The sequence below is a fragment of the Paracoccus sp. NIOT.M2S5SZ12 genome, assembly GCF_057748165.1.
Map to the genome: position 1 here is coordinate 1 of NZ_JBYLFR010000015.1, position 52,220 is coordinate 52,220.

Genomic DNA, 52,220 nt, shown 5'->3' on the forward strand with positions numbered 1-52,220 from the left:
CCCATGATCCGCAGGCGCGCGCCTGTTCGGTCGCCGGAATGCCCGGATGAAGCCCTGAAAGAACGCCCGTTCGCGGTCGGACATCAGGTTGCGCGCCAAGCTCACCTCCCACGCAGCGATGATCGTGAACAACAGACGACCGCCGAGGAAAATCCGCTCTCTCAACACAGCCTAGGGCGTTGCCCCACAGGCAGGCTTGGGCTATCGGGGGGCGACATCAGCCGGGGGCCGCCATGACACAGAACGGGATCAGCTATCGCGATGCGGGCGTCGACATCGACGCGGGCAATGCGCTGGTCGAGCGCATCAAACCGGCAGCCGCCGCGACGCAGCGTCCGGGGGTGATGGACGCCCTGGGCGGGTTCGGCGCGCTGTTCGACCTGCGCGCGGCGGGCTATGACGATCCGATCCTGGTCGCGGCCACCGACGGCGTGGGGACCAAGTTGCGCATCGGCATCGATACCGGCCATCTGGACGGGCTGGGCCAGGACCTGGTCGCCATGTGCGTGAACGACCTGGTCTGCCAGGGGGCCGAGCCGCTGTTCTTCCTGGACTATTTCGCGACCGGCAAGCTGTCGGTCGATGAGGGGGCGCGCGTGGTCGAGGGGATCGCCGGGGGCTGCAAGGCCGCGGGATGCGCGCTGATCGGCGGAGAGACCGCCGAGATGCCCGGCATGTATCATGACGGCGATTTCGACCTGGCGGGCTTTGCGGTGGGCGCGATGAACCGCGGATCGGCGCTGCCCGCCTGCGTGGCCGAGGGCGACGTGCTGCTGGGCCTGGCGTCCGACGGGGTGCATTCCAACGGCTATTCGCTGGTCCGCAAGGTGGCCGAACGCGCGGGTCTGGCCTGGTCAGACGCCGCGCCCTTCGCCGATGCGACCCTCGGCGAGACGCTGCTGACGCCCACGCGGCTTTACGTCAAGCCGGCGCTGGCCGCGATTCGGGCAGGGGGCGTGCATGCGCTGGCCCATATCACCGGCGGCGGCCTGACCGAAAACCTGCCGCGCGTCCTGCCCAAGGATCTGGGCGCGGATATCGACCTGGGCGCTTGGCCCCTGCCGCCGGTCTTCCGCTGGCTGGCCGAGGCCGGCGGGATCGAGCAGGCCGAGATGCTGAAGACCTTCAACAGCGGCATCGGCATGATCGTGGTCGTGGCCGCCGACCGCGCCGATGCGCTGGCCCGGCAGCTGGCCTCCGACGGCGAGACGGTCCACCGCATCGGCACCGTCACGGCGGGTGCGGGTGTGCGCTATTCCGGCCGGCTTGCGTGAAACGGGTCGCGATCCTGATCTCGGGCGGCGGGTCGAACATGATCCGCCTGCTGGAGGACATGACCGGCGACCATCCGGCGCGGCCGGTGCTCGTGGCCTCGAACGACCCGGAGGCCGCGGGGCTTGCGCGCGCCGCGGCGATGGGCGTGCCGACCGCCGCGGTCGATTATCGCGCCTTTCCGCGAGACCGCGCCGGGTTCGAACGGGCGCTGCTAGAGCCGATCCTGGCGGCGGAACCCGACATCATCTGCCTGGCGGGCTTCATGCGCATCCTGACGCCCGATTTCGTGCAGCGATTCGCGGGGCGCATGCTGAACATCCACCCGTCGCTGCTGCCGAACTATCCGGGGCTGGACACCCATGCCCGCGCCATCGCCGCGGGCGACGCGGAGGCCGGCTGCACCGTGCATCTGGTGACGCCCGAACTGGACGCGGGCCCGGCCCTGGGTCAGGCGCGGGTGCCGATCCTGCCCGGCGATGATGCTGCCACGCTGGCCGCGCGGGTCCTGGTGCAGGAGCACCGCCTCTATCCGGCGGTGCTGCGCCGCTTCGCCGCGGGCGATGCGACGCCGCTGACCCTTTAGGCCCAGAGCAGCGCCAAGGTCGCTGCCGGGTCGTCCTGCGCCCAGATCTCGGGGCCGAGCGCGATGAAGTCGGTGACCGGCGTCAGCTGCGTCAGCAGTTCGCGGGTGATGGCGCCCTCGGCCACGACGGGAACCTCGATCATCTCGGACCACCACTGGAACAGCTCCAGCGCCGCGGGCCCTCCGCGATAGAGCGCGCTGTCGCCGACCGGACCGAAGGCGACGTAATCGGCCCCCGCCTCGGCCGCGTTCATGCCCTCGTGGCGCGACGCGCCGCAGAAGGCGCCGACGATCGCATCCTCGCCCAGCTCCTTGCGGGCAAAGCGGACGGCCTTGGCGCCGTCGGTCAGATGCACCCCGTCCAGCCCGTGGCGCAGGGCCAGCTTCACATGGTCGTCGATCACCACGGCCACGTCGCGGGCATGGGCGATCTCGCGCGCCATGTCGGCCAGGCGGCCCAGCTCGTCCTCCTCGGCGCCGCCGCGGATGCGCAGGCAGGCGGGGGCCACGCGGTCCATCACCTCGGCCAGCATCGGCCCAAGCGCCGATGCCTGGGCGCCGGCAGGGGTCATCAGATAGAGTTGCGGGGCGTCGTCGGTCATGGCGATCTCCTTTCTGTCGCAGATAGCGCAGCTTGCCCGTCGCCGCCAGACGGACTATCTGCCGGGCATGCAGATCGAACGCCACCCCGTCATCATCCTCGTGCGCCCGCAGATGGGCGAGAACATCGGCGCGGCCGCCCGCGCGATGCTGAACTTCGGCCTGACCGAGATGCGCATCGTCGACCCGCGCGACGGCTGGCCGAACCCCAAGGCCGTCGCCATGGCATCGGGGGCGGCGGGCCGCGTGCTGGACACGGCCCGCATCTATCCGACCCTGGCCGAGGCGATGGACGGCATCGACTATGCCTATGCCACGACCGCGCGGGGACGCGAGCTGACCAAGCCCGTCTTCACCCCCGCGACCGCCATGGCCCAAGCCCGCGCCCATGAGGGGCGGTCCGCGATCATCTTCGGCCCCGAACGCACCGGGCTTGAGAATGACGACATCGCGCGGGCCAATGCCATCGTGACGGTGCCGGTGAACCCCGATTTCCCGTCGCTGAACCTGGCCCAGGCCGTGCTGCTGATGGGTTACGAATACGGGCGCGAGATCCTGCCGCCCGAACCCGCGCCCCATCTGCGCCGGTCCGAGGCCGAGGCCCCCGCCGACCGCGTCGAGATCGAGCGGCTCGGCGACCGCTATGAGGAGGAGCTGACCCAGGCCGGCTTCTTCTTTCCCGAAACCAAGGCGGCGTCGATGCGGCTGACCATGCGCAACATGTGGTCGCGCCTGACCCTGACCAAGGGCGACGTGCGCATCCTGCACGGCGTGCTGCGCCAGCTGACCCGCCGCTGAGCCGCCCCAACCCAAAGGAGATCGCGATGGCCAAGCGCCCCGTCTTTCAGGAGATCTCGGACCCGCAGGCCGCCCGTGCCCCCCAGACCACCGGCATGATCGACGCCCGCCCGCGCGGCGCGCGCCGCGCCATCCGGGCCTGGCTGGCGGTGCTGTTCGTGCTGGTCCTGGCGATGATCGTGGTCGGGGGCGCGACGCGTCTGACCGATTCCGGCCTGTCGATCACCGAATGGGCGCCGGTCACCGGAGCCGTCCCGCCCCTGAACGCCGCCGACTGGCAGCGCGAATTCGACGCCTACCGCCAGATCCCGCAATATCAGGAGATCAACCGCGGCATGTCGCTGTCGGAATTCCAGTACATCTACTGGTGGGAATGGGGCCACCGCTTCTTGGGTCGCATCGTCGGGCTGGTCTGGGCCCTGGGCTTCGTCTTCTTCTGGGCGACCTCGCGGATTCCGGCGGGCTGGACGCCGCGGCTGCTGGGTCTGGGCGCTCTGGGCGGTCTGCAGGGTGCGATCGGCTGGTGGATGGTCAGCTCCGGCCTGCAACTGGGCATGCACAGCGTCGCCTCCTATCGGCTGGCCACGCATCTGGGCATCGCCTTCCTGATCCTGGGGCTGATCAGCTGGTACGTGATGCAATTGTCTCGTTCCGAGGCCGAACTGATGCGTGCTCGACGCGCGGGAGAGGCCAAGCTGTTCGGCATGTCCACGGGCCTTCTGCACCTGACCTTCCTGCAGATCCTGCTGGGCGCGCTGGTCGCGGGGATCGACGCGGGCCGCACCTATACGGGCTGGCCCACCATGGGCGGCGAGTGGATTCCCTCGGCCATCTGGGACGCACCCCTGGGTTGGCGCAACTTCTTCGAGAACCCGGCCCTGGTCCAGTTCATCCACCGCATGACCGGCTATCTGCTGGCGATCTTCGCCGTGGTCGTCTGGCTGCGGGCGCGCCGCTCGCCCCATCCGGTGACACGGGGGGCCTTCACGGTGATGATCGTGGTCATGGCCGCCCAGATCGGGCTGGGCATCCTGAACGTGATCCACGCCTCGCCCCTGCATCTGGCGCTGACGCATCAGTTCTTTGCGGTGGTGCTGTTCGCGATGATCCTCAGGGCGCGCCACCACGCGCGCTATCCGTTTGAAACCTCGATCCGGGGAGCGATCCGATGACCGCCCTGACCGACCTGCTGGCCTTCCAGCGCCAGACCGAAGCCCTGTCCTCCGTCGCCGAGCGGTTGGGCTGGGACCAGGAGACCGTGATGCCCCGCGGCGCCGCCGAACAGCGCGCCGAGGAGATGGGCGCGATAGAGGAGGTGCTGCACGAGCGTCGCACCGACCCCCGCATCGCCGAATGGCTGGACGCGGCCGATCCGCAGACGCCCGCCGACCGCCGCGCCGTCGCCCTGATCGCGCGCGACCATGCCCGCAGCAGCCGCATCCCCGCGCGGCTGGCCTCCGAGCTGGCGCGGCTGACCTCGCTGGCCCAAGGCATCTGGGCCGAGGCCCGCGCCAAGGACGCGCCGCAGGACTTCCTGCCCACGCTGGATCAGGTCCTGATGCTGAAGCGCGAGGAGGCCGCCTGCCTGGCCGATGGCGGCGACCTCTATGACGCGCTCCTGGACGATTACGAACCCGGCATGACCGGCGCGCGCCTGTCGGCGCTTTTCAACGCGATGCGCCCGCGCCTGGTCGCGCTGCGCGACGACGTCTTGGGTGCCGATCAGCCGCAGGCGCTCAAGGGCCATTTCCCGCAGGAGACCCAGCTGCGCCTGGCCCGCGCCTGCGCCACAGCGTTCGGCTATGACTGGACGCGCGGGCGGATGGATCTGGCGGTGCATCCCTTCAGCTCGGGGCGCTGGCAGGACAGCCGCATCACCACGCGGGTGGTCGAGACGGACCCGTTCAACTGCCTCTATTCCACCATCCACGAGGTCGGCCATTCCAGCTATGAGCTGGGCATCGACCCCGACTACGCCTTCACCCCCCTGGGGCGCGGCGTGTCCATGGGCGTCCACGAGAGCCAGAGCCGCATCTACGAGAACCAGCTGGGCCGCGGCCGCGCCTTCACCGGCTGGCTGTTCGAGCGCATGTCCGAGGCCTTCGACGGGTTGAACATCAGCGATCCCGACGCCTTCCATGCGACCGTGAACCGCGTCACGCCCGGCTATATCCGCACCGAAGCGGATGAGGTGCAGTACAACCTGCATGTCATGCTGCGCTTCGATCTGGAGCGGGACCTGATCGCGGGCCGCCTCGACACGCAGGACCTGGAGGCAGCCTGGAACGACCGCTTCCTCAAGGATTTCGGCGTCGCGGTCGACCGCCCCGCGAATGGCGTGCTGCAGGACGTCCATTGGTCGGTCGGCCTCTTCGGCTACTTCCCGACCTATGCCCTAGGCAATGTCTATGCGGGCTGCTTGAATCAGGCCATGCGCGACGCGGTCCCCGATCTGGACGCTTCCCTGGCCCAAGGCGACGCGACCCCTGCCACCGAATGGCTGCGCGAATCCGTCCAGCGCCATGGCGGATTGATGACCCCGACCGAGGTGATCGAGACCGCGGCAGGCCAGCCCATCGGCCCCGACCCGCTGCTGGACTATCTGGAGCGGAAATTCACCGGCATCTACGGCCTCTGACCTCGGATTTGGATATTTGTATGAAGAAGAAGCCCGGGGAGCGTGATGCCACCGGGCTTCTTCTTCACGAAAATATCCTGCGGGGGGTCCGGGGGGCGCAAAGCCCCCCGGCGGTCGCGGGACGCAATCACTCGGCGGCGCGGGCCATCGGATTATTCGGATGGCTGGTCCAGTTCGCGTATTCGCCACGCGGGATTCCGGTCCGCTTGTCGATCTCGCCGATCTCCAGCTCGCGCATGGTGACGCAGTCCTCGACCGGGCAGACATCGACGCAGAGGTTGCAGGCGACGCATTCCTCCTCGATCACCTCGAAGACGCGGCCGGGCTTCATGGCGATGGCCTGGTGGCTGGTGTCCTCGCAAGCGGCATAGCAGCGCCCGCAGCTGATGCAGGCATCCTTGTCGATCACCGCCTTGGTGACATAGTTCAGGTTCAGCTGCTGCCAGTCGCGCACGTTGGGCACCGCGCGGCCGATCAGGTCGGACAGGCCCATCTCATGGCTGTCCAGATAATCGTGCAGGCCGGTGATCATCTCCTGCACGACCTTGAAGCCATAGGTCATCGCCGCAGTGCAGACCTGCACATTGCCCGCGCCAAGCGCCATGAACTCGGCCGCGTCGCGCCAGGTGGTGACGCCGCCGATGCCGCTGATGGGCAGGCCTGCGGTTGCCGGGTTGCGCGCGATCTCGGCCACCATGTTCAGCGCGATGGGCTTGACCGCCGGGCCGCAATAGCCGCCATGGCTGCCCTTGCCGTCGATGGTGGGCTGGGGCGCGAACAGGTCCAGATCGACCGAGGTGATCGAGTTGATCGTGTTGATCAGGCTGACCGCATCGGCGCCACCGCGCCTGGCGGCCTCGGCGGGCTTGGTCACATCGGTGATGTTGGGCGTCAGCTTCACGATGCAGGGCATGCGGGAATATTGCTTGACCCACCGGGTCACCATCTCGATGTATTCCGGCACTTGGCCCACGGCCGATCCCATGCCGCGCTCGGCCATGCCGTGCGGGCAGCCGAAGTTCAGCTCGACCCCGTCGGCGCCGGTATCCTCGATCCGGGCCAGGATGTCCTTCCAGCTGTCCTCGTCGCAGGGCACCATCAGGCTGATGATCAGCGCGCGGTCGGGGTAGTCACGCTTGACCGACTTGATCTCGCGCAGGTTCACCTCAAGGGGGCGGTCGGTGATCAGCTCGATGTTGTTGATGCCCAAGACGCGGCGGTCGGCGCCGTGGATCACGCCGTATCGCGGGCCGTTCACGTTGACGACGGGCGGGCCCTCGGAGCCCAGGGTCTTCCACACCACACCGCCCCAACCGCCCTGGAAGGCGCGGCGGACGTTGTATTCCTTGTCGGTCGGCGGGGCCGAGGCCAGCCAGAAGGGGTTCGGGGACTTGATCCCGATGAAATTGCTGCGCAGGTCTGCCATGGGTTCGTCCTCAGCCGGGGATTTCGACGGGACGTCCGGTCAGCCGGGCGTCGATGTCTTCTGCCGCGTCGCGGCCTTCGGCCACGGCGGTCACGGTCAGGTCGTCGCCACCGGATGCGCAATCGCCCCCGGCCCAGACCCCGTCCAGCGTCGTGCGGCCCGGCCCGGTCACCAGGATCTTGCCACCCGCCAACTCCAGCCCCTCGGGCGCGGCTTCCAGGCGCTGGCCGATGGCGCGGAAGACCTGGTCGGCCTTGAGCCGGAACCGGTCATTCGACAGCACCAACCCGTCGGGACCGTTCTGGGTATAGGCGAACTCGACCTCGGTCACGGCGCCATTGCCATGGACCGCGACGGGGGCGGCGTTGCAGATGATCCGCACGCCGCTGGCGGTCGCGTGGTCCTGTTCGTGCCGGCTGGCGCCCATCTTCGCCTGATCGCGGCGATAGACGATGCTGACGTTCTCCGCGCCCAGCAGCCGGGCCTGCACGGCGGCGTCCACCGCGGTCATCCCGCCCCCGATCACCACCACGTCGCGGCCGACGGGCAGGGTGCCCAGATCGCTGGCCTGGCGCAGGTCGCGGATGAAGCTGACGGCGTCCAGCACATGCTGGCGCTCCTCGCCCTCGGCGCGCAGCGCGTTCACGCCGCCCAGGCCCATGCCCAGGAACACTGCGTCGTATTCCGCCTGCAACGAGGCCAGCGTGATGTCGCGGCCGATCGCTTGGTCGTGGCGCAGCTCGATCCCGCCGATGCCCATCAGCCAGTCGACCTCGGCCTGGGCGAAACCGTCCACGGCCTTGTAGCTGGCGATGCCGTATTCGTTCAGGCCCCCCGGCTTGGGTCGCGCCTCGAAGATCACCACGTCATGGCCCTTGGCGGCCAGACGATGCGCGCAGGCCAGGCCCGCGGGGCCAGCACCGACCACGGCCACGCGCTTGCCCGTGGGGGCGGCGCGCTTGAAGGGATGCGTGCCTTGGGCCATCAGCCCGTCGGTCGCGTAACGCTGCAGCGCGCCGATCTCGACCGGCTTGCCCTCGGCGGCCTCGCGGACGCAGGCGCCCTCGCAGAGCTGTTCGGTCGGGCAGACGCGGGCGCACATGCCGCCTAGGATGTTGGCGTGAAAGATCGTCATCGCCGCCGCATCCGGTGTGTCGGTCGCGATCTGGCGGATGAACAGCGGGATGTCGATGCTGGTCGGGCAGGCCGTGATGCAGGGCGCGTCATGGCAGAAATAGCAGCGGTCGGCCGCGACACGGGCCTCGTGCCGGTCCAGCGGCGGGGCGACATCGACGAAGTTCGCCGCCAGCTGGTCGGGGGTCAGTCGCCCCGGCACGACGCCGGGCGACAGTCTTGCTTGGGACATTTTCGTCTCCTGGCTCACCTGTTGGTCGGATCAGGCTGGCACAGGTCCGTTTTTTTATCAAATGGTAAAATATGGGCGCCTCGGCTTTGCGAATATTTCAGGCAGGCAGGTCCAGAACTGCCGCCAGACCGCCCAGATCGGAGCGCTCCAGCAGCAGCGCACCGCCATGCAGCGCCGCCAGATCGGCGACGATCGTCAGGCCCAACCCCGCGCCGGGGGCACCCAGCTCGTCCAGCCGCGCGCCGCGCATCAGCGCGCGGGGGGCCTGATCGGGGCTGAGGCCCGGCCCGTCATCCTCGATGCGCAGAATCAGCCGCGCGCCGGTCGCGCGCACCACGATGCGCAGCCGCGTCCGGCCCCATTTCGCGGCATTCTCCGACAGGTTGCCGATCATCTCCTCCAGATCCTGGCGCTCTCCGGGAAAGGCCGCATCGGGGGGGCAGTCGATCTCGGCGGTCATGCCCCGGTCCGCCAAGGGCCAGCGCAGCACCAGAAGGATGTCGTCGATCACGGGGGCGACCGGGGTCCGCTGCCCCAGAAGCCGCGGCCCGGCCTGACGCGCCCGGCGCAGGTGCCAGCCGATCAGCCGGTCCATCCGCGTGATCAGTGCCTGGCCCTGATGGTCGGGCGGCAGTTCGTTCGAGAGCGCCGCCAGCGGGGTCTTCAGCGAATGGGCCAGATTACCCAGATGCTGGCGCGAGCGCGTCAGAAGGCTGGCGTTCTGGTCCAGCGCCGCGTTGATCTCGGCCGTCAGGGGGCGCAGTTCGGTCACGTCGGGCAGGGCCAGCCGGTCGTGATCGCCCGCCCGGACGCGGGCCAGATCGGCGCGCAGCCGGTCCAGGCTGCGCAGGCCGAGCGTCACCTGGATCAGGCTGGCCGCCGCCAGCCCCAGGCCCAGCACCACCAGCGCCACGGCCAGGGGGCGCACGATCTGCGCCAGCGCCGCGCCGATCTCGGCCTGGGGGGCGGTTGCGGTGATGGCGATGCGGGCATCGCTGTCGGGGATGGTCAGCTCGCGGCGCAGCACGCGCAGGCCCGCCCCGTCGGCATCGCGCCCCGCGGCGCCGGTCAGGTCGCCCGACGGCCCGCTCAGCCGTCCGTCCAGCAGCGAAGGGGACCGCGCCACCACCGCATCATCCGCCGTGACCTGCCAGTACCACCCCGAAAGCGGCAGCGAGAAGCGCACGTCCAGCGGCGTGTCGTCCAGCTCGATCCGGGTGTCGTCCACCTCCAGCTGGCCGATCAGGCTGTCGGCGATGGCCAAGGTCTCGGCATCGAAACGATCGGTGACGAAATCCTCCAACAGCTGCGCGATCAGCAGGAACGCCCCCAGCAGCGCCGCCGACAGCCAGACCGCCGCCAGCAGCAGCAGCCGCCCTCGGATCGAGCGCGTCACGCCGCCCTCAGGACATAGCCCTCGCCGCGGCGGGTCTCGATCACGCCCTCGCCGACCTTCCTGCGCAGGCGGCCGATCACGACCTCGATCGACTTGAAGTCGCGGTCGGTATCGGCCTCGTACAGGTGTTCGGAGAGCTCGGTCCGGCTGATCACGCGGCCCTGATGGGTGATCAGATAGGTCAGGATGCGCTGCTCGAACGCGGTCAGCCGCAGCGCCATCCCGTCCAGGGTGATGACGCCCAGCTGCCCGTCCAGCTGCAGCCGCCCGGCGGCGATCTGCGGGCGCGCATGACCCGCCGCCCGGCGGATCAGGGTCTGGGCGCGCAGCACGACCTCGTCTAGGCGGAAGGGCTTGACCGCGTAATCGTCGGCGCCCGCGCGGAAGCCCGCGACCTTGTCGGTCCAGTCGCCGCGTGCGGTCAGAATCAGCACCGGCATGCTGATGCCCTGGTCGCGCCAGCGGGTCAGGACCTCGATCCCGGGCAGGCCGGGCAGGCCCAGATCCAGCACCGCCACGTCATAGCTCTCGGTGGCGCCCAGGAATTCGCCCTGGGTGCCGTCATCGGCGATGTCGGTCACGAATCCGGCCTGGATCATGGCCTGGGACAGCTGGTCGGCCAGCATCGGGTCGTCCTCGACGATCAGGGCGCGCATCGGGAGCCTTCAGTTCGGGGCGGGGGACGCGCGGCGGGCTTCCAGCTGGCCGCGTCCCGCGACCTCCAGGAAGCGTCCGGTCCGGGCATCCACGCGGATGTTGAGGATGTTGCGCTGCGGCGTCACCAGGCGGAATTCGTAGATCAGCTCGACGCCCGCGGCGCGCTCATGGGGTAGGGGCGGGCGCGTCTCGGCCGCGACCAGCCGACCTTGGTACCGGGCCGTGACCGCCTCCGCCATGCGGTGGAAGGGCTGCGGCTGAAAGCTGGTGGCCCAGGCGTCGGGCGGGGCGTCGGGCGCGGGCTGGGACCAGACCGCCAGGGGCAAGGCTGCGGCCAAGACCAGGATCAGGGGATTCGCGGCTTTCCTCATGGGGCCATTATGCGCCGATCCGGGTAAATGGAAATCAAACGGCGCGTTGGCGTTCCGTTCGGCTGCATTCGGTTAGAGATGATTCGCAGAAAGCCGGACGATCCGGCCGACAAATTCGAAGGAGTGTCCCATGACCCGCAAGCATCTTGCATCCACCGCCGCCCTGATCGCCGTGCTGGGCGGCGCCTTGCCCGCCGCAGCCCAGACCGCCAACCAGACCCCCAACCAGACCGGCGGGATCGAGCTGCCCGCCCTGCTGCAGGGTCTGGACCTGACCCGTCTCGGCGTCGAGACCAAGCGCGACGGCCAGCGCGAATACGAGGGCTTCCTGCCCGACGGCACCCAGATCGAGGCCGAGTTCGACATGGCCGGAAACCTGATCAAGATCGAGGCCGATGACGGCATCCTGCCCGCGCCGGTGATCGGAGCGGCACTGCCTGCCGAGATCCGCGACACGCCCGCCATGGCGCTGTTCGCCCGCGTCGAGGAGATCAAGCGGACCCCGCGCCACCTGGAGGTCAAGGGCTGGCAGGAGAACGGCGCCGAGCTTGAGGCCAAGTTCGCCCCCGACAACAACCTGATCGAGGTCGAGACCGACGACACCGCCCTGCCGCAGCCCATCATCGACGCGATCTTGCCCAAGGCCGTGCGCGGCAACGAGGTCATGGCGCAGTTCGGCATGATCGAGGAGATCAAGGCCGAATACGGCCGCTTCGAGGTGAAGGGCGAGGATGCGGGCGGCCAGAAGATGCGCGCCGCCTTCGACGAGGCGGGTGCCGTCCTGCGCTTTGGCCGCGATGACGACCGCCGCGGCGGGCGCGAGCGCGGCGAGGGTCGCGGCCCCCGCGGCGACGACCGCGGTCCGCGCGCCGAGGGCCCCCGTGGCGACGGCCCCCGCGCGGACGGCCCGGGCCGCGGCATGCCCCCCGCGCCGCAGTTCGACACCGTCGCCGCGAACCAGCGTCTGACGGAGGCTGGCTACAGCGCCTTCGGGATCATGCGTCAGGAAGGGCCGCGCGTCCTGCTGGACGCGACCAACCCCGACGGCGAGACGGTGACGCTGGAGCTGGACCCGCAGGGCCAGCTGGTCCGCGAGACCGCCCGCTGATCCGGCATCCCCGCGACATCAGGGCCGTCCCTTCGGGGGCGGCCCTTCCGTCATGCGTGCCGGTCGCCAACGCACTGTCCAACAAGACACTTTGCCTGCGCGCGGTCGCGGTCTAGGCTGCGGGCCGGGGCCGTCCGTCGGTGCCGTGTCATGCGACCGACATGCGCGCCGGGTAACGGGACAGGCTGGATGACAACGATATGGAGGATCTTCCCATGAAACGGATCGACAGGCGCGGCCTTCTGCGCGGGGCTGCGGCCACGGCTGGCGTGGCGCTGGCCTCTCCCTACCTGGCGCGGCGCGCCATGGCGCAGGGCGCGGGCCAGGTGAACATCTTTGCCTGGGCCGGCTATCTGAACGACGAGATCCTGGGCGCCTTTCAGAAGGCCACCGGCATCACCCCGAACTTCACCCCCTACGGCACCAATGACGAGCTGCTGAACCAGCTGCGCGCCAACAACGGGGCCGGGTTCGACCTGATCTGGCCGACCGTGGACCGCGTCCCGAACTATGTCGAGTTCGGCCTGGTCCAGCCGCTGGACGAATCGCGCATCGAGGTCGCCAAGGTCCTGCCCAGTGCCTGGGAGAACTCGGTCAACCTAGGCGCGGTCGTGGACGGCAAGCGGTACCAGGTGCCGACCGACTGGGGCACCGAGGCGATCGCCTTCGATACCGAACAGAACCCGCTGGAATACGGCACCGCGTCCTATGGCGATCTGTGGAAGGACGGCGCGCAGGCGACCGTGCGCGGGCATTCCTCGCTGATCGGCCTGGGCCTGTGGCTGGAGGCCGAGGGCAAGCTGCCGCGACCGCTGCTGGATGCGTTCACCGATCCCGAGGCGCAGATCGAGATCTTCGACGTGATCCTGGCCGAGGCCATCGCGCGCAAGGGCAACATCATCCAGTTCTGGACCAACGAGAACGAGGCCCAGGGCGCGTTCCGCGTCAACGGCGCGACCGTGGGCCAGACCTGGGATTCGACCGCGGCCGCCCTGGCGTCCGAAGGTCTGCCCGTGGGCTTCATCGCGCCCAAGGAAGGCGCGCTGGCCTGGATGGAGGGCCTGTCGATCCCGACGGGGGCGGCGAACCTGGACGGCGCCTATGCCTTCATCAACTGGTTCCTGACGCCCGAGGCCGGCGCGATGTACACCAACGCGACCAAGATCAACTCGACCGCGGTGGGCTCGGACCAGCTGACCTCGGACGAGGCCAAGGCCTTCTTCGCCGCCGCCTATCCGGGCGACGCGCTGGAGAAGCTGTGGTGGTGGCCGATCCAGGAAAGCTGGTATATCACCAAGCGCAACGAGTATCAGGACCGCTTCCTGTCGGCCTGATCCAAACCGGGGGCGGCGCTACGCCGCCCCCCTTGCAGACGCAGGAGACACGATGTCCCATTCGGTCGAGCTTGCCGGCATCGGCATGACCTTCGGCACCACCCGCGCCGTCAGCGATGTCAGCTTCAAGGTCGAGGCCGGAGAGTTCTTCTCCATCCTGGGGCCGTCGGGCTGCGGCAAGACGACCATCCTGCGGATGATCGCGGGCTTCATCGAGCCGACCGAGGGGCGCGTGCTGATCGGCGGGCGCGACATGAAGGGGCTTGGCCCCAACCAGCGCCCGACCGCGATGATCTTTCAGTCGCTGGCGCTGTTCCCGCTGATGTCGGTGCGCGACAACATCGCCTTCGGCCTCGAGGCCCGCGGCGTGGGCCGGGCCGCGCGTCACGCCAACGCCGACGACCTGCTGCGCCTGATCGCGCTGGAGGGCTATGGCGACCGCATGCCGGGAGAGCTGTCGGGCGGCCAGCGTCAGCGCGTGGCCATCGCCCGCGCCCTGGCGGTCGAGCCGGGCGTGCTGCTGCTGGACGAGCCGCTCTCGGCGCTGGACCTCAAGCTGCGCCAGCACATGCGGGCCGAGCTGCGCGCGCTGCAGAAGCGCACCGGCGTCACCTTCATTTACATCACCCACGACCAGTCCGAGGCGCTGGCCATGTCGGACCGCGTCGCCGTCATGTCGGCGGGCCTTCTGCAGCAGGTGGCCAGCCCGCGCGAACTTTATGACAACCCCGCCACCCCTTTCGTGGCCCGCTTCGTCGGAGAGACGAACGCCATTCCCGGCCGCATCACCCAGGTGGCCGATGGCATGGCGCGGATCGAGACCGGTCTGGGGCCGCTTATGGGCCGCGCGGGGCAGGGTGCGGCGGCGGGCCTGCAGGGCACGATCTATGTCCGCCCCGAGGCTCTGATGCCCGGCGGCGCGGAAAACCCGCTTCAGGCCCAGATCGAGCGGGTCGATTTCGAAGGCTCCTTCGCGCTGGTTCACGGGCAGTTCGACGGCGGTGCGGCGATGACGGCCTCGGTCCCCTCGACGCGGCTGGCGGACGCCCCTCTGCCCGGCAGCCGCGCGGGCTTCGGCTTCGCGCCCGGACATGCGGTGGTGCTGGGGGATGGGTGATCTGAAAAACCGTTTTGGGCCAGGGCTTTCGACGATCTTTCTCATGCTGGTTCTCTTCTGGCTGGCGGTCATGGTGCTGGCCCCGAACCTGATGATGATCGACTATGCCCTGCGGCCCAACCTGCCGCCGGCGCAGATCGGCGGGCCGGACGACACCTATTCCCTGTCCAACATCCTCTATCTGGCGGGCGAGCCCACGCATCGCGCGATCTTCTTCAAGACCATCTGGGCCAGCGCGCTGGTGGCGCTGGTGACCTTCCTGGTCTGCTATCCCATCGCCTTCTGGATGGCGCAGCGCGCCACCACCGGACAGCTGGCCATCGCGATGATGCTGATCATCATCCCCTTCTTCATCAACGAGGTCCTGCGCACGCTGGCCTGGTTCATCATCCTGGCCTATCGCGGGCCGCTGAACGCGCTTCTGACCAATATCGGCCTGATTGACGCGCCGATCCGCTGGCAGGGCGACGGCGGCGTACTGGCGGCGATGGTCTATGCCTATATCCTGTTCATGCTGCTGCCCATCTACAACGCCATCGAATCGCTGGACAAATCGCAGATCGAGGCGGCGCGCGACCTCGGCGCCTCGCCGCTGCGCATCCATCGCCGGGTGGTGGTCCCGCATGCCAAGGCCGGCATCGCCACAGGCTTTGTCTTCACCTTCATGCTGGCCGCGGGCAGCTATGTCGCTCCCGCGCTGCTGGGATCGCCCGGCAGCCGATGGTTCACCGAGATCATATACAACTGGTTCTTCGAGGGCGGCGACTGGAACCGCGGCGCGGCCTATGCGCTGGTGCTGCTGGTCCTGTGCCTGGCCGTCGTGCTGGTCACGCTACGCCTGTTCCGCGTCAACCTGACGGATGTCGCGAAATGAGGGCCGAGCGTATCTTCAACCTGATGTTCTGGCTGTATCTGACTGTCTTTGCAGCATATGTGTTCGCGCCGCTGATGATCATGGGTGCGGCCAGCTTCAACACCAGCCGCTTTCCGACCGTGATCCCGTGGCAGGGCACGACGACCGACTGGTTCCGCGCCATGTGGGCCGACGCTGCCATGTGGCAGTCGCTTTGGACCTCGGTGCTGGTCGCGGTCTGCGTGGTGGTGATCGTGGTGCCGGTGGGCACGGCGGCGGCGCTGGTGCTGACCTCGCTGCATGCGCGGGCGCGCAGCGTCGCCTATGCGGTGATGGTGTCGCCGCTGCTGACACCGGGCGTGGTGATCGGAATCTCGACCCTGATCCTGTGGCGGCAGATGGGGGTCGGCGGCGGGATCTTCCTGATCGTGCTGGCGCAATCGACCTTCATCATCTGCTATGTGATGCTGATGGTCATGGCCCGCCTGCAGCGCTTCGACCGCACGCAGGAGGAGGCGGCCTTGGGCCTAGGCGCGTCGCGGACCATGGTGTTCCGCCGGGTGACGCTGCCCTTCCTGCGGCCCGCGCTGATCGGTTCGGCCGGTCTGGCGGTGCTGCAGTCGATCGAGAACTACAACACGACCCTGTTTGTGCGGGGTTTCGAGACGCCGCTGACTGTGTTCATCGCCACCAAGGTCCGCACCGGCCTGACGCCCGCGGTGAACGCGCTGGCGCTGGTCATCATCGTGGCGACGGTGATCGGGGCGGTGGCCTACGAGATCGCGCGGCGGCGGCGCGCGGCCTAGCCGTTGGGCAGGATCAGGTCCGCCGCGCGGCTGGCCTGCAGGACCAGGTCCATGTTGGGCAGGTCATTGGCCTCCAGCTTGGCCTGGGCCTGACCGGGGGGCAGGTCGCGCCAGCGCGCGGCCAGACGCGCCCGCAGAACCGCTTCGGGCACGTCCAGCATCACGGTCAGCGCGAAATGGCGGCCCAGATCGCGCCAGCCGGGACGGTCCAGAAGCAGATAGTTGCCCTCGACCAGGATCAGCCTGGCCAATGCCGGGATCTCGCGTGCGGCGCCCCGGCTGATCTCCAGCGTCCGGTCGAAGACAGGGACCAGCACGCCGCGACCGTCATCGGCAGCCAGCCGGTCCAGCATGGCAGCGAAACCGTCCAGATCGAAGGTCCACGGCGCCCCCTTGCGCGCCAGATCACCACGCGCGCGCAGCAAGCCGTCGTCCAGGTGGAACCCGTCCATGGGCAGCAGGGCGGCGTCGGGCAGGGCGCTCAGCAGGGCCTCGGTCACATGGCTCTTGCCCGCGCCAGGCGGTCCGGCCAGCGCCACCAGCGACCGTTTCGGTCCCGCCGCCAGCGCGCGCAGGCGATCGGTCAGGGCCTCGATTGTCGTTATGCTCATGGCGTCCTCCTGCGGGCGCCATGTTCCACGACATCAATCGTCGCGCAAGCGGGCGTCACTGTGCCGCGATCAGCACCGTCAGCCACAGGGTGACGCTGGCGACAACCGTGGCCGGCAGGACGCCGCCGGTCACGGGGCGGGGGCGGGATCGGGTGCGGCGCAGATAGGCCTCTGTCTGGATGTCGAACATTCTGTCCTCCGGACCTCCCAATGGGGGCATGCAGCGCGAACCCGCGCGGCGCCCGGGCGGTTCCTCGGGCGGTCACGATGTCGCGGAGGCCGGCCGGATCAGGTGGGGGCCGTGATCGCGCCCGGCCTCCAGCAGGAAGGCCATCACGGCCCGTTCGCGGGGGTTGGCGCCCGCATCGCGATGCGTGGTCAGCCAGTAGCTGCGCCGCAGCGCGACCTGATCGGGCAGCACCACCGCCAGGTCGGGCCGGTGGCCCGCGATGTAATGGGGCAGCACGCACAGGCCCAGACCCTGCCGCGTGGCGGCCAGCTGATTGAAGATGCTGGAGCTTTTCACCTCGGCCCGGATGCCGGGATGGACCTCGCCCAGATAGTCGAGGCCGGGAGAGAAGATCATCTCCTCGATATAGCCGATGAAGGGATGCTCCAGCAGCTGGTCGCGGGTCAGGATCGGCGGGTGGCGGTCCAGATAGCTGCGCGCGGCGAAGATGTGCAGGCTGTAGTCGCAGATCTTCTCGGAGCGGTAGGGGCTGGCCTTTGGCGGGTCCAGCACGACCGACACGTCGGCCTCGCGCCGCGACAGGGCCATGATCTGGGGCAGGGTGATCAGCTCCAGCGCGATGTTGGGAAAGCGCCGGTAGAACGGGACCAGCAGGGTGCGGCTGAAATAGCTGCCGAACCCCTCGGGCAGGGTCATGCGCAGGATGCCGCGCTGTCCGGCGCCCTCACCCAGCAGGTCGGCGTTCATGCGATGCGCTTCGGCCTCCATCCGCTCGGCGGTCTCGATCAGGCGGCGGCCCATGGCGGTCAGCTCGTAGCCGCGGGGGTTGCGCTCGAACAGGCGCAGCTTCAGCGCGGCCTCCAGCCGGTCGATGCGGCGCGAGACGGTGACATGACTGGTGCGCAGCTGGCGCGCGGCACTGGACAGCTGCCCCGTGCGTGCCACGGCCAGGAAGAACTGAAGGTCGTCCCAGGTGAAATTGGCCATCGCGCAACCCATCGCCCATCTGTCCGAAAATGAACAGGACTTGTATGCGATTAGTCGGTGCCGACGGCTTGTGTCAAAGGGAAAACCGTTTCATGCTGCGTCATCCGTCCGGTTTGAGGAGACCGGTCAGGCCATTTTTGAACAGACCATGCCGTCGTTCCCGCCGTTGCGGGCCGATCCCGGCTGGCGCTGAACAACAGGATTTCTGGGAGGGAAACCATGCGCAAACTTCTTCTGTCGGCGGCAAGCCTGTCGGTGGCCGGCCTGTCCATCGCCGCGCCGGCCGCGGCCGAGATCTCGGACGGCCGGGTCAAGATCGGCATCCTGAACGACCAGTCGGGCGTCTATGCCGACTTCGGCGGTCAGTACAGCTATCAGGCGGCGCTGATGGCGGTCGAGGATTTCGGCGGCTCGGTGCTGGACATGCCGATCGAGGTCGTGACCGCGGACCATCAGAACAAGGCCGACATCGCCAGCAACATCGCCCGCCAGTGGTACGACACCGAGCAGGTGGACGCGATCATGGAGCTGACGACCTCCTCGGTCGCGCTGGCCGTGCAGGCGCTGTCGCGCGACGCCAACAAGATCACCATCACCACCGGTGCCGCCACGACCGAGCTGACCGGCGCGCAGTGCAGTCCCTACGGTTTCCACTGGGCCTATGACACGCATGCGCTGGCCGTGGGCACCGGCGGCGCGCTGGTCGAGCAGGGCGGCGATTCGTGGTATTTCCTGACCGCCGACTATGCCTTCGGCTATTCGCTGGAGGAGCAGACCTCCAGCTTCGTGACCGAGAAGGGCGGGCAGGTGCTGGGCTCGGTCCGCCATCCGCTGTCGACGACCGACTTCTCGTCCTTCCTGCTGCAGGCGCAGGCCTCGGGCGCCAAGGTGATCGGCCTGGCCAATGCCGGCATGGACACCCAGAACGCGATCAAGCAGGCCGCCGAGTTCGGCATCGTGCAGTCGGGCCAGCGCCTGGCCGCGCTGCTGTTCACGCTGGCCGAGGTCCACGGCCTGGGCCTGGAGGCCGCGCAGGGCCTGACCCTGACCGAAAGCTTCTACTGGAACCGCACGCCCGAGACGGCCGAGTTCGGCCAGCGCTTCATGGACAAGACCGGCGCCATGCCGAACATGATCCATGCCGGCACCTATTCCGCCGTGACCGCCTATCTGAAGGCGATCGAGGCCGCCGGCACCGACGAGACCGAGGCCGTGGCCGCCAAGCTGCACGAGCTGCCCGTCCAGGACGTCTTCGCCGAGAACGGCCGCGTGGCGCCCAACGGCCGGATGATCTCGGACGTCTACCTGCTGGAGGTCAAGGCGCCGGGCGAGAGCGACGTGGCCTGGGACTACTTCAACGTGGCCGCCACCATTCCGGGCGACCAGGCCTATCTGGACCCGGCCGACAGCGGTTGCCCGCTGGTAACCAACTGATCGGTCGGACGATGACCCTCTCTGCATCCCCGCAGAGCCAGCCGCGGGTGGTCCTGACCGCCCGCGGCCTCGGCAAGATCTTCGGCGGTTTCGCGGCCGTCAGCAACGTGGACCTAGACGTCCATCACGCGCAGATCCATGCGCTGATCGGACCCAACGGGGCGGGCAAGACCACGGTCTTCAACCTGCTGACCAAGTTCCTGCAGCCCAGTTCGGGGCGCATCACGCTGCTGGGCACCGACATCACCAACGCCAAGCCCGACAAGGTCGCGCGCATGGGCATGGTGCGGTCGTTCCAGATATCGGCTGTGTTCCCGCACCTGACCGTGCTGGAGAACGTCAAGATCGCGCTGCAGCGGCCCGCAGGCTTGGCGGTGCAGTTCTGGCGTCCGCTCTCGGCGCTGGACCGGCTGAACGACCGGGCGGGCGCGCTGATCGAGGATCTGGGCCTGACGCCCTATCGCGACACGCGGGCGGCCGATCTGTCCTACGGGCGCAAGCGCGTGCTGGAGATCGCGACGACCCTGGCCCTGGACCCGCAGGTGCTGCTGCTGGACGAGCCGATGGCCGGGATGGGGCAGGAGGACGTGCGCATGGTCGCCGACATCATCCGCTCCGTCGCCCAGAGCCGCGCCGTCCTGATGGTCGAGCACAACCTGAGCGTCGTGGCCGACATCTGCCATCACGTCACCGTGCTGCAGCGCGGAGAGATCATCGCCCAGGGCGATTACGCGACCGTCAGCCAGGACAGCCGCGTGCGGACGGCCTACATGGGCACGGAGGACTGAATGGCACCGCTGTTGAACGTGGCCGGGCTTCAGGCCTGGTATGGCGAAAGCCACATCCTGCACGGCGTCGACCTGCATGTGAACGAAGGCGAGATGATCTGCATCCTGGGCCGCAACGGGATGGGCAAGACCACCACGCTGCGCTCGATCATGGGGATCCTGCGCAAGCGCACGGGCCGGATCGAGTTCGCGGGCCGCGACCTGATGAACGTCCCGCTGCACAAGGTCGCGCATGCCGGCCTGGGCTTCGTCCCCGAGGAGCGCGGCATCTTCGCCACCCTGACGGTGGAAGAGAACCTGATGCTGCCCCCCGTCGTGGCCAAGGGCGGCATGTCGGTCGACGAGATCTATGCGCTGTTCCCGAACCTTGCGGAACGCCGCGCCAGCCCCGGCACCAAGCTGTCTGGGGGCGAGCAGCAGATGCTGGCCATGGCGCGCATCCTGCGCACCGGCGCGCGCTGCCTGCTCTTGGACGAGCCGACCGAGGGCCTGGCCCCCGTCATCATCCAGCGCATCGGCGAGGTGCTGGTCGAACTGAAGAAGCGCGGCATGACCGTGGTCCTGGTCGAGCAGAACTTCCGCTTCGCCTCCAAGGTGGCCGACCGGTTCTACCTGATGGATCACGGCCAGATGGTCGCGGAATTCCCGGTCGATCAGCTGCCGCAGCGGATGGACATGCTGAACACGGTTCTGGGGGTCTGACATGACAATGATATTCGGCATCCCCGTCCAGGCCCTGATGGGCCAGCTGCTGGTCGGGCTGATCAACGGGTCGTTCTATGCGCTGCTGTCCCTGGGGCTGGCGGTGATCTTCGGCCTGCTGCGCGTCATCAACTTTGCCCATGGGGCGCAATACATGCTGGGCGCGTTCATCGCGCTGCTGCTGGCGGTGCATGGCGGCATCGGCTACTGGCCGGCGCTGATCCTGGCGCCGCTGATCGTCGGGGTGACCGGTGCGCTGATCGAGCGCACGATGCTGTCGCGCCTCTACAAGCTGGACCCGCTCTACGGGCTGCTGTTCACCTTCGGCCTGGCGCTGACCATCGAGGGGACGTTCCGCTACTTCTTCGGCGCGTCGGGCTCGCCCTATGCGGCGCCCGCGGCGCTGACCGGGGGCGTGAACCTGGGCTTCATGTTCCTGCCCATCTATCGGGGCTGGGTGGTGATCGCGTCGCTGGCCGTCTGTATCGGCATCTGGCTGCTGATCGAGAAGACCAAGCTGGGCGCCTATCTGCGCGCCGCGACCGAGAACCCGGTCCTGGTCCAGAGCTTCGGCGTCAACGTGCCGCTGCTGCTGACGCTGACCTATGGTCTGGGCGCGGCGCTGGCGGGGTTCGCGGGGGTCTTGGCCGCGCCGGTCTATCAGGTCAGCCCGCTGATGGGGTCGAACCTGATCATCATCGTCTTCGCGGTCGTGGTCGTGGGCGGCATGGGCTCAATCCTGGGCGCCATCATCACCGGCTATCTGCTAGGCATCGCCGAGGGGCTGACCAAGGTCTTCTACCCCGAGGCCTCCAACATCGTCATCTTCGTCATCATGGCGATCGTCCTGATCCTGCGTCCGGCGGGCCTGTTCGGAAAGGATGCCTGACATGGCACATCACGGCACTGACATCGCGGCACCCGCCGCCCATCCGCGCGCCGCGACCTTCAAGGCGGGGCTGCTGCTGGTCCTGCTGGCGCTGCTGCTGGCGGCCCCGTTCTTCCTCTATCCCATCTTCCTGATGAAGCTTCTGTGCTTCGCGCTGTTCGCGGCGGCCTTCAACCTGCTCTTGGGCTACACGGGCCTTCTGTCCTTCGGGCATGCGGCCTTCTTCGGGGGGGCGGCCTACTTTACCGGCCACGCGGTCAAGGTCTGGGGCCTGTCGCCCGAACTGGGCATCCTGACCGGCATGGCCGGGGCGGCGCTTCTGGGGGTGGTGATGGGCGCCATCGCCATCCGGCGGCAGGGGATCTACTTCGCGATGATCACCCTGGCGCTCAGCCAGATGTTCTTCTTCTTCTGCGTGCAGGCGGCCTTCACCCATGGCGAGGACGGGCTGCAGTCCATCCCGCGCGGGCAGCTGTTCGGGATGCTGGACCTGTCGGACACCACGACGATGTACTTCTTCGTGCTGGCGGTGTTCCTGCTGGGCATCGCGATCATCTGGCGCATCGTGAACTCGCCCTTCGGCATGATCCTGAAATCCATCCGCGAGAACGAGCAGCGGGCCATCTCGCTTGGCTATGCGGTCGGGCGCTACAAGCTGGCGGCCTTCGTGATGTCGGCCACGCTGGCGGGCATGGCGGGCGGGCTGAAGTCGCTGGTCTTCCAGTTCGCCACCCTGACCGATGTCGGCTGGCAGATGTCGGGTGAGGTCATCCTGATGACGCTTCTGGGCGGCATCGGCACGCTGATCGGGCCGGTCTTCGGCGCGGGCATCGTGGTGACGCTGCAGAACTATCTGGCGACCTCGGACTTTCCGGTGACGATCATCACGGGCGTGGTGTTCATGGCCTGCGTCCTGGTCTTCCGCCGGGGCCTGGTGGGCGAGTTCTATGCCTCGCGCATTGGCCGCGCCCTGGGCTTCACGCGAGAGCAATGACGATGGACAGCTTCGACTATGTCGTGATCGGCGCGGGCAGCGCCGGTTGCGTGATGGCCAACCGCCTGTCGGCCGACCCTCGCAACCGCGTCCTGCTGCTGGAGGCGGGGGGCAGCGACAACTATCACTGGGTGCATATCCCGGTCGGCTATCTCTACTGCATCAACAACCCGCGCACCGACTGGTGCTTCACCACCGCGCCGGAACCGGGTCTGAACGGGCGGGTGCTGAACTATCCGCGCGGCAAGGTGCTGGGCGGCTGCTCCTCCATCAACGGCATGATCTACATGCGGGGGCAGGCGCGCGACTATGACATCTGGCGGCAGATGGGCTGTCCGGGCTGGGGCTGGGACGATGTCGTGCCGATCTTCCGCGCCCAGCTGGATCATTACCGGGGCGCCGGAGAGCATCACGGCACGGGCGGCGAATGGCGCGTCGAACGCGCCCGCGTGCGGTGGGCGGTGCTGGACGCATTCTTGGACGCGGCCGAACAGGCGGGCATCCCGCGGGTGGACGACTTCAACACCGGCGACAACGAAGGCGGCGGCTATTTCGACGTGAACCAGCGGTCGGGCCTGCGCTGGAACACGGCCAAGGCCTTCCTGCGGCCCGCCATGCGGCGCCCCAACCTGCGCGTGGAGACCCATGCCCAGGTCCAGACTCTGGTGCTGGAGGAGGGGCGGGTGACCGGCGTCGTCTATCGCCAGAACGGCCAGCGGCACGAGGTGCGCGCCGCGCGCGAGACCGTGCTGTGTGCGGGTGCCATCGGATCGCCGCATGTGCTGGAGCTGTCGGGCATCGGGCGCGGCGACGTGATCGCGGCCGCCGGCATCACCCCGCGCGTGCAGGTCGATGCCGTGGGCGAGAACCTGCAGGACCACCTGCAGCTGCGGCTGGTCTACAAGGTCCATGGCGTGCCGACGCTGAACGAACAGGCCAGCAGCCTGTGGGGCAAGGCGCGGATCGGGGCGCAATACCTGTTATCGCGCTCGGGGCCGATGTCGATGGCGCCCAGCCAGGTGGGGATCTTCACCCGGTCCGGTCCCGACAAGGAGACGGCCGATCTGGAATACCACGTCCAGCCCGTGTCGCTGGACAAGTTCGGCGACCGCGTCCATCCCTTCCCGGCGATGACCGCCAGCGTCTGCAACCTGCGCCCCGACAGCCGCGGCTCCGTCCACCTGACCGGCCCGGACCCGGCGATGCAGCCCGCAATCGCGCCGAACTATCTCTCGACCGAGAGCGACCGCGAGGTGGCGGTGCGCGCGATCCGGCTGACGCGGCGGATCGCGGCCCAGCCCGCCTTCGCCCGCTTCCGCCCCGAGGAGTTCCGCCCCGGCGCCGCCGTCCAGAGCGACGAGGATCTGGCCCGCGCCGCCGGCGACATCGGCACGACGATCTTTCATCCGGTCGGCACCTGCCGGATGGGCGGTGATCCGGGTAGCGTGGTCGATCCGCGCCTGCGGATGCGCGCAGTGGGGGGCTTGCGCATCGCGGATGCCTCGATCATGCCGACGATCACGTCCGGGAACACGAACTCGCCGACGGTGATGATTGCCGAGAAGGCCGCGCGGATGATCCTGGAGGACGCCAAGGCGCTAGCCTGATCGGGGCCACGTTCACACCACGCCCTTTTGCAGGCTGGCCAATCGCACGCCCCCTGCAGGTGCGCTCGGTGGGTGCCCGTCGTGCGCGTGGACACAGGGGTTGTGAAAACGCCACGCGCGGCGTCACCACTGGGTGCCCGTCGCGCGCGTGGGCGCAGGCAGGCCGCACCCTCACGGTCCCGTCCGGCGGCATGGATATGCAGCCGCTGAGCGGTGGACGAAGATTGCGGGCTACGGCGGCGGTCAGGGGCCGAAAAGGCAGGCAAGGAACGACGCTCCAATTGCAACTGCCGGCGCAAATGTCTAACCATTCGACACGTCACCGTTCGGAAGGGCAGCAAACCCGGTGGTTTGGCCGGACTTCAAATCCGGTGGGGGCAGCGAGACTGTCCCGGGTGGGTTCGACTCCCATTCCCTTCCGCCACTTGCCGCCCCGCGAAGTGCTTTCGTCCCGAGGAAGAGCTCACGTCCCCGGGGGGGCTTGGAAAGCGCCTGCTGAGGTCACGCGATGCGGGTCGGCGGATCGAGGCAGATATCTCGGTGCGCCCAATGTTGACCGGGGACCCAAATCGACGCCGGATCGTCGCGGTCAGGCACCGGGCGCCACAAGTAGAACCGGGGCATCCACATGACAGGTATCAAGAGGCCGCACATGGTCGCGTGCTGCAAGAACGGTCTTGCTGCCACGGTGGAGGACGTCGCGGTGGAGCAGACCGACGACGATCTATCGGAATGCCGCCATCAATCGTGACGACCGAACCCACGGACCGGTCTCGTGTCCCACCGCTGCTGTAGTTCGGCATGCCTATGCATGCCTGACTGAGGCGGCCTTATCACATCACGATTCTTGCCTGGGGCAGCGTGCCGGAAGCCAGCCGGACCCGCGTGCTCGCCGGAACCTCGGGCGCGCGGCTGCCTCCGAATGTATCCGGTGACCGCCCGCCAAGTCGATCTCGATGCGGTTCGCGGCGGCGGGTGCTGCCGGGGTATGCAGCGTCTCCGCGACAATCTCCTTGGGCAGGAAGTGCGCCTTCTTCGATAGAGGCAAACCTAAAGCAGGGTCCGGCACATGACGGAGTTCGCGCAGCCCCTTGAAGATCATCTCGCCATTCACAGCGTGGTGCCGCGGATGATGTCCCAGTTGAAGGTATATCCGGCGGCGGGCCTTGGGCTCTGGTGTGGGCCGAGCTGGTCAGTCCCGCTGCGCAGCGGTCAGGCTGTCCATGACATCATCGCAGACAGGTGCGAGCGTTTCCTGCGTCATGGAACGGCCGCGTCGGGCGGCGCGTTCTTCAGTCTGCTCCATCAGGATTGCATCGACCATTCGTCGGATCGAGGCCTTGTGGGGGAAAATGCCGACGAGGTCCGTGCGGCGTCTGCTCTCGCCATTCAGGCGCCTAATTGTATTCGTCGAACGCAAGTTTGCGCGATGTCGGGCGGGGAAGGTCATGTAGGCCGGGACGTCCTCCTCGGCCGTATCCATCTGGGTTGCCAGCTTCGGTATCTTGGGCCACATCTGATCCGCCACCCGCCACCCGCCACCCGCCACCCGCCACCCGCCGCCACTGACCCTCTGCCGTGGCGTGGTCCGGCTGGCTAAAGGCCGTGGGGATCAACGCCGAACCTACACTGCGGCTGCTCTGGTCGGCATGGCCGAAGGCATTGAACTGAAATGAGCCTGACAACGCTGCCAAGTGGTAGACAGCGTACGCCGTGACCGCCTTGATGCTCTTATGGGCATCGGAGATCGCCAACGTCACGCCTGACAGCCCGCGGCGCACTAGATCGCGGAGATACTCGGCGCAGAACGGCTCGGCCTCGGACGCGGCGACGGCCGTGCACAGGACCTCGCGACGCCCATCAGTGTTGACGCCGATCGTGAGGGGTGAGCCTTGGCGAGCGCCACGGACACGATCCGCCCGCCCTGGCGACCAGTGAGGTAGCTGGTGTCGATCCAGGGAGAGGGCCACTCAGCCTCAATCGGCCGCATTAAAAAGGCGTCGACGTGCTCGTCGATCTCGGCACAGGCGGCTGCCCGAACCATCGCGGCCGAAAGCATTTGCCGATCCTGGGACCCGCGCGCAGCCGCAAGCGAATGCTCCTCGACGGCGCGATTTGTGCTCATCTCGACAAGGGTGTGGTCTCCGGATCCGAGTCTGACCTTGAGAGCCTCCATGCGCGAGCGGCGCAGACGCCGGTCGTGCTCGCGCGCGCCCCTCATCAGCTCATAGTCCGTCTGCGCCATGATAGCGCCGATGGGATCCTCGCTGCCGATGATCTCACCGGTGTTGATCATCTCCATGATCCGATCATACTCGGTATGCTGATCTTCGAGGCTGGGCATGCGCTCCAAGTTCGAGTCGTAATCCGAGATGACTTGGCGGTAGTGCTGGTGTGCAAGCTCCTGGATGATTTGCGGGGTCAGGGGAAGGCGGACGCAGGGCGGGCAGGAGGCGGCGTCAGTCGATGACCCTGCAGCCCCGGCCATGCCTGCTTGTGCCCGGGCCAGCGAAATTTGCTGTTGAAGTCTCGCGACGGCGGCGGCGTGATTCTGCGACGCAATGGTGCGGTCCCCTCCCAAGGGTTCCGTCAGCTGTGTCCTTCCGCCGAGGAAGGGTTGCAGCGCCTTGGGAATGGCGATCCGAGCCCAGAAGCGGCCGTTCTTTTCTTTCCAGTGACGTCGTGATCCCGCCATGTCCCAACCTTCATTCTGGCACCTGTTCTGGCACCAGAAATGGCACAAAGGCCCACAAAACAAGGGTCTGTTTTCATATCAAAGGGTTGGGATGGTGCTGTGAGAGAGGATTGAACTCTCGACCTCACCCTTACCAAGACAGTGCTTGTCAGGCGTCTGTCAGGTGAAATCGTAACGTGGCCTGTATTTGCTGGGGTCAGAGATGGCCCGTGTCGGCCATTGTAAGGCGTGTATGACGCCCTATTCGGGCGCTGCGCCCACGCCTGCGCCCCGATTTTGGGGCTCGAACCAAGCATGCGCGAGTGCTGCTTTTGGGCAGTAACGAGGGGCCTGGTCGCCGAAAGATAGGTCTCCGCGCTTATAGCCCCGACCGAGCAACTCTTTCGACCGCTCGACAACCGTCAGGCACTCGTCTTTAGTCATCATGCCCATGTGGCAATCGCCCTCGGGAACTCGAAGCTGAACGGCCAACCACCGATACGCTTCCGTTCGGGTCATGATCCCCTGCTTCCATATCTTGTCGAACCAGTGGTGCGCGATCGCGCGATGACGGTTCGCACGGCCGTCGCGTCGACGTTTCGCCTTCTGGTAGCGCGCTACGTAAACTGCATCGCTTATAGAGGCCCAATCTATCTCACTCATGCGTCACCCCTTTCCGGAAATAAGATCGACTGCGGCCCGGAGGTCGTCAGGCGAGTGCTTTGCGTAAATCCTCTCGATCATCTCGACGCTATTCCCGAGGATTTTCGCGATGTGGTAGAGCGGCACGCCGCGCCTGGCCATCTTCGTTGCCGCCGTGTGGCGGAACACGTTGGGGCTGACGTTCGGCACCCGCGCCAGCTTCGCGATCCGCTTGATCTGCTGGTAGACGTCACCGCCCCGGCCGAGGACGTGTGCACCGCGCCGGGCCGCGTAGGCGGCCTCCAGGTGCGGCAGCAGCGAAGGCGAGATCGGGACGCTGGCGCGCCGCTTCTTCGTCGCCTCGCGCGCCGGGTTGGCCAGGTGGATGACCTTCGTGTCGAAGTCCACCCGGTCCCAGGTCAGCTCCAGGATGGCCGCCTTGCGCCCGGCCGTCTCCAGCGCCAGCCGCATGAACAGGGTGATCCGCTCGTCGTCCGATGCGGCGTAGAGCCGGTCCACCTCCATGTCGGTCAGCCAGCGGTCCCGCGGCGGCCCCTCCTTGGGCATGGGGAAGGCCGGGACGGGGTCGATCAGCGGCGTCCCGCGGCGCGCGTCGGAGGCCCAGTTCAGGATAGCGCGCAGCTGGACGAGATCCCGACGGATCGTGCCCGCCTTGACCTTGGCCGACCGCTTCGCGATGTAGCCCGCCACCGCGCCGGGCACGTCGCGCGGCGACAGGGGGCCGAAGTGCGGCGCCAGGCTCTTCCACGAGTAGACGGCCGTCGCCGGGCTGGCGAGGGTCACGACATGCCCCTTCTCGTAGGCGGTCCACAGATCGGCCACGGTGTATTCGACGGGCGCGGCGCCTTGGTTCTGGCCGTCGATCAGGAGCCACTGCGCGAATACCGCTTTGGCGACATTTTGATCTTTAGTGCCCATGCTCTTGCGCTTGCTGCGTCGATTGTCGGTCCAGTGAGCATACCAGACTCCGTTCGGGGCTTTTGCAAGGTGCGGGATCGACATTTCAGACACTCCAGATACTCGTTTAGGTCGTCTTCGGCCACCAGGACCGGGCGGCCGGGGATGTAGGTCAGAGCCCCCGACAGCCGCAGTCTCTTGATCTTCGAGGTCGAGCAGCGCAGGCGCTGCGCGACTTCAGCTTCCGTCAGAAGCTGCTGCATTGTCTTCCCGCAGGATCGACATGATCTTCATCGCGTTCTCCGTTTCGACGAGGCGGTTCAGCCGCAACCAGGCGACATCGGGGTTCAGAGCGCTGACCTTCAGTTCCATGGCCGGCGGGTCGCGGTCGATGGCCTGCTCGATCAGGTTCGGCAGCAGTTGCTCGACCGTGATCTCGAAGGCGTCGGCCAGCTTCTGCGCATTGCGCGGATCGGGCAGGCTGCGGCCATTGACGTAGGTCGAGACGGCGTCGCGTGTCAGGTTCGCCTGTCGGGCCAGTTCGCTCTGGTGCCAGCCGCGTTCCGTCATCAGCCGATAGATACGGCGCCCGAACTCCTGCTTTGTGAGGTGCGCCGGTCGATTCGCATCGGGCGATATGTTGTCGCCCCCGTATGTCCTGACATTCTTCGCCATGTGGTGCCCGTTCTGTTTGTTGTATGTCAGGATGTATATCATACATTTTGCGCTTGACCAGCACATTTTTATGTTGGATGTATGTCAGGTAAGAGTGTTCGTCCGACAGACACCCTAGGACAGCATATCTCTTTAGGTAGGTGGTCCCACGAGCGGACTTCTGCCCATTATGAACGCTCCATTTCACAGGGAGGCCGCCTGTCATGCAACCCAGACCCTACCGGGAGACCGAAATCTTCAACTACTGGCGGGCATGTCAGCGCGCCAGACACGGTGACGACCGCGCGAGCGGCTATGATGAACTCTATGGCATCGCCGTGAACACCGACTGGCCGAAGCTGGCGAAGATGTCGGCCAACGCGCTTTTGGCGCCTGACGCGATGGCGCTGCCGTGATCGAGATCGCCGTCCTCGGCAAACCGATTCCCAAGGGCAGGCCGCGGTTCAACCGCGAGACGGGCAGGGCTTACACGCCCGCCAAGACGGCCTCCTTCGAGGCCCAGCTGAAATACGCAGCGATGCAGGCTATGGCTGGGCGGCCCCCGCTTGATGGCCCGCTGATGCTGGAGATGGAAGTCGTGGTGCCGATCGCCCCCTCGTGGCCGAAGAAGCGCCAGGACGCCGCCCGCGCCGGGCGGGAGATGCCGGTCAAGAAACCGGACTTCGACAACTACCAGAAGACGGTCGACGCGCTGAACCTGGTGGTCTGGGGCGATGATGGACAGATCGTCCAGTCGGCCTTCCTGAAGCGATACGGCGACAAGCCCGGCATGTGGATCCGGGTCCGCCCTTATGGAGAGGATGTTTTCGGATGAAATCGGCAATTGCTTCACACCTGCTTTGCGCCCTTTGCGGCGAGCCGGACCAAGACGAGGCCACGCAATTCGGAAACGAAAACGGCATCGGCCCTTTGTGTGCTGCTTGCCGTGCGGAAGTTGTGCAGAAGTCCGCGAATGACCCGGTCAACCAGCGCGCCGACGAAGCGGCGCTGCGCTATGACGGGGGCAAGGCCCGCATCGACCTGATCGACCCCGGCTTCCTGCTGCGCCTCGGCGATCACTACGGCGTCGGCGCCAAGAAATACGCTGAGCGGAACTGGCAGAACGGCATGTCCTTCAGCCGTTGCTACGCCGCGGCGATGCGTCACCTGCTGGCCTTCTGGGGCGGCGAGGACAACGACGCCGAGACGGGCAGCCCGCACGTGATCGCGGTGGCCTGGAACATGGCCGCGCTGGACTACTACATGGCCGATCCGGCGCTGCGCGAGAAATTCGACGACAGGCCCAAGAAAGCGGATTGACTTCGTGTCGCCAATGTCTGAAATGGTGACATACAACAGCTTACATGATGCAACGGATGAACAGGATGCAACGGACAGAACTATCGACAGAACTGCGGGAGACGCTCGGCGAAGCACGCTGGGCAGAGTATCAGTCCCATATTGCGGAAGCCTCCGGAATATTCGTTATTTCTGCGCGGGAAGGCCTGCCGTTCCCGGCCGACCGACTGGGGCCCGCCTTCGATACGCCCAAGTATCGCAATGCGTATTGTCGACTGGTCAGCCAGGTGAGCGGCAAATGATGGTCGCGAAGCAACACCAGCTGGACGGAGCGAGGTTCCTGGCCTCCAGAAGAACGGCCCTGCTGGCGGACCTGCCCCGTGTCGGCAAGACCGGAACGGCCATCATGGCGGCTGACATGGTCGGCGCCCGCCGCATCCTGGTCGTCACCACCGCATCGGGCCGTCCGGTCTGGAGGAGAGGTTTTGCTGACTGGTCGATGATCGGCCACAAGACCCAGATCCTGACCGGGGGCGACAAACTGGCCGACGACACGGACGTCGTGATCGTCGGCTGGCCCCAGATGGCCGACCCCGCGCGCATCATGGCGCTGTGGTCGATCAACTGGGACCTGATCATCCTGGACGAGAGCCACTACGCCAAGTCCTTCGAGGCCAAGCGCACGATCGCGGCCTTCGACGACGCCGGCGGCATCGCAAAGCGCGCGGCCCGCGTCTGGTGCCTGACCGGCACGCCCATGCCCAACAGCCCCTTCGACCTGTTCCCGATGCTGAAGGCGCTGGCGCCCGAGCGTCTGCACGCCGAGGGCGGCCGGCCGGACGTCAGCGACATGGAGGCGTTCAAGCGCCGCTACTGCAAGATCAAGCCGAAGAAGATCGGCTTCCACCGCTGGATCGAGGTCATCATCGGCGGGCAGAACCTGGAGGAACTGGCGGCGCGGCTGGACGGGTTCTACCTGCGCCGGACGCAGCAGGACGTCGGCATCACGGCCCCCGTCTACGAGATCATGCCGCTCATGGCGTCTCCGGCCGCCGTGAAGCGCGCCCAAGCCGCCGAGCGCACCAACGTCGACGCGAAGGTTCTGGCGAAGATCGCAGCTGGCGATCTGGACGGGCTGCGCGACGACCATCTGGGACCGGTTCGCCGCATCTGGGGCGAACTGAAGGTAGCGCCGCTGGTCGAGGCCATTAAGGAGGAGTTCGAGAGCGGGCTGGACAAGGTCGTGATCGCGGCCTGGCACAGCGACGTGATCGACGCGCTGGCCGAGGGCCTGTCGAAGTTCGGCGTCGTGACGCTGACCGGCGCGACCGGCGCGCGGGAGCGCGAGGCCAACGTCGCGGCGTTCCAGACCGATCCGGCCGTGCGGGTGTTCATCGGGAACATCCAGGCCGCGGGCGAGGCCATCGACCTGTCCGCCGCGGCGGAACTGATTTTCGCGGAAATGTCCTTCGTCCCTAAAGACGCAGCCCAAATGGCGATGCGTGTGACGAACTTTGGACAGACCCGCCAACCGAGAGTTCGCGTCGCGACGCTGGAGAACAGCATCGACGACGCGATCCAGACGTCACTCTTGCGCAAGTGGTCGTCAATTAACGTCGTTATGCGCTGACCTATCATCAACAGGAGACCAACCATGTCCATGAAGATCGAAGTCAACATCCCGGAAGACGTCATCCGCGAACGCGGGGCGGCGGACTATCTGGCCCTCGCCATGTCGGCCATCGGTTACAGCCGCGGCGTCAGCCTGGCGATGCCCGCGCCGCGCGATCCGGCTAAGGCGGACGTCGCCCCCGATGTCGTGTCGGATGTGTCTGAAAAGGCGACTGACGAAACGGCGCCGGAGATCCATATCGTCCGCGAGCGCGGCAAGCCAGCCCCCGGCAAGGCCCGCAGAACCAAGGCCGAGATCGAGGAAGACGAGGCCGCCGACGCGGCGGACGCCGCCGCAGCGGCCCAGAGCGAGCCCAAGGCGGCCATCTCGACCGGCGAGGAGCGTGTCAGCCCCGAGGACGCGGCGGCAGCCGAGCAGGACGCCGCCGACGAGGCCGCGGACCCGGTCAACGCCCCGGCCGCCGCGGCGACCCGCGACGACGTGCGTGCGGCCATGATGGCCTACGGCAACAAGATGGGCATGGACAAGCTGACCGTCGACCTGCTGGCGATCCTGGGCGACAAGTTCCCCGGCGGCAAGGTGACGAAGCTGTCCGAGATCCCCGAGGACGCGGCCGCGTTCCAGACCGTCATCGACGCGCTGACCGCGAAGATGGATGCCTGACCGATGGTCGCCCATGCTGACCGCGAACACGCGTCCTGGTCGGCCAGCGCCTCGGCCCGCAACTTTGCGTGCCCCGGCGCGCTGGCCCTGACCATCAACGCGCCGGAAAGCACCAGCGAGGCCGCCGACTGGGGCACCGTCTGCCACGAACTCGGCGAGATGTGCCTGCGGGATGGCGGCGACGCGGACCGCTTCATCGGGACGACGCGGAAGGGGAAGAAGTTCTCCTTCGAGGTCGACGAGGAGATGGCCGATACCGCGCAGACCTACATCGACTATGTGCGCAAGCGCATGGCCGATTATCTGTCCGCCACGGGCGAACACGCCCTTCTGATGGTTGAGCAGCGGTTCGATCTGTCGTCACTGGGCACGCCCTTCGACGCAGGCGGCACGGGAGACGCGGTGATCTGGTTCCCGAAATGGGAACTGATCGAGGTCGTCGACCTAAAGGGCGGGCGCGGCGTAGTGGTCGAGGTGGTGAAGATCACCAAGGACGACAATGGCGTAGAGCACCGCGACCGAAACCCGCAGCTGTGCACATATGGGCTAGGCGCGCTGGTGGAAAACAAGGGCCTGACGGTATCCTCCGTCAAGGTCACGATCGTGCAGCCCCGCGCGCCGCACCCCGACGGCCGTATCCGGTCCGAGACGATGGACGTCATGGACCTGGTCGACTGGACCTTCGACATGCTGCAGGCCATGCGGAAGTCGAAGGAAGCGATGGACGCTCGCGCCGATCTGGCGCCGGCGGCCTGGGCTGCGGCCTACCTGAACCCCGGCCCGCATTGCGGCAGCACCTTCTGCAAGGCCGCGGCGACCTGCCCCGCGCTGGAGCAGGCGGCGCTGGACGCGGTCGGCGTCTGGTTCAGCCCCGTCGACGGGACGCCGCAGCTGGCGAATGTGCCCGAACAGACCGACCCCGACGAGCGCGCCAAGCGCCTCGACATGCTCGACATGATCGAGAACTGGGTGAAGCAGGTTCGGGCACATGAGCATCATCTGGCCGAGGGCGGGCAACCCGCCACCGGCTACGGGCTGGTCCGCAAGACCGGCCGCGAGAAGTGGAAGGACGGCGTCGAGGATCAGGTCACGCTCGCTTGCGAGATGGCCGGCGTCAAGACCGACCTGTTCCTGACACCGGGCAAGCTGCGGACGCCCAAGCAGGTCCGCAAGGCGCTGAAGGACAAGGCCGCGCTGGTGGCCGAACTGTCTGAAACGCCGACTGGCGGCACCAACCTGGTGCGCCTCGACAACTCGATGCGGCAGGAGATTGCCGCGCCGATCACCTCTTTCTTTTCCCCTGTCTCAAAGGACTGACATCACATGGCACGCTCGCAAGACATCAAGACCGGCCTCGTCCGCGTTTCCTTCGTCCAGAACCTGTTCGAGGCCCGCGCGGCCGAGGAAGGCCAGACGCCGAAATACGGCTGCACGCTGCTGATCCCGAAGACCGACACGACCACCCTGACGGCGCTGCAGAACGCCATCATCGAGGCCTGCGTCGCCGCCAGCTGGGGCGACGAGGCGAAGATCCGCACCATGATCGAGAACGGCGCGATCAAACTGCCGGTGCTGAACGGCGACGGCCCCCAGGGCGTCAGCAAGAAGACCGGCGAACGGCACCCCGGCTACGAGGGCCATTTCTTCGTCCGCGCGTCGTCGGGCGAGAACTACCCGCCGCAGGTCGTGGACGAGAACGTCCAGAAGATCGCCTCGAACGACCCGTCGAGACTGAAGTCGGGCGACTACGGCTACGCCGTCGTCAACGCCTTCACCTGGGACCACCCGAAGACCGGCAAGGGCGTGACGTTCAACATCGGCGCGTTCCAGAAGATCAAGTCGGGCGACAGCCTGGGCGGCGGTGGCGGCGTCGACACCGACAAGTTCTTCAAGCCCGAGACCGTGGCCGCCGAGAAGGCCCCGGACGAGACGAAGGGCGGCGCGGGCGCCGGCGGCCTTTTCGGCTGACCCGACTGTCTGATATGCCGACTGACAAGGCCGGATCATCGGCCTTGTCCCAACCCACCAACCAGGAGAACGGGCATGCCCGCTTTCAATTTTGGCTTCGGACAGATCGTCTATATTTCACCCGACGGGGACCCCCATCGCTTGACGCCCAAGGGGCGAATTGTCGGCAGGGTCGAATACATTGACGGCTCCGTCGCGTATTTCGTCAGCGTCCGCGAAATGCACGCTGCGACCGTAACGCGCCACCTCTTGACGGAGTTCGAAATCCAACCCGTTCCAGAGGCAGAAGCGTGAGCGGCCCCGGACACAACAGCGGCGACCAGACCTTCAGGGTCGCGGCGGATGAACTGCGCGCCTTCGTGGAGCGCATCGAGCGGCTGCACGACGAGAAGGCCGTCGCCGCCGAAGGTATCAAGGAGGTCCGCGCCGAGGCCAAGGGCCGGGGCTACGACGTCAAGACGATCGACCGGATCGTGGCGCTGCGGCGCCGCGACAAGGACACCGTCGCGGAGGAGAACGCGCTGCTGCGCCTCTACGGCGAAACCCTCGGCATGGAGATTTTCGGATGACCGACCTGTTCAATGTCCGCGCCATCGGCATGACGAAGCCGCTGGTCCTGGACCTGCCGACGCCCGAGGATCTGATCGTCTACCAGGCGCGCGTCAGCGCGCCGGGCAACCAGGCGAAGCAGCTGGCCGGTTCCAAGGTCGTGCCGACCGAGAAGTTCGTCGAAAGCTGCAAGGCCCGCGGAGAATGGTCGGTCTTCCAGATGGTCAACATCAATCTGGAGATCGTCGGCCCGCGCGACATCACCCGCCAGTTCACGCGCCACACCAGCATGGCCGTCGTCGAGATGGACGAGGATCTGGTCTTCCTGCCTGACGGGTTCGACGACCATGCCGGCGGCGTCCAGGAGTTTTCCCAACGATATAGCGCGGCGCCGGGCTTCGTGGAGCGGGAGGGCCGTCTGGCCGACCCCGACAACCGCCAGTCCTCGATCGAGGACTTCGATCTCGATCACATGGCCCAGATCAGCAACACGGACGTCCTGTCGCATATCGCGGCCGAATACCAGTGCCGGCTGGACAACGGCGAGGCCAAGGAGACGGCCCGCGTCATCCTGCCCGAGGGCCTGACCGTCAGCCGCCTCTACGTCAACGCCACCGTCCGGTCCTGGATGCACTTCCTGGACGTGCGCGAGCGCCACGAGACGCAGAAGGAGCATCGCCAGCTGGCGGCGCAGATCCGCGAAGCCCTGCACGGCGTCATGCCGCTGCTGTTCTAGGAGGTCATCATGGGACTGCTGGATGATACCGCGCAGCCGCCCGTTGCCGCACTTGCTGCCGAGCCCTTCACGCTGCTGGAGATCGACGCGCACCCGGACGCGAACCGCATCTGGGCGACGATCCTGGCCCTCCGGGCCGAGGTCCAGACCTTGGTCGCGGAGGCCTATACGGACGGCATGAACGACGGCGTGGCGGGTTGTTACTGACATGGCTACCATGGAGCAACTGATCGACGAGGCCGCCAAGAGCGGCGGCCTCACTGCCCTGACGGTCTGGCCGACCTCCGGGGGCTTTCAATGCAACGTGCGCCGCCGCGCGGCCAACGGGAGCGAGGGCTGGCGGTGCGTCACCGCGGCCGTTCCCTCGCGCGGCATCCGGGACGCGCTGGAGGGACCCGTGCGGGCCTCGGCCGCGCCGCCCGAGACGGGGGAGGACATTTTCGGATGAAATCGTTCTACGTCTACGCGCACTTCAAGGCGTCCAACGGCGAACTTTTCTACATCGGGAAAGGGTCGGGGCGCCGCGCGTGGACGAGAACCGGCCGGAACCGCCGCTGGAAGTTCATCGTCGCTCGGCACGGCCGGACCGTCCGCATCGTTCGCGACAACCTGTCCGAAGACGCGGCGTTCGCGCTCGAGGCGAAGCTGATCGCACACCGCCGCGAGAAGTTGGCGACCTATACGGCTGGCGGGCCCGGCATCTCAGGCTATCGGCACACGGACCAGGCCAAAGCCGCTATGTCCGAGAAGCGAACGGGTCGCGCTGTGACAAATGAAGCCCGAGCCGCGATGAGCGCGGCGATCCGGTCCCGGCCTGATCTGCTGGCGCTTCGACGCGCTGGGTTCTCGGGCGCGTCTAACCCATCACACAAGCCGGGCAACCGCATGGCGTCAAGCATTCGCATGACATTGCGAAACCCGATGGCCGACGAGGCCGCCAAGGAGAAGATGCGCGCGGCCCTTACCGGGCGCCTGAACTCTCCAGAGTGCCGCGCAAAGATCAGCGCCGCGCTGAAGGGGCGAAAGCGCGGCCCGATCCTGCCGCACGTCCGCGAGGCGCTGGCAAAGGCCCGAGAAAAGAGGAAGCGCCCGGTCGAGACGGCCTGCGGGCTGCGCTTTGAAAGCACCTTGGCAGCGGCCGAGGCTACCGGCGCCCGTCAAGGAAACATCGTGAACAATTGCGTCGGTCGCGCGAACAGCGCCGGCGGCTATGTGTGGAGATACGCAGATGAACTTGCATGATGAAAAATGGATGCGCCGCTTCATGGGCGTCGCCAAAGAGGTCGCTACCTGGAGCAAAGACACGACGCAGGTCGGCGCCGTGATCGTGTCGTCCGAGGGCCTGGTCTTGTCGACTGGCTACAACGGAATCGCGCGCAATGTCCGAGACGATCCCGAGCGCATGGACCGGCCCGCCAAATACACCTGGGTCTGCCACGGCGAGGAAGCGGCCATCGCTAACGCTGCGCGGCACGGCGTCCGCACGTCCGGGTCGGTGCTGTTCTGCACACATTCGCCGTGCGGCCGCTGCGCCCGCCAGATCATCAACGCCGGTATCCGGCGGGTCTACGTCGGCCCCGGCCAGACGTCGATGCCGGACGACGAGTTCACGGCGGCGGCCACCATGTTCGCGGAAGCGGGCGTCGAGGTCATCGGTATGGAGATGGGTGATGCCTAAGCACGTGGAATGTGATTTTGAAACCCGGAGCCCCGTCAACCTGCGCGACTGCGGAGCGTTCGTCTATTTCGAGCATCCCGAGGCGCGCGTGCTGCTAGGCTCCTACCAGATCGACGGCGGCGACATCGGCCGGTGGCGCGAAGGCGAACCCATGCCCGCCGACCTGCGCGCCGCGGTCGAGGCGGGGGCGACGGTGTCCGCCCACAACGCCGCTTTCGAGATGCTGTGCTTCCAATGGCTGGCCGCCAATGCGGGGTGGACCATGCCGCGCTGGGAGCAGTTTCGATGCACGGCGGCCACGGCGGCGGCCATGTCCCTGCCGCGCGACCTGAAGACCCTGGGCGATGTCCTGGACCTGGACGTCCAGAAGGACAAGGACGGACATCGGCTGATGCGGATGTTCTCGATCCCGGACAAGAACGGGGGATTCAAGGAGGCCGCCGATCATCCGGCCGAGTTCGAGGCCTATCACCGCTACTGCGACGACGACGTTCTGACCGAGGCCGCCGCAGACGCCAAGCTGGTGCCCCTGTCCGCCGACGAGCAGGACGTCTGGCAGCTGTCCGAGCGGATCAACCGCCGCGGCATCCGCATCGACGTCCGGTCCGCGCGGGCCGCGATCCGGCTGGCGGACAAGGCCGTCCAGGACCTGAACCGGGAGATGGCCGAGCTGACTGGCGGCGCCGTCCGCAAGGTGTCCGAGGTCTCGAAGCTGGTGGCCTGGGCGCGAGAGCAGGGCGCTGACCTGTCCGGCGCGGCGCGCAACGACATCGACGAGGCGCTGCAGCTGGTCGATTTGCCCGCGAAGGTCCGCACGGCGCTGGAACTGCGCCAGGAGGGCGCGAAGACCAGTGTCAAGAAACTGGAGGCCATGCTGAACCGCGCGTCGGCCGACGGGCGCGTGCGGGGCTCGTTCATGTATCACGGGGCCGGCACCGGCCGGTGGACCAGCATGGGCGTCAACTTCGCGAACATGCCGCGCCCGCGCCGCGCCTACGAGGACGCGCACCTGAACACGAAGACCCTGTTCGAGGCGTTCCGCACCGAAGATCCGGCCGTGCTGAAGACGCTCTACGGCGACGATCTGGGCCGGCCGCTGCATCTGATCTCCGACGCGGTGCGGGGCTTCGTATGGGCCGCGCCGGGGCATGAACTGGTCCAGGCCGACTATTCCGGCATCGAGGGCGCCGTGATCGCGTGGCTGGCGCGCGAGGACTGGAAGCTGGCCGCCATGCACGACATCATCGCGGACCCGAAGATCCCCGACATGTATCGCCAGACCGCGGCGCGCATCCTGAACCTGCCACTGGAGGTGGTCGACAAAAAGCACTGGGCCCGCCAGGCAGTCGGCAAGGTGTCGGAACTGGCGCTGGGCTTCCAGGGCGGCGTGTCGGCCTTCGCCTCCATGGCGGCCATCTACAGGGTCGATCTGGACGCGCTCTATGCGCCCGTCTGGGAGAACGCCGACGAGGAGGAACGGGAGAAGGCCGTCAAGCGGCATGCCAGCGTGTCGAAGCGCGCGAAGGAGGCCTCCGACCGGATGTCGCGCGAGGCATGGATCGCCTGCGAGATCATCAAGCGCGGATGGCGCGCGCAGAACAGCGCGATCGCATCGTCCTGGCACGATGCGGAATCGGCCGTGCGCGAGGCCGTCGAATATCCCGGCACGGTGACGGAGGCGATCCGCTGCAGGTTCGTCGTCCGGCTGGGCTACCTGTGGATGCAGCTGCCCTCCGGCCGGTGCCTGGCCTATGCCTCGCCGCGGCTGGCGTCGCAGGTCTGGGCCTGCGTGCGGCTGGACGACGGCCAGTGGTCCGATCCCGAGGTCATGGAGCGCGAGGAAGCCGAGAAGCTGGCCCTGAAGGGGCATTGCAAGATCGAGGGCGACACGTCGCCGGGAATCCGTTTCCTAGGCGTGGACGGCACGACGAAGAAGTGGCGCCGCTCGGCCCTCTACGGGGGCCTGATCGTTCAGAACGCCACCCAGGCCGCGGCGCGGGACATCCTGGTCAACGGGATGCGGAAGGCCGAGGCCGCGGGTTATGGCGTCGTGGCTCATGTGTATGATGAAATCCTAGCCGAAGTGCCAAGAGGGTTCGCTAATATATCTTCATTTGAAAAACTAATCTGCGAATTACCCGCTTGGGCCGAAGGCCTGCCATTAACCGCAGATGGGTGGGTCGGAAAAAGATACAGAAAAACTTAAACGACATGAACCCATTGAACACCATTGACCACGTTGCTGATGGTGCTGTGACCGACGCCAAGTTTTTTAGCCATAGCCCTGCGCGTCATGCGCGGGGCGTTTTCCCGTATCCACCTGACCTCGTCATCTGTAAGCTTAGCGAAATAGTGATTTTCTCCTTTGGCTTGGTTCATCGTTCCGTGCAAATGTCTGTCCATTGCGTTTGAAGAACGAGTTCCGTAGCGGATATTTGAAACCCTGTTGTCTGTCCTGACACCATTATCATGACATACTTCTGTTCCTTCGGGACGCGGCCCTAGAAATGTCTCGGCAACAAGAGAATGAACACTAGCGCATCTGCGCTCACCTCCAGGACGAGTAAGAGAAACCATGGCATAGCCGTTTTTACCAACTGTCGGTTTCAATTTCTTACCTTTGTGCAAACGATTCTCTATATTGCCGAACCGGTTAACAACAGGAGATCGTCTATCCACAGATCGAACGTCTCCGTCGGTGCTTACTTGATATTCTCCTTCCCACCCAGGAACATCACGCCATTGAAAATCTATCATTACTAACCTCCTTGGTCGGGGTTAGTATAGCAAAGACTATTCATTCTATAAACAGTTAAAAGGGCACTTTCTCATGTCAGAAGTTGAAGGCCGCGACCAGTTCGGCGACCGCGATGCTGGTGCCCGCCGATCCGCGGTTCGAGAACAGCGCGCACGGCGTGCCGCCCCATGCCAACGGCGCGCTGCCGACCGGCGTCGAGACCGAGATCAGGGGCGTGTTGCCGGACCAGTCGCCGAAGATGTTGACGATCTGGTCGGTGCCGCTGACGACGCCGCGCGCCCGGATGCGCGCGTTCGTCCAGAAGTCGATCGTGACCGTGCCCGTCCCAAGCGCGCCGCCGATCTCGGCCGCGGTCCCGTCGCCATAGAGCAGGGCGTCGTAGAGGCCCAGGGTCGTGTCGTTGTTCCGGTAGAGCATCAGCCCGCGACGGATGTTGCTTTCGACCGTCGCGCCCGCGCCGAAGGAGCGGGACGACCACAGGAAGAAGCCCGTCTTGTCGGCCAGCGTCGCGCGGTAGAGGGCGTCAAGCGGTGCCCCGCGGCCGAAGCCGATCAGGGTCGGGCAACCGACATTGGCCCACTGGTCGCGGCCCAGCTTCTCCGTTCCCGTGTGGGTCAGGACGCCGACCTGCGAAATCGAGCGAGCGCGGCGCGCGGCGAAATGGCCGAGGTAGACAGGGCTGTCGGCGTTGTCGGTAGGTGCGTTGAATACGACGCGGGACAGGCCGACGGGCAGGGCGCCCAGATAGCCGGGGCTCTCGGCCATCCGGTAGCCGGGCGCGGGGGCTGTCCACCCGGCATGTGGCGAGAACCGGTTCGACGAGGACCGGGCGAGGTAGTCGTAGATCGCGATGACCGGGGCCGACGCCAGCGCGCGCGGGGCGTAGAAGCCGTCCGCGTCGACGCCGCGCCAGAACAGGTCCCGATCGGCGGCCGTGTTCCAGGCCCACATCTTCAGGAGCGCCTGACCGGTCGAGTAGGCGCCGGACGCGATGTTCATGGACCCGCCGAACTTCGTCGCGATCCCGCCGATGCCGAAGGTCAGGGCCGCCGCGTTGCAGAACTTCGACCAGGGCGCGACGTCGATCACCTCGTCATCGTTCATCCACAGCGTATTCGGGAACAGCATCGCCGCGATCAGCGCGCCCTTCAGGCTGTGGAAGTTGTCGTCGCCGTGGATCGTGTCGCTCTGGACGGACGCCCACCGGACCGCGCCGTCGCGCGCCGCCCACATTTCCAGCTGGCGCGCGTGGCCGTCCAGCACGTCGATGCCGAGTTCCGCACCGACGGCGCGGTAGACCTCGATCACGCCGGAGATCTCGGAGCCGTTGGCGTTGTCGTCCGTCAGCGTCGCGTCGGGCGTCAGGAAGATCGGGAAGGCGCCGGTCTGGTCGATGCGGTCGACCAGCGCGATCAGCTGCGACCGGAACGCGCCGGGGCTGTAGGATGCCCGACGGATGTCGTTGATGCCGAAGGAGATGATGACGGCCTGGGGTGTGCCGTATCCGGGGTTGTTGAAGATCGCGGCGTCGATGTTGGCCAGTGCCCAACCGTCGACGAGGGCCTTGCCGCCGTAGCCCGCGTTCCAGACCGAGATCGAGTTGTTCTCGAACATCTGGCGCAGCGCGGTCTGGGCGATCGCGGGCCATGCGTTCGCGGGCGTGTGGGCAGCGGCCCCGATCGCGGCGCCGCCGGCCGTCGTCGGGTTGCCGGTCCATCCGGTCGTGCCGGTCCCGTCGGTCGTGCTGTCGCCATAGGCCGCGAATACCGCGCTGGCGCCGTTCGACATGGCCGCCACCAGGCGCGCCAGACGGCCGGCGAACCGCTGGGGCTTCTTCGCCTCTTCCGCGGATGCGGCCGCCGCCGCGATGCTGGCCAGCAATGCGTCCTGCCGATCACGGCCTGAAGTCGGTCCAATGGCCATGTGTTACCTCACGAGATGCTTGTGATGACGCCGCCCGAGACGGTGATCGTCTTGCCGTCGGTCGTGGTGAAGGTGCCCGACACGGTGCTGGGGGTCGGCACGACGAAGCGGGGCAGGGAGAAGATGTGCAGCAGTTCGGATGCGGCCGGGTCGAAGGACAGCAGCAGGTCGTTGCCGTTCGGCGTGGTGTAGTCGACGCCATGCGTCAGCGGGCCGAAGGGCGAGCCGCCGAACAGGATGTGGTTGTCGTCGTCGAGACGAAGATCGCCGCCGGCGCGATTGACCAGATAGCGGCGCTGGCCGGCGTTCGTCAGGATCTGCTGGCGGCGGAATACCGCGCCCTGGATGTCCCAGTCCTCGGCCTGGCTGGCGACGGCCAGGATCGCGGGCATGTTGTTGGCCACGAAGACGACGCGGTCGATCTCGCCCGCCACGGTCACGACGGACGACAGGTCGGCCTCGATCTCGAACCAGCTGTTGACGGTATCGCTCAACCGCCGCGTGACCTCCGCGATGTTGTCCAGTTCGATGTCCAGCCGCGTGCCCGGCAAGGGCACGTCAGGCAGGTCCGCCTGGTAGTTCGCGAAGCTGTAGGCCCGCACATAGGGGGTCGTTTCGGCCATGTAGCGCCTCAATCGCCTGAAATCGTTGGCGGCATCATACCGGACCTGTCAGGCGATGTCTTGCAGAATGTCAGGTGATTGGTGGAGCGCCTGACAAATGGCTTGCGTGACGGTCAAGTCTGACATACAACCTTACATGACCGACACGAAAAGGAGGCCTCGAATGAGAGTGAAACAGGTCCAGAAGGCCAACAGCAAGGTCAGCACCACCATGCGTCTGCCGCGCGAATTGGTGAAGGCGCTGGACCGGGTTGCGAAGCGCGCGGGCGTGTCCCGGACGAACTACTTCGTCGCGCTGCTGGAGCGTGAACTGAAGCCCCAGCTGCCCACCATGCCTGCCGCGTCTGAAAAGACGACCGACACCAACATTTTCGGATGACACCACCCACCAACGGAGAACGAACATGACCCGAGACGACCGGCGCTCCGGCGCCCCCGACTTCGACGACATCGCGGGCTTCCGCACCGATCACGCCCGCCCGCGCAGCGCGGCGTCCCGCCTGATCGACGGCCTCTGCCTGCTGGCGTTGGCCTGCACGGCCATGGTGATGCTGTGGCTGATGGTCAGCAACGCCTTCGCGGCACCGACGCGCCCGGCGGCCTGCGCTGCCTATGCCGGCGCCGAGGCGGCGGCCTGCGTGCAGGAGGGGCTGTGATGTCCCCGAGACCTGCCCCCGCGGTCCTGCACATCGGCCGCTCGACGATCCAGGGCGACGACCTGGTTGCAGCCTGGAAATCCACCGGACGGATGGTCGCGGTGGCGGAAACGGAGAAAGCGAAATGACCGAACGACTGACCGACGAGGCGCTGTCTGACGACGAATTGGACCTGCTTGCAACTGCCGGGTTGGCTAGGCCATGGGTCTCTCAAATGGCCCGCGAACTTCTGGCCTACCGCCGCGCCACCCCTGCCGACGATCTGCGGGCGGCGCTGGAGGGATTGCTGCACGCTGTCTGCGGAGAAAACGGGTTTGCAGCGGCCGTCCGAAGCGATAGCGGCTACGGCTACCCGTGGCCGGCCTTGGACATCGCAGAAGAACGCGCCCGCGCCGCCCTCGCCAAGATCACACAGGAGGGCAGGAAGTGAGTGCAACTGTTGCCGACAGTGCCTGCGATGTCGTCATCAACATCGTGGAGGACCGTCCTGCCAGTGGCATGTGGCACTGCGGGCCGAACGCTTGCTGGATCACCGTCACTCACCTGCCGACAAGGGCGCAGGTGCGGGTTTATAGCGGCGGGGTCAAGAGTCAGCATCGGGCGCGGCAGAACGCCATGGACCTGCTGGCGATGATGATTGCGGAGCATGGCGACGAGCCGTGCCTGTTCCCCGAACGGATTGCACAGGAGGAATGATGGGATGCTCTTGACCATCGAGCAAGCCGCCACGCAGATGAACATTCCCGCTGCCGCCCTGCGGCGCGAAGCCGACCGCCCCGGCCTGCTGGTGCGCTTCGGGCGCGCCGTCAGGATCGACCCTCAAACGATGCCGGAGCTGATCGAGAAATGCCGCAACGCGCCAAAGGTCCGCGAACTTCTGGCCCACCGCCGCGCCACCCCTGCCGACGATCTGCGGGCGGCGATGTTGCGGTGGTGCGACGCACGTCAACGCGACGTTTTGGGCTGCGCGGAGCTGAACGCTCAAGAAGAGGCTGCTGCGATCATATGGCTTAACAACTTCCGCGCCGCCCTCTCGCAGAACGGGGGTGCTGCATGACCGAGCCGACGCACGAGGAGGTGGAGCGGCTGTTCATCGTGTCGCCGCAGTTCCAAGGATACGCCGTGCGGGAGGCTGATTATCAGGCCCTCGCCGCCGAGAACGCCGCCCTGCGTGAGCGGCTGGAAGCGGCGGAACAGCAGGCGCTGATCGAACGCGAGTATTCGGACGGCCTGTCCGCGCAACTCACCGAAGCCCTGAGCGCCCGGCTGGCTGAGGAGTGGAACGCCGCCATGGACAAGGCCGCCGAGATCGCGCGCGGCAACGGCGCCCATGCGACGGCCAGTGCGATAAGGGCGCATCGGAGGAAGCCATGAGCAGCGACCGCAAGCCGCACAGGAACGGCGTCCCTACGACAATTCGCGGCGTCACCTACCCGTCGCAAGCCGCAGCGGGCCGCGCGCTGGGCGTATCGCAGAAGGCGGTATTCCTAGCGTCCGAACGCGGCACCCTTGACAACGTCGGTCTTGGTAGAAACCACTGGCGCAAGCGGCGCATGTATCTGAACGGCGCACCGTTCGAAACGCAGAAAGACATGGCGGCTCATCTGTCGATCCCAGCCAGAACCATTGCGACCATGGTGTTCAACGCCCGCCGCGCGGGCAAGGCCAGCGTGACCCGCGACTTCGGCACGATCACCTGGGACGATGCTGGGAATGTATGATTTGACGACAGGCTTGCCGACAGACGCCGGCCGGGCGTAAGAACGAAAGAAGGCGGGGAACGACCCCCGCCTTCCTCTCGACGACGAAAAACCCCCACCAACAGGATCGCGGCCAACATACGACACCCGATCATCTACATCAAGTAGCTGTCTGGCGTCTGTCGTGCAGATGTTGCGATCTGACGACACGGCCCGCTCTCCACCGACAAGAGGCCCTGATGAACTTCGCCGATCTCTGGGCGCGCGGCTACACCAGCCTCGTGCCGATCATCCCGCCGACCGCCCCGATCTCGGCCAACTCCACCCTGTTCAAGCGCATCGGCACGCCGCAGGACGGTCGCGGCAAGACGCCCGGCATCAAGGGCCGGGACGGCAACTGGTTCTCCTGGGACTGGGTTCCGCATGTGGCCGACGAGACCGATCTGGAGCGGTGGGAGCGCATGGGCGCGGGCGTCGGCATCAAGACCGGGTCCGGCCTGATCGCGATCGACGCGGATGCCCCGACCGAGGCCAACGCACGCATCATCAAGGACGCCATAGAGCGGCACCTGGGGACCGCCTTGCCGATCCGCGTCGGGCGCTACCCCAAGGCCCTCTACCTGGCCCGTGTGACCGACCCCTACAGCTACACGCGCATCGAGTTCGGCCCGCGCGACGACCGCGGTCAGGCAGAGCGCGTCGAGGTGCTGTCGGATGGCCGAATGTTCGTGGCCCACGGCATCCACCCGGGCACGCGGCAGCCCTACGAGTGGCCCCGCGCCCTAATGGATTACGACGACCTGCCGCTGTTCGAGCCCCAGCAGATCGACGGCCTTCTCCAGGACCTGCTGACGCTCCTGCCGCAGGCCGGGCCGGACCCGAAGCTGATCCGGGAAGGCGCCACCACAGACATCAACCAGGCGTCCCTGCAGGGCGATATCGCCGTGGTCCGGCGGGCGGTCGCGGCCACGCCCAACACCACGCGCCATTTTCCGACGCGGGAGTCCTACCGGGACTTCGGATACGCGATCAAGGCGGCCCTGCCCGACCACCAGGACGAGGCCTTCGAGATCTATGCGTCCTGGTGCGACAGATGGGAGGACGAGCACGGCCGGACGAACGACCCCGACGTCTATGCGGCCGACTGGAGACGCATGAAGGGGCCGTTCCGCGTGGGCGCCTCCTATCTCTACGAGAAGGCCGAAGCCACGTCAGATGGAGCCTTCAGCCGCGCGGATGCGTGGTTCAAGCCCGTCGCGGTGGACACGGCGACCGGCCGGCAGCAAGGCGCCACGATCTTCGACATGATCGCGGAGCAGGAACGCGAGGCGGACCCGGAAGGTCACGGGCAGCGTCCGTTCTTTCCTCTGCTGTCGATCGACGACATCATCAACCGACCGGCGCCGAAGTGGCTGGTCGAGGACAAGATCCCGCAGACCGGTCTGGGTTTCCTCTACAGCGAGCCGGGCGTCGGCAAGTCCTTCGTGGCGCTGGACATGTGCCTGACGATCGCGGCCGGCGCGGGCGATTGGCACGGCGACGCGATCGAGTGCGAGCAGGACGCGCCCATCGTCTACATCGCGGCGGAGGGCGAGAGCGGCTTCCGCAACCGCATCAAGGCTTGGCTGCAGGAACACCCGGAGGCGAACCGGGCGGCCGTCCTGAAGCGGCTGAAGGTCCTGCCGCGCACGGTCAACTTCATGAAGGCCGAGGACATCGCGCTATTCCTGGCGTCGATCGAGGCGGCGGACATCCGGGCGCCGGCCATGGTGGTCGTGGACACCGTGTCGCGCGCCATGCCGGGCGCCGACGAGAACCTGCAGAAGGAGATGACGATGTTCGTCGCGGCCTGCGACCGTATCCGCGACGCCTATCAATGCGTGGTGCTGGGCGTCCACCACGCGGGCAAGAGCGGCGACCTGCGGGGCTCCACGGTGCTGCTGGGCGCGGGCGACTTCGTGATGCGGCTGTCGCGGAAAGACAAGTCGGCCTCCATCGTCAGACTGGCGTGCGAGAAGTCCAAGGACGGGGCGGACGACTGGTCGACCGACTTCCGCATGGCCAAGGTCACGCTGCTGGGCGACGAGCGCCCCAAGGGCGGCTTCGAGACATCCAGGGTCATCGTGCCGCTGGGCGCCGCTGTGGCGGCCGACGTGACGCGCGAGGGCGGCGATCCGAAGGGCGGGGTCATGGGGCTGGCGCCCGGTCTGTTCGAGGCCATCCTGGACAGCGTGGAGGCGGCCTGGGGCTCGGGCGACCCGTGGGCGGGATACCGCGGGCGCGTGGAGGAGGATCGCAAAGGCGTCGTCCGGCTGATGCGCGAGTTCAGGATGGAGCGAGATTTTGCCATTTCGTTTTTGGACGGTCTGGTCGATGCGGGGGTCCTGGCCATCGAAAGGACGCCCGGCAAGGGTGATCGCAGGAAAGGCTATCGGGTTGTGCGACGTGACGTTGGGGGTGGTGGTTGTATGTCTGGAAGTATGTCAGACCCCGGCGGCGTTTTCGGCTAATATGGAGGTGGCACAGTGGTGGCACAGTGGTGGCACAGTCGTCCAAAAGGTGGCACAGTGGCGGCTAAGTCATTGATTTCATTAGTGGCACAGTGGAGGTGGCACAGTGGTGGCACAGTGGCACAGTGGAAGGCTAAGTATTTGTTGCCATTTGCTTTTTGGGTGGCACAGTTAGGTGGCACAGTTGGCACAGTGGACTATACTACGTATACCCGCAGGCGGCCGCCGCCCTTGAGGGGCGCGGCCTTGCCCGGGGTATCCTCGTAGAGGGCCGCGAAGAAATGCGAAAAGTTTCCGGCGGCGTTGTATGTCATTGTAAGGTATGTCTGTTGACAATGGCCGACGCAGCGGGCGGCCAAGTGCATACCGCGCTTGGCCGTTCCGCGTTTCCGGTGTTAGTCGTTACAGGCGCGTTTTGAGGGGGCCATGATGGACGCTGGTGTGATCTTGCTGTTTCTGCTTGGCGCGGTTGCCGCGTCCTTGCTGGTCGTTCCGATCAAGGACCAGAAGCTGTTCTGGTTCGTCGTTGTGCCCCTGGGCACTCTGGCGGTAGCAGGGGCCATTTGACGGGCAAGCAAAAGCCCCGCGCGGCGAACCGGGCGGGGCGTTGTGTGGTTCAGCTGGTGGCGCGTCAGTAAAAATCAGGCGTGACGACAAAGCCCTCTGTTGCGTGATGTTCCGCGACGCTTTGGGAATCGAACCCCCTGCGCTTGTTGAAATGCCCTTTCGCGTGCACATACCATTTAACGCGGTGCCCGGAGAATTGCAGCGAGGACATGGTTTCGATATATTCGGCATCGGTCATCGAGTCAGTCCCTTTCACGGTTGGGGATACATAGCAGGATCAGATAGGCCGCCAGACGCCCCAGGAGGCCGCACAGGGCGGCAAAGAGGGCTGCGGCGGGGGTGAGTAGCGCGACGGCCAGAATCAGGGCCCACAGCACGCTTACAGCGCCTCTAGCACTGCGCGCTTTGCGGCATCGCGCGACATGGCCCGGACATAGGCCACACCTTCGTGCGCGAACCCCTTAACCCATACGGCCCAAACGGGGCCTTCAGACGGGGAAAAGCCCCAATAAGCGCCGCCTGCGTCATATTCCCCGGCGGGGCCCGCTACTGCCAATTCTGCAAGCGTGCAGTTTTCAGGATCAACCATCAGGATGTCGGACGGGCGCCCCATGGGCGCGCCATAGGTGCAGGACACGGCGGGGAAGGGGCGAAAACGTGCGGTCATGGTGTGAGCCTTTCGGGTTTGGGTGACGTTCCAGCGTTGCGCCCCGGTCATGCGGGGCGCCCCACAAGCGCGTCAGTCGCCATTTCAGACAGCTTGGATAGCCTGAAACCCGGCTTTCTCCAGTGCGCGCGTCCAGTCGCCAGCGTCCATGTCATGGCGGGCGGCCATGAAAGCGGCGCAGGCGTCCAGCTGCGCCCCGGTCATATCGAAACATTCCTTACCGCCTTCAGCGTCGGCGAACTTGCCGATTGCCTCGGCGACGGCCGCCGACCGCTTGTCATAGCCATAGCCGCCAGCAAAGCCCCGGACCATCTCGGCGCCGATCCAGTGAACATAGGCGTAAAGGCGGCCCGCACCATCGGCGGGAAACTTCAGCGCGACGGTAGCGACGCGCTCGCCGTCCTTCAGGATGACAAAGGCGGAAACGCTTCTGAAGGCGGCGGCGTGTTGGTCATAGATCTTGGTCATGGGTTCAGGTCCTTGTGCGGGTTGGTGGGTTCAGGAGGGGTTCCGGGCGGGCCGCCCGTTCACGCGGCCTTGCGCATAGAAAATATCAATCTTGCGCTGCAGTTTCCCGGTGCGTTCAAAATCCGATTTCATGGTTATATCCTTTCGATTTGGTGTGACGTTCCAGCGTTGCGCCCCGGTCATGCGGGGCGCCCCACAAGCGCGTCAGTCGCAATTTCAGACAGCTTGGATAACCTGGGACTTGTCTTTCTCGTGAGCAACCCGCGCTGCGTCGCGCGCTTTGTAGGCGGCGCGCAGGTTGTCACCCGGCTGGCCGCGGCCGCGCATCTCATAGCGGGCAATGCGCGCATCGCGGCCGAATGCGGCTCGCAATTGTGCGTCCCAAGCGAGATCGGCTTTAAGGAAATCGGTTAAGGTGCGCATGGACATTGTTGTATCCTTATGAGTGCTGGTGGGATCGGGAGGGGTTTCGGGGCAGGCCGCCCGTTCTAGGCGGCCCTATCGTCTTCTGCGGGTCAGGGGATGCATCGGTTCGCGCTTCTTATGTTGTATGTCATAGTTGTATGTCAGACAAACACGACAGACAAGGGGAAAGTTGCATAGGAATGCAGATTTCTTTGCGAACGGTTCTCAACTGGCGTATGGTGATAAATCGCAGCGTTTCCCGCCCGTATAGTAGCGGGTCGACATAAACGTTAAGCATTTGAGGCGGTTAGCGGAAGGGTTACACTCATGCCGAGGCGCGGCGGGCATCTCACGCCACAAGAAAAGGTCTTTGTTAAGCACATGGCGGAAACAGGAAACGCGCCATTCGCGGGCTATAAGGCGGGCTATGCTGACCCCGATCGGTTGGCGTGCAAAGTGGCCGCCCGGCCCGCTATCGCGGAAGCCGTGCGGGTGCAGCAGGCTAAGCATATCGAAAACAAGCTGTTGCCCAAGGCGGTGATGGCGCTTGAAAAGATCCTTGACGACGCGGTATCGGAAAAGCCGCAGATGACCGCGAAAACCCACGTTGAGGGCATCAAAATCACCATGTCCTACTCGCTAGGCCGCAACGCCGAGGCCCCGGACAAGGCCCCCGAGGATATGACACCGGCCGAATTGGCCGCCCGGATCGTGGAATTGCGTGCCCGCCAGATCCAGGCATTCGAGGCTATGCCCGAGGTGGAAGTGATCGAGCATGAGCCCGCCCAGGACGGCGACGTCTTCGGGTGACTCCCTTACAAAGGGGGCGCAACGAATTGATAACGCAGGCGTTAGGCGCGGTTTGTGGGCGCAGCTTGCGCGCAACCGGCCCGCGCGGGCCGGCCTCGGCCTCGATCGAGGGCCGGGCCGCCCCCTGGGGGACGGTTCGCCGCGATCCCGAAAGCCTGCGCGGGGCCCCGATAGAAATTTGCGGCCCCCAAAAACTTCGGGGTGGCGCCCGACCCGCCTAACAGCCCGCACCGGCGACTCGTCCTTGACGTCAGGCGCGTCTGTCAGGCATCCTGCAACCTCCTGACACAGGCGCCGAGAAGCGCGATAGATTGAAAAGGACGACCCGATGCACTCCGAAGACGAGATCGAGGCCGAAATCCAGGCCAAAGGCAAAACCGCGCCGCGTCTTACGCCGGCAGATATCGACGCGGCCGTGAAGCACGAGCAATTCCACGTTTTTCCGGACACCACGCTTACCGTGTGCGCACTGACGCTGCGAAACGGCTTCATCGTCACCGGGGAAAGCGCCGCTGCGAGCCCCGAGAACTTCGACCGCGAGATCGGTCGGAAAATCGCGCGCGACAACGCGCGCAACAAGATATGGGCGTTCGAAGGGTATCTTCTCCGCGAGAAGCTGCACACTGCCTCGGTCTGAATGTAAGGCTCGACGCCAGACATCGCCTGACGCATCCTGCAAGAACCTGCTCTGTGACCTCGAACTGGCCCGCTGCGCGTCTCCTCCCCGCGCAGCGGGCTTTTCCTTGTGCGGGGGCCGAATGTCTGGCATGTTGGCCGTCAAATCAGACAAGGATCATGCAATGGCCGTCGTCACGCTCAATCAGACCACCTTCGTCCAGGTCGACGCGGCAGCCGCGGCGGTCCTGGTCCAGTTCCGCGGCGTCAGCGCCGTCCAGGTCGCGCAGTCGGCCACGCCGGCGGCGGACGACTGGATCATCTTCGGCGGGAACGACCTCGTCCGGTTCCCGGCCGGGACCGCGATCTTCGCCCGCGCGCTAAATGGCGGGCCGTCCCGCGCCGTGACCCGGCCGTTCGAATGATGCTGCTGCCCGATCTGGCGAACTCGGGGCTGCCCGCGCCCGCCGGCGGCACCACGGCCATGTTCGGAGCCGGGGCAGGCGGCGCCGCGCCAACACCCCCGCCCGCCACGGCCCCCGCGCAGTTCGGCGCGGGCGACTGGGCTGTCGCG

69 protein-coding genes, 1 tRNA gene and 2 pseudogenes (1 of these 72 running past the window's edge) are annotated in these 52,220 nt (G+C 66.6%); 47 read left to right on the plus strand and 25 right to left on the minus strand.

Annotated elements, in window-relative coordinates:
• Window positions 1-105, minus strand: a pseudogene (locus AC2SGK_RS13460) (IS5/IS1182 family transposase); the annotation flags it as partial.
• A gap of 128 nt (window positions 106-233) precedes the next feature.
• Between AC2SGK_RS13460 and purM the strand changes: the two are divergent.
• Entirely contained in the window at window positions 234-1,274 is a 1,041-nt protein-coding gene (gene purM, locus AC2SGK_RS13465) for a phosphoribosylformylglycinamidine cyclo-ligase (protein WP_488324025.1), read from the plus strand.
• Complete coding sequence (gene purN / locus AC2SGK_RS13470) at window positions 1,271-1,858, plus strand: phosphoribosylglycinamide formyltransferase (RefSeq protein ID WP_488324026.1); 588 nt, start codon at window positions 1,271-1,273, stop codon at window positions 1,856-1,858. Before purM ends, purN begins: the two co-directional genes overlap by 4 nt.
• Here purN and AC2SGK_RS13475 read toward each other — a convergent pair.
• Window positions 1,855-2,460, minus strand: coding sequence for a thiamine phosphate synthase (locus AC2SGK_RS13475; RefSeq protein WP_488324027.1), 606 nt, complete (start codon window positions 2,458-2,460; stop codon window positions 1,855-1,857). The two genes, purN and AC2SGK_RS13475, sit on opposite strands and share 4 nt — an antisense overlap.
• Before the next feature lie 67 nt (window positions 2,461-2,527).
• Here AC2SGK_RS13475 and AC2SGK_RS13480 point away from each other — a divergent pair, with 67 nt between their 5' ends.
• From AC2SGK_RS13480 to AC2SGK_RS13490, 3 genes are read left to right on the plus strand one after another with little or no spacing between them, the layout of a single operon-like run.
• Window positions 2,528-3,256, plus strand: coding sequence for an RNA methyltransferase (locus AC2SGK_RS13480; protein WP_488324114.1), 729 nt, complete (start codon window positions 2,528-2,530; stop codon window positions 3,254-3,256).
• 26 nt (window positions 3,257-3,282) lie between these two features.
• Window positions 3,283-4,428, plus strand: a complete 1,146-nt coding sequence (ctaA, locus tag AC2SGK_RS13485) for a heme A synthase (protein WP_488324028.1) — start codon at window positions 3,283-3,285, stop codon at window positions 4,426-4,428.
• Window positions 4,425-5,894 carry a carboxypeptidase M32 gene (locus tag AC2SGK_RS13490; RefSeq protein ID WP_488324029.1) on the plus strand — a complete coding sequence of 490 codons (1,470 nt, stop codon included), beginning with the start codon at window positions 4,425-4,427 and terminating at the stop codon, window positions 5,892-5,894. The genes ctaA and AC2SGK_RS13490 overlap by 4 nt, the downstream gene beginning before the upstream one ends.
• A gap of 127 nt (window positions 5,895-6,021) precedes the next feature.
• On the opposite strand, the gene preA is transcribed toward AC2SGK_RS13490, so the two are convergent.
• The 5 genes from preA to AC2SGK_RS13515 form a co-directional block, all read right to left on the minus strand.
• Complete coding sequence (gene preA, locus AC2SGK_RS13495; RefSeq protein WP_488324030.1) at window positions 6,022-7,320, minus strand: NAD-dependent dihydropyrimidine dehydrogenase subunit PreA; 1,299 nt, start codon at window positions 7,318-7,320, stop codon at window positions 6,022-6,024.
• Window positions 7,321-7,330: 10 nt separating this feature from the next.
• On the minus strand, window positions 7,331-8,686 hold the full coding sequence (locus tag AC2SGK_RS13500; RefSeq protein ID WP_488324031.1) for an NAD(P)-dependent oxidoreductase: 1,356 nt from the start codon (window positions 8,684-8,686) through the stop codon (window positions 7,331-7,333).
• A gap of 97 nt (window positions 8,687-8,783) precedes the next feature.
• The gene (locus tag AC2SGK_RS13505; RefSeq protein ID WP_488324032.1) at window positions 8,784-10,082 is read right to left on the minus strand and encodes a sensor histidine kinase; all 1,299 of its coding nucleotides are present in this window, start codon (window positions 10,080-10,082) and stop codon (window positions 8,784-8,786) included.
• Window positions 10,079-10,738: a response regulator gene (locus AC2SGK_RS13510; RefSeq protein WP_488324033.1), complete on the minus strand. Its 660-nt coding sequence runs from the start codon at window positions 10,736-10,738 to the stop codon at window positions 10,079-10,081. Before AC2SGK_RS13510 ends, AC2SGK_RS13505 begins: the two co-directional genes overlap by 4 nt.
• Before the next feature lie 9 nt (window positions 10,739-10,747).
• Window positions 10,748-11,110 carry a PepSY domain-containing protein gene (locus AC2SGK_RS13515; RefSeq protein WP_488324034.1) on the minus strand — a complete coding sequence of 121 codons (363 nt, stop codon included), beginning with the start codon at window positions 11,108-11,110 and terminating at the stop codon, window positions 10,748-10,750.
• A gap of 130 nt (window positions 11,111-11,240) precedes the next feature.
• Between AC2SGK_RS13515 and AC2SGK_RS13520 the strand changes: the two genes are divergently transcribed.
• From AC2SGK_RS13520 to AC2SGK_RS13540, 5 genes are all read left to right on the plus strand, one after another.
• On the plus strand, window positions 11,241-12,218 hold the full coding sequence (locus AC2SGK_RS13520) for a PepSY-like domain-containing protein (protein WP_488324035.1): 978 nt from the start codon (window positions 11,241-11,243) through the stop codon (window positions 12,216-12,218).
• A gap of 215 nt (window positions 12,219-12,433) precedes the next feature.
• Window positions 12,434-13,552 (plus strand): extracellular solute-binding protein, encoded by a 1,119-nt coding sequence (locus AC2SGK_RS13525; RefSeq protein ID WP_488324036.1) that lies wholly within the window; start codon window positions 12,434-12,436, stop codon window positions 13,550-13,552.
• 52 nt (window positions 13,553-13,604) lie between these two features.
• Window positions 13,605-14,669 (plus strand): ABC transporter ATP-binding protein, encoded by a 1,065-nt coding sequence (locus AC2SGK_RS13530; protein WP_488324037.1) that lies wholly within the window; start codon window positions 13,605-13,607, stop codon window positions 14,667-14,669.
• Window positions 14,670-14,712: 43 nt separating this feature from the next.
• On the plus strand, window positions 14,713-15,543 hold the full coding sequence (locus AC2SGK_RS13535; protein WP_488324038.1) for an ABC transporter permease: 831 nt from the start codon (window positions 14,713-14,715) through the stop codon (window positions 15,541-15,543).
• Window positions 15,540-16,328, plus strand: a complete 789-nt coding sequence (locus AC2SGK_RS13540; protein ID WP_488324039.1) for an ABC transporter permease — start codon at window positions 15,540-15,542, stop codon at window positions 16,326-16,328. The genes AC2SGK_RS13535 and AC2SGK_RS13540 overlap by 4 nt, the downstream gene beginning before the upstream one ends.
• On the opposite strand, the gene AC2SGK_RS13545 is transcribed toward AC2SGK_RS13540, so the two are convergent.
• The 3 genes from AC2SGK_RS13545 to AC2SGK_RS13555 form a co-directional block, all read right to left on the minus strand.
• A complete protein-coding gene (locus tag AC2SGK_RS13545; protein WP_488324040.1) occupies window positions 16,325-16,939 on the minus strand; it encodes a nucleoside/nucleotide kinase family protein in 615 nt (204 codons plus the stop codon). The two genes, AC2SGK_RS13540 and AC2SGK_RS13545, sit on opposite strands and share 4 nt — an antisense overlap.
• A 55-nt stretch (window positions 16,940-16,994) precedes the next feature.
• Window positions 16,995-17,129, minus strand: coding sequence for a hypothetical protein (locus AC2SGK_RS13550; RefSeq protein ID WP_411837072.1), 135 nt, complete (start codon window positions 17,127-17,129; stop codon window positions 16,995-16,997).
• 72 nt (window positions 17,130-17,201) lie between these two features.
• Window positions 17,202-18,116 carry a LysR family transcriptional regulator gene (locus tag AC2SGK_RS13555; protein WP_488324041.1) on the minus strand — a complete coding sequence of 305 codons (915 nt, stop codon included), beginning with the start codon at window positions 18,114-18,116 and terminating at the stop codon, window positions 17,202-17,204.
• Here AC2SGK_RS13555 and AC2SGK_RS13560 point away from each other — a divergent pair.
• The 8 genes from AC2SGK_RS13560 to AC2SGK_RS13595 all read left to right on the plus strand — a co-directional run bounded on the left by AC2SGK_RS13560 (window position 18,103) and on the right by AC2SGK_RS13595 (window position 24,954).
• Complete coding sequence (locus AC2SGK_RS13560; RefSeq protein WP_488324042.1) at window positions 18,103-18,309, plus strand: hypothetical protein; 207 nt, start codon at window positions 18,103-18,105, stop codon at window positions 18,307-18,309. The genes AC2SGK_RS13555 and AC2SGK_RS13560 overlap by 14 nt on opposite strands.
• Before the next feature lie 26 nt (window positions 18,310-18,335).
• Complete coding sequence (locus tag AC2SGK_RS13565; protein WP_488324043.1) at window positions 18,336-19,550, plus strand: ABC transporter substrate-binding protein; 1,215 nt, start codon at window positions 18,336-18,338, stop codon at window positions 19,548-19,550.
• Window positions 19,551-19,561: 11 nt separating this feature from the next.
• Complete coding sequence (locus tag AC2SGK_RS13570; protein WP_411837068.1) at window positions 19,562-20,338, plus strand: ABC transporter ATP-binding protein; 777 nt, start codon at window positions 19,562-19,564, stop codon at window positions 20,336-20,338.
• A complete protein-coding gene (locus AC2SGK_RS13575; RefSeq protein WP_488324044.1) occupies window positions 20,339-21,040 on the plus strand; it encodes an ABC transporter ATP-binding protein in 702 nt (233 codons plus the stop codon). It begins immediately after the preceding gene.
• A gap of 1 nt (window position 21,041) precedes the next feature.
• Entirely contained in the window at window positions 21,042-21,929 is an 888-nt protein-coding gene (locus tag AC2SGK_RS13580) for a branched-chain amino acid ABC transporter permease (protein WP_488324045.1), read from the plus strand.
• A gap of 1 nt (window position 21,930) precedes the next feature.
• Window positions 21,931-22,923 carry a branched-chain amino acid ABC transporter permease gene (locus AC2SGK_RS13585; RefSeq protein ID WP_488324046.1) on the plus strand — a complete coding sequence of 331 codons (993 nt, stop codon included), beginning with the start codon at window positions 21,931-21,933 and terminating at the stop codon, window positions 22,921-22,923.
• A gap of 2 nt (window positions 22,924-22,925) precedes the next feature.
• Entirely contained in the window at window positions 22,926-24,530 is a 1,605-nt protein-coding gene (locus AC2SGK_RS13590; protein WP_488324047.1) for a GMC family oxidoreductase, read from the plus strand.
• A 328-nt stretch (window positions 24,531-24,858) separates the two neighbouring features.
• A tRNA-Sec gene (locus AC2SGK_RS13595) sits at window positions 24,859-24,954 on the plus strand.
• 414 nt (window positions 24,955-25,368) lie between these two features.
• Here AC2SGK_RS13595 and AC2SGK_RS13600 read toward each other — a convergent pair.
• From AC2SGK_RS13600 to AC2SGK_RS13635, 8 genes and pseudogenes are all read right to left on the minus strand, one after another.
• Window positions 25,369-25,632, minus strand: a complete 264-nt coding sequence (locus AC2SGK_RS13600; RefSeq protein WP_488324048.1) for a hypothetical protein — start codon at window positions 25,630-25,632, stop codon at window positions 25,369-25,371.
• Between the two features lie 90 nt (window positions 25,633-25,722).
• Window positions 25,723-26,046, minus strand: a complete 324-nt coding sequence (locus AC2SGK_RS13605; RefSeq protein ID WP_488324049.1) for a transposase — start codon at window positions 26,044-26,046, stop codon at window positions 25,723-25,725.
• A complete protein-coding gene (locus tag AC2SGK_RS13610; protein WP_488324115.1) occupies window positions 25,928-26,407 on the minus strand; it encodes a transposase in 480 nt (159 codons plus the stop codon). The genes AC2SGK_RS13605 and AC2SGK_RS13610 overlap by 119 nt, the downstream gene beginning before the upstream one ends.
• Complete coding sequence (locus AC2SGK_RS13615; RefSeq protein WP_488324116.1) at window positions 26,311-27,225, minus strand: hypothetical protein; 915 nt, start codon at window positions 27,223-27,225, stop codon at window positions 26,311-26,313. The genes AC2SGK_RS13610 and AC2SGK_RS13615 overlap by 97 nt, the downstream gene beginning before the upstream one ends.
• Before the next feature lie 240 nt (window positions 27,226-27,465).
• Window positions 27,466-27,867 carry a zinc-finger-containing protein gene (locus AC2SGK_RS13620; RefSeq protein ID WP_488324050.1) on the minus strand — a complete coding sequence of 134 codons (402 nt, stop codon included), beginning with the start codon at window positions 27,865-27,867 and terminating at the stop codon, window positions 27,466-27,468.
• A gap of 3 nt (window positions 27,868-27,870) precedes the next feature.
• Window positions 27,871-28,869 (minus strand): tyrosine-type recombinase/integrase, encoded by a 999-nt coding sequence (locus AC2SGK_RS13625; RefSeq protein ID WP_488324051.1) that lies wholly within the window; start codon window positions 28,867-28,869, stop codon window positions 27,871-27,873.
• Window positions 28,870-28,937: 68 nt separating this feature from the next.
• Window positions 28,938-29,027 (minus strand): annotated as a pseudogene (locus tag AC2SGK_RS13630) (hypothetical protein); the annotation flags it as partial.
• Complete coding sequence (locus AC2SGK_RS13635) at window positions 29,002-29,481, minus strand: helix-turn-helix domain-containing protein (protein ID WP_488324052.1); 480 nt, start codon at window positions 29,479-29,481, stop codon at window positions 29,002-29,004. The gene AC2SGK_RS13635 and the pseudogene AC2SGK_RS13630, both read right to left, overlap by 26 nt.
• A 161-nt stretch (window positions 29,482-29,642) precedes the next feature.
• Between AC2SGK_RS13635 and AC2SGK_RS13640 the strand changes: the two genes are divergently transcribed.
• The 16 genes from AC2SGK_RS13640 (at window position 29,643) to AC2SGK_RS13715 (ending at window position 40,150) form a co-directional block, all read left to right on the plus strand.
• Window positions 29,643-29,834 carry a hypothetical protein gene (locus AC2SGK_RS13640; RefSeq protein ID WP_488324053.1) on the plus strand — a complete coding sequence of 64 codons (192 nt, stop codon included), beginning with the start codon at window positions 29,643-29,645 and terminating at the stop codon, window positions 29,832-29,834.
• A complete protein-coding gene (locus AC2SGK_RS13645; RefSeq protein WP_488324054.1) occupies window positions 29,831-30,253 on the plus strand; it encodes a RusA family crossover junction endodeoxyribonuclease in 423 nt (140 codons plus the stop codon). The genes AC2SGK_RS13640 and AC2SGK_RS13645 overlap by 4 nt, the downstream gene beginning before the upstream one ends.
• On the plus strand, window positions 30,250-30,738 hold the full coding sequence (locus AC2SGK_RS13650) for a dATP/dGTP diphosphohydrolase domain-containing protein (protein ID WP_488324055.1): 489 nt from the start codon (window positions 30,250-30,252) through the stop codon (window positions 30,736-30,738). Before AC2SGK_RS13645 ends, AC2SGK_RS13650 begins: the two co-directional genes overlap by 4 nt.
• Window positions 30,739-30,794: 56 nt before the next feature.
• The gene (locus tag AC2SGK_RS13655; RefSeq protein WP_488324056.1) at window positions 30,795-31,019 is read left to right on the plus strand and encodes a hypothetical protein; all 225 of its coding nucleotides are present in this window, start codon (window positions 30,795-30,797) and stop codon (window positions 31,017-31,019) included.
• Window positions 31,016-32,347, plus strand: a complete 1,332-nt coding sequence (locus AC2SGK_RS13660; protein ID WP_488324057.1) for an SNF2-related protein — start codon at window positions 31,016-31,018, stop codon at window positions 32,345-32,347. Before AC2SGK_RS13655 ends, AC2SGK_RS13660 begins: the two co-directional genes overlap by 4 nt.
• Before the next feature lie 30 nt (window positions 32,348-32,377).
• The gene (locus AC2SGK_RS13665) at window positions 32,378-33,013 is read left to right on the plus strand and encodes a hypothetical protein (protein WP_488324058.1); all 636 of its coding nucleotides are present in this window, start codon (window positions 32,378-32,380) and stop codon (window positions 33,011-33,013) included.
• 3 nt (window positions 33,014-33,016) lie between these two features.
• Entirely contained in the window at window positions 33,017-34,330 is a 1,314-nt protein-coding gene (locus tag AC2SGK_RS13670; RefSeq protein ID WP_488324059.1) for a DUF2800 domain-containing protein, read from the plus strand.
• Between the two features lie 6 nt (window positions 34,331-34,336).
• Window positions 34,337-34,981: an ssDNA-binding protein gene (locus AC2SGK_RS13675; RefSeq protein ID WP_488324060.1), complete on the plus strand. Its 645-nt coding sequence runs from the start codon at window positions 34,337-34,339 to the stop codon at window positions 34,979-34,981.
• Between the two features lie 75 nt (window positions 34,982-35,056).
• The gene (locus AC2SGK_RS13680; RefSeq protein ID WP_488324061.1) at window positions 35,057-35,275 is read left to right on the plus strand and encodes a hypothetical protein; all 219 of its coding nucleotides are present in this window, start codon (window positions 35,057-35,059) and stop codon (window positions 35,273-35,275) included.
• Window positions 35,272-35,550, plus strand: coding sequence for a DUF2312 domain-containing protein (locus AC2SGK_RS13685; protein WP_488324062.1), 279 nt, complete (start codon window positions 35,272-35,274; stop codon window positions 35,548-35,550). The genes AC2SGK_RS13680 and AC2SGK_RS13685 overlap by 4 nt, the downstream gene beginning before the upstream one ends.
• Complete coding sequence (locus tag AC2SGK_RS13690; protein ID WP_488324063.1) at window positions 35,547-36,266, plus strand: FAD-dependent thymidylate synthase; 720 nt, start codon at window positions 35,547-35,549, stop codon at window positions 36,264-36,266. The genes AC2SGK_RS13685 and AC2SGK_RS13690 overlap by 4 nt, the downstream gene beginning before the upstream one ends.
• Window positions 36,267-36,275: 9 nt before the next feature.
• A complete protein-coding gene (locus tag AC2SGK_RS13695; protein ID WP_488324064.1) occupies window positions 36,276-36,473 on the plus strand; it encodes a hypothetical protein in 198 nt (65 codons plus the stop codon).
• A 10-nt stretch (window positions 36,474-36,483) separates the two neighbouring features.
• Window positions 36,484-36,714, plus strand: a complete 231-nt coding sequence (locus AC2SGK_RS13700; RefSeq protein WP_488324065.1) for a hypothetical protein — start codon at window positions 36,484-36,486, stop codon at window positions 36,712-36,714.
• Window positions 36,711-37,508 carry an NUMOD3 domain-containing DNA-binding protein gene (locus AC2SGK_RS13705; protein ID WP_488324066.1) on the plus strand — a complete coding sequence of 266 codons (798 nt, stop codon included), beginning with the start codon at window positions 36,711-36,713 and terminating at the stop codon, window positions 37,506-37,508. Before AC2SGK_RS13700 ends, AC2SGK_RS13705 begins: the two co-directional genes overlap by 4 nt.
• Before the next feature lie 10 nt (window positions 37,509-37,518).
• A complete protein-coding gene (locus AC2SGK_RS13710; protein ID WP_488324067.1) occupies window positions 37,519-37,944 on the plus strand; it encodes a deoxycytidylate deaminase in 426 nt (141 codons plus the stop codon).
• Between the two features lie 4 nt (window positions 37,945-37,948).
• A complete protein-coding gene (locus tag AC2SGK_RS13715; protein WP_488324068.1) occupies window positions 37,949-40,150 on the plus strand; it encodes a DNA polymerase family A protein in 2,202 nt (733 codons plus the stop codon).
• On the opposite strand, the gene AC2SGK_RS13720 is transcribed toward AC2SGK_RS13715, so the two are convergent.
• The 3 genes from AC2SGK_RS13720 to AC2SGK_RS13730 form a co-directional block, all read right to left on the minus strand.
• Window positions 40,147-40,701 (minus strand): NUMOD4 domain-containing protein, encoded by a 555-nt coding sequence (locus AC2SGK_RS13720; RefSeq protein ID WP_488324069.1) that lies wholly within the window; start codon window positions 40,699-40,701, stop codon window positions 40,147-40,149. The two genes, AC2SGK_RS13715 and AC2SGK_RS13720, sit on opposite strands and share 4 nt — an antisense overlap.
• 76 nt (window positions 40,702-40,777) lie before the next feature.
• Window positions 40,778-42,583, minus strand: a complete 1,806-nt coding sequence (locus AC2SGK_RS13725; RefSeq protein WP_488324070.1) for an SGNH/GDSL hydrolase family protein — start codon at window positions 42,581-42,583, stop codon at window positions 40,778-40,780.
• A gap of 50 nt (window positions 42,584-42,633) precedes the next feature.
• Window positions 42,634-43,248, minus strand: a complete 615-nt coding sequence (locus AC2SGK_RS13730) for a hypothetical protein (protein ID WP_488324071.1) — start codon at window positions 43,246-43,248, stop codon at window positions 42,634-42,636.
• 163 nt (window positions 43,249-43,411) lie between these two features.
• Between AC2SGK_RS13730 and AC2SGK_RS13735 the strand changes: the two genes are divergently transcribed.
• The 9 genes from AC2SGK_RS13735 (at window position 43,412) to AC2SGK_RS13775 (ending at window position 48,114) form a co-directional block, all read left to right on the plus strand.
• The gene (locus tag AC2SGK_RS13735) at window positions 43,412-43,627 is read left to right on the plus strand and encodes a hypothetical protein (protein WP_488324072.1); all 216 of its coding nucleotides are present in this window, start codon (window positions 43,412-43,414) and stop codon (window positions 43,625-43,627) included.
• 25 nt (window positions 43,628-43,652) lie between these two features.
• A complete protein-coding gene (locus tag AC2SGK_RS13740; protein ID WP_488324073.1) occupies window positions 43,653-43,904 on the plus strand; it encodes a hypothetical protein in 252 nt (83 codons plus the stop codon).
• The gene (locus AC2SGK_RS13745; protein WP_488324074.1) at window positions 43,904-44,032 is read left to right on the plus strand and encodes a hypothetical protein; all 129 of its coding nucleotides are present in this window, start codon (window positions 43,904-43,906) and stop codon (window positions 44,030-44,032) included. The genes AC2SGK_RS13740 and AC2SGK_RS13745 overlap by 1 nt, the downstream gene beginning before the upstream one ends.
• Window positions 44,029-44,334 carry a hypothetical protein gene (locus AC2SGK_RS13750; RefSeq protein ID WP_488324075.1) on the plus strand — a complete coding sequence of 102 codons (306 nt, stop codon included), beginning with the start codon at window positions 44,029-44,031 and terminating at the stop codon, window positions 44,332-44,334. Before AC2SGK_RS13745 ends, AC2SGK_RS13750 begins: the two co-directional genes overlap by 4 nt.
• Window positions 44,331-44,600, plus strand: a complete 270-nt coding sequence (locus AC2SGK_RS13755; protein WP_488324076.1) for a hypothetical protein — start codon at window positions 44,331-44,333, stop codon at window positions 44,598-44,600. Before AC2SGK_RS13750 ends, AC2SGK_RS13755 begins: the two co-directional genes overlap by 4 nt.
• Window positions 44,601-44,604: 4 nt before the next feature.
• Window positions 44,605-44,961 (plus strand): hypothetical protein, encoded by a 357-nt coding sequence (locus tag AC2SGK_RS13760; protein ID WP_488324077.1) that lies wholly within the window; start codon window positions 44,605-44,607, stop codon window positions 44,959-44,961.
• A complete protein-coding gene (locus tag AC2SGK_RS13765) occupies window positions 44,958-45,278 on the plus strand; it encodes a hypothetical protein (RefSeq protein WP_488324078.1) in 321 nt (106 codons plus the stop codon). Before AC2SGK_RS13760 ends, AC2SGK_RS13765 begins: the two co-directional genes overlap by 4 nt.
• Entirely contained in the window at window positions 45,275-45,625 is a 351-nt protein-coding gene (locus tag AC2SGK_RS13770; RefSeq protein ID WP_488324079.1) for a hypothetical protein, read from the plus strand. The genes AC2SGK_RS13765 and AC2SGK_RS13770 overlap by 4 nt, the downstream gene beginning before the upstream one ends.
• A 218-nt stretch (window positions 45,626-45,843) precedes the next feature.
• On the plus strand, window positions 45,844-48,114 hold the full coding sequence (locus AC2SGK_RS13775) for an AAA family ATPase (protein WP_488324080.1): 2,271 nt from the start codon (window positions 45,844-45,846) through the stop codon (window positions 48,112-48,114).
• 631 nt (window positions 48,115-48,745) lie between these two features.
• On the opposite strand, the gene AC2SGK_RS13780 is transcribed toward AC2SGK_RS13775, so the two are convergent.
• From AC2SGK_RS13780 to AC2SGK_RS13795, 4 genes are all read right to left on the minus strand, one after another.
• Complete coding sequence (locus tag AC2SGK_RS13780) at window positions 48,746-48,919, minus strand: hypothetical protein (RefSeq protein ID WP_488324081.1); 174 nt, start codon at window positions 48,917-48,919, stop codon at window positions 48,746-48,748.
• Between the two features lie 141 nt (window positions 48,920-49,060).
• Window positions 49,061-49,348 (minus strand): hypothetical protein, encoded by a 288-nt coding sequence (locus AC2SGK_RS13785; RefSeq protein ID WP_488324082.1) that lies wholly within the window; start codon window positions 49,346-49,348, stop codon window positions 49,061-49,063.
• Between the two features lie 84 nt (window positions 49,349-49,432).
• On the minus strand, window positions 49,433-49,816 hold the full coding sequence (locus tag AC2SGK_RS13790) for a hypothetical protein (protein WP_488324083.1): 384 nt from the start codon (window positions 49,814-49,816) through the stop codon (window positions 49,433-49,435).
• A 216-nt stretch (window positions 49,817-50,032) separates the two neighbouring features.
• Window positions 50,033-50,245: a hypothetical protein gene (locus AC2SGK_RS13795; protein ID WP_488324084.1), complete on the minus strand. Its 213-nt coding sequence runs from the start codon at window positions 50,243-50,245 to the stop codon at window positions 50,033-50,035.
• Between the two features lie 303 nt (window positions 50,246-50,548).
• On the opposite strand from AC2SGK_RS13795, the gene AC2SGK_RS13800 reads away from it, so the two are divergent.
• From AC2SGK_RS13800 to AC2SGK_RS13815, 4 genes are all read left to right on the plus strand, one after another.
• A complete protein-coding gene (locus tag AC2SGK_RS13800; protein WP_488324085.1) occupies window positions 50,549-51,031 on the plus strand; it encodes a hypothetical protein in 483 nt (160 codons plus the stop codon).
• A gap of 328 nt (window positions 51,032-51,359) precedes the next feature.
• The gene (locus AC2SGK_RS13805) at window positions 51,360-51,668 is read left to right on the plus strand and encodes a Gp49 family protein (protein WP_488324086.1); all 309 of its coding nucleotides are present in this window, start codon (window positions 51,360-51,362) and stop codon (window positions 51,666-51,668) included.
• A 163-nt stretch (window positions 51,669-51,831) separates the two neighbouring features.
• The gene (locus AC2SGK_RS13810) at window positions 51,832-52,071 is read left to right on the plus strand and encodes a hypothetical protein (protein ID WP_488324087.1); all 240 of its coding nucleotides are present in this window, start codon (window positions 51,832-51,834) and stop codon (window positions 52,069-52,071) included.
• A protein-coding gene (locus AC2SGK_RS13815; RefSeq protein WP_488324088.1) for a hypothetical protein crosses the window boundary here: on the plus strand, window positions 52,068-52,220 show its beginning. The gene runs 978 nt beyond the window's last position; only the first 153 of its 1,131 coding nucleotides appear in the window; its start codon is at window positions 52,068-52,070; its stop codon lies off the right edge, out of view. The genes AC2SGK_RS13810 and AC2SGK_RS13815 overlap by 4 nt, the downstream gene beginning before the upstream one ends.

Bases quoted from the DNA above. Each gene is read 5' to 3' on its own strand.
- AC2SGK_RS13780 (WP_488324081.1), bottom strand. From the start codon at position 48,919: ATGACCGATGCCGAATATATCGAAACCATGTCCTCGCTGCAATTCTCC.
- AC2SGK_RS13710 (WP_488324067.1), top strand. From the start codon at position 37,519: ATGCGCCGCTTCATGGGCGTCGCCAAAGAGGTCGCTACCTGGAGCAAA.
- AC2SGK_RS13810 (WP_488324087.1), top strand. From the start codon at position 51,832: ATGGCCGTCGTCACGCTCAATCAGACCACCTTCGTCCAGGTCGACGCG.
- AC2SGK_RS13765 (WP_488324078.1), top strand. From the start codon at position 44,958: ATGACCGAGCCGACGCACGAGGAGGTGGAGCGGCTGTTCATCGTGTCG.
- AC2SGK_RS13625 (WP_488324051.1), bottom strand. From the start codon at position 28,869: ATGTCGATCCCGCACCTTGCAAAAGCCCCGAACGGAGTCTGGTATGCT.
- AC2SGK_RS13690 (WP_488324063.1), top strand. From the start codon at position 35,547: ATGACCGACCTGTTCAATGTCCGCGCCATCGGCATGACGAAGCCGCTG.
- AC2SGK_RS13575 (WP_488324044.1), top strand. From the start codon at position 20,339: ATGGCACCGCTGTTGAACGTGGCCGGGCTTCAGGCCTGGTATGGCGAA.
- AC2SGK_RS13675 (WP_488324060.1), top strand. From the start codon at position 34,337: ATGGCACGCTCGCAAGACATCAAGACCGGCCTCGTCCGCGTTTCCTTC.
- AC2SGK_RS13615 (WP_488324116.1), bottom strand. From the start codon at position 27,225: ATGGCGGGATCACGACGTCACTGGAAAGAAAAGAACGGCCGCTTCTGG.
- AC2SGK_RS13510 (WP_488324033.1), bottom strand. From the start codon at position 10,738: ATGCGCGCCCTGATCGTCGAGGACGACCCGATGCTGGCCGACCAGCTG.
- AC2SGK_RS13515 (WP_488324034.1), bottom strand. From the start codon at position 11,110: ATGAGGAAAGCCGCGAATCCCCTGATCCTGGTCTTGGCCGCAGCCTTG.
- AC2SGK_RS13800 (WP_488324085.1), top strand. From the start codon at position 50,549: ATGCCGAGGCGCGGCGGGCATCTCACGCCACAAGAAAAGGTCTTTGTT.
- AC2SGK_RS13705 (WP_488324066.1), top strand. From the start codon at position 36,711: ATGAAATCGTTCTACGTCTACGCGCACTTCAAGGCGTCCAACGGCGAA.
- AC2SGK_RS13605 (WP_488324049.1), bottom strand. From the start codon at position 26,046: ATGTGGCCCAAGATACCGAAGCTGGCAACCCAGATGGATACGGCCGAG.
- AC2SGK_RS13805 (WP_488324086.1), top strand. From the start codon at position 51,360: ATGCACTCCGAAGACGAGATCGAGGCCGAAATCCAGGCCAAAGGCAAA.
- AC2SGK_RS13660 (WP_488324057.1), top strand. From the start codon at position 31,016: ATGATGGTCGCGAAGCAACACCAGCTGGACGGAGCGAGGTTCCTGGCC.
- AC2SGK_RS13490 (WP_488324029.1), top strand. From the start codon at position 4,425: ATGACCGCCCTGACCGACCTGCTGGCCTTCCAGCGCCAGACCGAAGCC.
- AC2SGK_RS13555 (WP_488324041.1), bottom strand. From the start codon at position 18,116: ATGGCCAATTTCACCTGGGACGACCTTCAGTTCTTCCTGGCCGTGGCA.
- AC2SGK_RS13775 (WP_488324080.1), top strand. From the start codon at position 45,844: ATGAACTTCGCCGATCTCTGGGCGCGCGGCTACACCAGCCTCGTGCCG.
- AC2SGK_RS13785 (WP_488324082.1), bottom strand. From the start codon at position 49,348: ATGACCGCACGTTTTCGCCCCTTCCCCGCCGTGTCCTGCACCTATGGC.
- AC2SGK_RS13540 (WP_488324039.1), top strand. From the start codon at position 15,540: ATGAGGGCCGAGCGTATCTTCAACCTGATGTTCTGGCTGTATCTGACT.
- AC2SGK_RS13740 (WP_488324073.1), top strand. From the start codon at position 43,653: ATGACCCGAGACGACCGGCGCTCCGGCGCCCCCGACTTCGACGACATC.
- AC2SGK_RS13525 (WP_488324036.1), top strand. From the start codon at position 12,434: ATGAAACGGATCGACAGGCGCGGCCTTCTGCGCGGGGCTGCGGCCACG.
- AC2SGK_RS13545 (WP_488324040.1), bottom strand. From the start codon at position 16,939: ATGAGCATAACGACAATCGAGGCCCTGACCGATCGCCTGCGCGCGCTG.
- AC2SGK_RS13480 (WP_488324114.1), top strand. From the start codon at position 2,528: ATGCAGATCGAACGCCACCCCGTCATCATCCTCGTGCGCCCGCAGATG.
- AC2SGK_RS13570 (WP_411837068.1), top strand. From the start codon at position 19,562: ATGACCCTCTCTGCATCCCCGCAGAGCCAGCCGCGGGTGGTCCTGACC.
- AC2SGK_RS13770 (WP_488324079.1), top strand. From the start codon at position 45,275: ATGAGCAGCGACCGCAAGCCGCACAGGAACGGCGTCCCTACGACAATT.
- AC2SGK_RS13565 (WP_488324043.1), top strand. From the start codon at position 18,336: ATGCGCAAACTTCTTCTGTCGGCGGCAAGCCTGTCGGTGGCCGGCCTG.
- AC2SGK_RS13665 (WP_488324058.1), top strand. From the start codon at position 32,378: ATGAAGATCGAAGTCAACATCCCGGAAGACGTCATCCGCGAACGCGGG.
- AC2SGK_RS13745 (WP_488324074.1), top strand. From the start codon at position 43,904: ATGTCCCCGAGACCTGCCCCCGCGGTCCTGCACATCGGCCGCTCGACG.
- AC2SGK_RS13750 (WP_488324075.1), top strand. From the start codon at position 44,029: ATGACCGAACGACTGACCGACGAGGCGCTGTCTGACGACGAATTGGAC.
- purM (WP_488324025.1), top strand. From the start codon at position 234: ATGACACAGAACGGGATCAGCTATCGCGATGCGGGCGTCGACATCGAC.
- preA (WP_488324030.1), bottom strand. From the start codon at position 7,320: ATGGCAGACCTGCGCAGCAATTTCATCGGGATCAAGTCCCCGAACCCC.
- AC2SGK_RS13670 (WP_488324059.1), top strand. From the start codon at position 33,017: ATGGTCGCCCATGCTGACCGCGAACACGCGTCCTGGTCGGCCAGCGCC.
- AC2SGK_RS13700 (WP_488324065.1), top strand. From the start codon at position 36,484: ATGGAGCAACTGATCGACGAGGCCGCCAAGAGCGGCGGCCTCACTGCC.
- AC2SGK_RS13650 (WP_488324055.1), top strand. From the start codon at position 30,250: ATGAAATCGGCAATTGCTTCACACCTGCTTTGCGCCCTTTGCGGCGAG.
- ctaA (WP_488324028.1), top strand. From the start codon at position 3,283: ATGGCCAAGCGCCCCGTCTTTCAGGAGATCTCGGACCCGCAGGCCGCC.
- AC2SGK_RS13720 (WP_488324069.1), bottom strand. From the start codon at position 40,701: ATGATAGATTTTCAATGGCGTGATGTTCCTGGGTGGGAAGGAGAATAT.
- AC2SGK_RS13600 (WP_488324048.1), bottom strand. From the start codon at position 25,632: ATGATCTTCAAGGGGCTGCGCGAACTCCGTCATGTGCCGGACCCTGCT.
- AC2SGK_RS13695 (WP_488324064.1), top strand. From the start codon at position 36,276: ATGGGACTGCTGGATGATACCGCGCAGCCGCCCGTTGCCGCACTTGCT.
- AC2SGK_RS13635 (WP_488324052.1), bottom strand. From the start codon at position 29,481: ATGATATACATCCTGACATACAACAAACAGAACGGGCACCACATGGCG.
- AC2SGK_RS13790 (WP_488324083.1), bottom strand. From the start codon at position 49,816: ATGACCAAGATCTATGACCAACACGCCGCCGCCTTCAGAAGCGTTTCC.
- AC2SGK_RS13620 (WP_488324050.1), bottom strand. From the start codon at position 27,867: ATGAGTGAGATAGATTGGGCCTCTATAAGCGATGCAGTTTACGTAGCG.
- AC2SGK_RS13655 (WP_488324056.1), top strand. From the start codon at position 30,795: ATGAACAGGATGCAACGGACAGAACTATCGACAGAACTGCGGGAGACG.
- AC2SGK_RS13640 (WP_488324053.1), top strand. From the start codon at position 29,643: ATGCAACCCAGACCCTACCGGGAGACCGAAATCTTCAACTACTGGCGG.
- AC2SGK_RS13585 (WP_488324046.1), top strand. From the start codon at position 21,931: ATGGCACATCACGGCACTGACATCGCGGCACCCGCCGCCCATCCGCGC.
- AC2SGK_RS13530 (WP_488324037.1), top strand. From the start codon at position 13,605: ATGTCCCATTCGGTCGAGCTTGCCGGCATCGGCATGACCTTCGGCACC.
- AC2SGK_RS13500 (WP_488324031.1), bottom strand. From the start codon at position 8,686: ATGTCCCAAGCAAGACTGTCGCCCGGCGTCGTGCCGGGGCGACTGACC.
- AC2SGK_RS13535 (WP_488324038.1), top strand. From the start codon at position 14,713: ATGCTGGTTCTCTTCTGGCTGGCGGTCATGGTGCTGGCCCCGAACCTG.
- AC2SGK_RS13760 (WP_488324077.1), top strand. From the start codon at position 44,605: ATGCTCTTGACCATCGAGCAAGCCGCCACGCAGATGAACATTCCCGCT.
- AC2SGK_RS13680 (WP_488324061.1), top strand. From the start codon at position 35,057: ATGCCCGCTTTCAATTTTGGCTTCGGACAGATCGTCTATATTTCACCC.
- AC2SGK_RS13550 (WP_411837072.1), bottom strand. From the start codon at position 17,129: ATGTTCGACATCCAGACAGAGGCCTATCTGCGCCGCACCCGATCCCGC.
- AC2SGK_RS13520 (WP_488324035.1), top strand. From the start codon at position 11,241: ATGACCCGCAAGCATCTTGCATCCACCGCCGCCCTGATCGCCGTGCTG.
- AC2SGK_RS13590 (WP_488324047.1), top strand. From the start codon at position 22,926: ATGGACAGCTTCGACTATGTCGTGATCGGCGCGGGCAGCGCCGGTTGC.
- AC2SGK_RS13475 (WP_488324027.1), bottom strand. From the start codon at position 2,460: ATGACCGACGACGCCCCGCAACTCTATCTGATGACCCCTGCCGGCGCC.
- AC2SGK_RS13730 (WP_488324071.1), bottom strand. From the start codon at position 43,248: ATGGCCGAAACGACCCCCTATGTGCGGGCCTACAGCTTCGCGAACTAC.
- AC2SGK_RS13735 (WP_488324072.1), top strand. From the start codon at position 43,412: ATGAGAGTGAAACAGGTCCAGAAGGCCAACAGCAAGGTCAGCACCACC.
- AC2SGK_RS13795 (WP_488324084.1), bottom strand. From the start codon at position 50,245: ATGTCCATGCGCACCTTAACCGATTTCCTTAAAGCCGATCTCGCTTGG.
- AC2SGK_RS13580 (WP_488324045.1), top strand. From the start codon at position 21,042: ATGACAATGATATTCGGCATCCCCGTCCAGGCCCTGATGGGCCAGCTG.